The sequence below is a fragment of the Pseudomonas sp. genome (genome assembly GCF_050739775.1).
Lineage (GTDB): Bacteria > Pseudomonadota > Gammaproteobacteria > Pseudomonadales > Pseudomonadaceae > Aquipseudomonas.
Map to the genome: position 1 here is coordinate 1 of NZ_JBOICA010000028.1, position 55,419 is coordinate 55,419.

Below are 55,419 nucleotides of genomic sequence, written 5' to 3' on the forward strand. Positions count from 1 at the left end.
TCAGTAGTGAAACGATGCATCGCCGATGGTAGTGTGGGGTTTCCCCATGTGAGAGTAGGTCATCGTCAAGATTAAATTCCGAAACCCCTATCTGCGCATGCAGGTAGGGGTTTTGTCTTTTCTGGCCTCTGTGGGAGCGGCAGTGCGCCTGCAGCGGCGATCCAGGCGCCTCAATCCCATCAGTTTTCTATGCAATCCCCACCCGCATGGCTATCATGCCAGCCTCATTACGAGTCGAGATTGGCATGCTGAAGTTGTTGAAGCTCCTCAAGGATGGCCGGTTCCATTCCGGGCAGGACCTGGGGGTCGCCCTTGGCGTAAGTCGTAGCGCTGTCTGGAAACAGTTGCAGCACCTCGAGGCTGAGCTGAATCTACCCATTCATAAAGTGCGTGGCCGCGGTTATCAGTTGGCGGCGCCGTTGTCTCTGCTGGAGGAGTCGGCTATCGCCGAACACTCGCAGGGCGAGTGCTGGCCTGCACAGGTATTCGACTCCATCGATTCGACCAATGCCCAGGCCTTGCGTGCGATTGGTGAAGGTCAGGCCGCGCCTTTCCTGGTCCTGGCGGAGCGCCAGACGGCGGGGCGCGGGCGGCGTGGGCGGCAGTGGGTCAGCCCATTTGCCGAGAACCTCTATTACAGCCTGGTGCTACGCATCGAGGGCGGCATGCGTCAGCTCGAAGGCTTGAGCCTGGTGGTGGGGCTTGCGGTCATGCATACACTGCAGTCATTCGGTGTAGCTGATGCTGGCTTGAAGTGGCCGAACGACGTTCTGGTCAATAATCAAAAGATCGCCGGCATCCTGCTGGAGTTAGTGGGTGATCCAGCTGATGTCTGTCACGTGGTGCTGGGTATTGGCATTAATGTGAACATGCAAGCCAGCAGCGAGGTGGACCAGCAGTGGACCTCTGTGTGTCGCGAGGCGGGCGCGGCTATCGATCGCAATTTGTTGGTCGCCAGGCTCAACCATAACCTGCAGCTCGACCTGGAGCGGCATCGGCAGGCCGGTTTCGCCGGATTCCAGCAAGAGTGGGAGCAGGCGCACCTGTGGCAGGGGCGGGCGGTATCCTTGATTGCCGGGGTCAACAAGATCGACGGTGTGGTACTGGGTATCGATGGCCAAGGCGCATTACGTCTTGAGGTCGATGGCGTAGAGAAGAGCTTCAGCGGTGGTGAGCTCAGTTTGAGGTTGCGTGATGGTTCTTGAGCTCGATTGCGGAAACAGCTTTATCAAGTGGCGGGTTATCCGCAGTACAGATGCGTCGATCGTTGCTGGTGGCGTGGTCGACTCCGATCAGGCATTGCTGACAGCGGTCAGGGCGCTGCCTCGGCCGCCTCAGCGCTGCCGCCTGGTCAGTGTCCGTAGCGAAGAGGAAACGACCGCTCTTTCGGCGCTGTTGTTCCAGCACTTTGGGGTTAGTGTCCTGGTCGCACAACCAGCGAAAGAGGTTGGCGGCGTGCGCAATGGTTATGAAGACTATCAGCGCCTTGGTCTGGATCGCTGGCTTGCGGTGTTGGGTGCTTATCGCTTGGCCAAGGGCGCGTGCCTGGTTATGGACTTTGGTACTGCGGCAAAGGCTGACTTCGTTGCAGCTGATGGCGAGCACTTGGGTGGCTTCATTTGCCCCGGCATGCCGTTGATGCGCAGCCAATTGCGCACCCATACCCGGCGGATTCGCTACGACGATGCGTCAGCTGAACGTGCTTTGTCGAGTATGGCGCCTGGACGTTCAACGGTAGAGGCGGTTGAGCGCGGCTGTGTGCACATGCTCAAGGGTTTTGTCCGCTCCCAGATTGAGCATGCGCACGCATTGTGGGGTGATGATTTCACCGTGTTGCTGACTGGAGGCGATGCGCCCCTGGTGCAAGAGGCTGCGCCGAATGCCCGAGTGGTGCCGGATCTGGTATTTGTCGGCCTGGCCATGGCCTGTCCGCTGGATTGAGGTGACTATGCGTTGGTTGTTTCTGTTGTTGCTGGTGCTCAATGGTGTCTATTACGTCTGGCATCAGCAGGAGGCGCCCCTGAAGGTCAAAGAGGTGGCACCGCTATCGCTCTACAAGGGCAATCAACAAGGTATTCGTTTGTTGAGCGAGTCTCGTCAGGGTAAGCAGGCGCCCGAGCGTGGTCAGGAATGTCTTTACGTGGGTGGTCTGAGCAGCCAGGAGCAGCTTGATGCCTTGCGTCAGCGTTTACTGACCCTGGATGTGGTGGCGGCCCCGGTGCTTGGTCGGCTCGGTGATGCGACGGGGTTGTGGCTGCAGATAGCGCCGCAAAGCCAGCATTTACTGGAGCAAACCCTGCTTGGGACACTTTCCCATGATTTCAAAGACTTAAAACATAAAATAATGTTGTGCAGGGGTATTGCAACTGGCGAATAGCTTGATAGAATGGCGCCCGCTTCACAGGGATGACCACTAAGTGGTAACGCTGAGAAGCAGCTGTCAAATTAGCTAACCTCAAGATTTTAATGAGAAAAAGCTTGACAGTAGGACGGCAGGAGTTGAAAATGCCGCCCAGCTCAGGAGGGGTTCCCGAGCGGCCAAAGGGATCAGACTGTAAATCTGACGTCTACGACTTCGAAGGTTCGAATCCTTCCCCCTCCACCATTTTAGCGAGAGCTGCAAGCCTCGCGGGTATAGTTTAGTGGTAGAACCTCAGCCTTCCAAGCTGATGATGCGGGTTCGATTCCCGCTACCCGCTCCAAGTTTGCAGTTGTTGCACAGTGTTACGCTCTTGTAGCTCAGTTGGTAGAGCACACCCTTGGTAAGGGTGAGGTCAGCGGTTCAAATCCGCTCAAGAGCTCCATATAACAAGGCAGATATGAAAATATCTGCCTTTGTTTTAATGGTCGTATTAACTTGCTTATTTCTTCTTGCTGAGGATTGTCTCGATGGCTAAGGAAAAGTTCGATCGTAGTCTGCCGCATGTGAACGTCGGCACCATTGGTCATGTTGACCATGGCAAGACCACGCTGACCGCAGCGCTGACTCGCGTCTGCTCCGAAGTTTTCGGTTCGGCCGTCGTTGAGTTCGACAAGATCGACTCGGCTCCAGAAGAAAAAGCTCGCGGTATCACCATCAATACCGCGCACGTCGAGTACAACTCGAACATTCGTCACTACGCTCACGTTGACTGCCCAGGTCACGCTGACTACGTGAAGAACATGATCACCGGTGCTGCCCAGATGGACGGCGCGATCCTGGTTTGCTCGGCCGCTGATGGTCCGATGCCGCAAACCCGTGAGCACATCCTGCTGTCCCGTCAGGTTGGCGTTCCGTACATCGTGGTCTTCCTGAACAAGGCTGACCTGGTAGACGACGCTGAGCTGCTGGAACTGGTCGAGATGGAAGTTCGCGACCTGCTGTCCACCTACGACTTCCCAGGCGACGACACCCCGATCATCATCGGTTCGGCTCGTATGGCGCTGGAAGGCAAAGACGACAACGAAATGGGCACCACCGCTGTCAAGAAGCTGGTTGAGACTCTGGACAGCTACATCCCAGAGCCTGAGCGTGCTATCGACAAGCCGTTCCTGATGCCAATCGAAGACGTATTCTCGATCTCGGGTCGTGGTACCGTTGTTACCGGTCGTATCGAGCGTGGTATCGTCCGCGTTCAGGACGCCCTGGAAATCGTTGGTCTGCGTGACACCACCACCACCACCTGCACTGGTGTTGAGATGTTCCGCAAGCTGCTGGACGAAGGTCGTGCTGGCGAGAACTGCGGCGTTCTGCTGCGTGGCACCAAGCGTGACGACGTTGAGCGTGGTCAGGTTCTGGTCAAGCCGGGTTCGGTCAAGCCGCACACCAAGTTCACCGCAGAGGTTTACGTTCTGAGCAAAGAAGAAGGCGGCCGTCACACTCCGTTCTTCAAAGGCTACCGTCCACAGTTCTACTTCCGTACTACTGACGTGACCGGTAACTGCGAGCTGCCAGAAGGCGTTGAAATGGTAATGCCAGGTGACAACATCCAGATGACTGTCACTCTGATCAAAACCATCGCAATGGAAGATGGTCTGCGTTTCGCTATCCGTGAAGGCGGTCGTACCGTCGGCGCTGGCGTCGTAGCAAGGATTATCGAATAAGTAGTTGATTTCTCTCGATCGGGTCGGCATAATGGCCGGCCTGATAAGCTTTTAGGTCAGTAGCTCAATTGGCAGAGCGACGGTCTCCAAAACCGTAGGTTGGGGGTTCGATTCCCTCCTGACCTGCCAGATTCACCTCGTGTGTCTGGCTTTCTTTTCACAGGATCTTCCTAGATGACTCCCAAGGCTGAAGCCCAAGACTCTCGTTTTGATCTGCTCAAGTGGCTGGCTGTTGTCGCTTTGGTGGTCGTTGGTGTTGTGGGTAATCTTTATTACTCCGCTTCGCCGATTCTGTATCGCGTACTCGCGCTGCTTGTCCTGGCTGCTGTGGCTGGCTTCATCGCCCTGCAGACCGCTAAAGGCAAGTCGTTCTTTACGCTGGTAAAGGAAGCTCGCACCGAGATTCGTAAAGTCGTATGGCCAACCCGTCAAGAGACTATGCAAACCACGCTCATCGTAGTGGCGGTTGTGCTGGTGATGGCGCTGCTGCTGTGGGGTCTCGACTCCCTGCTCGGTTGGTTGATTTCCTTGATTGTTGGCTAAGGGTGTCCCGTGGCTAAGCGTTGGTATGTTGTGCATGCTTACTCGGGTTACGAGAAGCATGTAATGCGCTCGCTGATCGAGCGCGTAAAGCTGGCTGGCATGGAGGACGGCTTCGGCGAAATTCTGGTCCCCACTGAGGAAGTGGTTGAGATGCGCAATGGCCAGAAGCGCAAAAGCGAACGCAAGTTCTTCCCAGGCTACGTTCTGGTGCAGATGGACATGAGCGAAGGGACTTGGCACTTGGTCAAGGATACTCCTCGCGTCATGGGCTTCATCGGTGGTACTGCAGACAAACCTGCGCCGATCACCGATAAAGAAGCTGAAGCCATCCTGCGTCGCGTTGCCGATGGCAGCGACAAGCCCAAGCCGAAGACGTTGTTCGAGCCGGGCGAAGTGGTTCGCGTCATCGATGGCCCGTTTGCTGATTTCAACGGTACCGTTGAAGAAGTTAACTACGAGAAGAGCCGGATCCAGGTGGCCGTGCTCATTTTCGGTCGCTCTACCCCGGTAGAGCTCGAGTTCAGCCAGGTCGAAAAGGTCTAGCCGGACAAAGCATCCCATACCCCGCAGCCCTATGTGCTGCGGGGTTTTGTCGTCACTGGGATAAAACGCAAGTCATCCGGGGAGCCTTCTGGCGTTCGTACCCGATATTGGAGTAGCTCATGGCTAAGAAGATTCAGGCTTACATCAAGCTGCAAGTAAAGGCCGGCCAGGCCAACCCAAGCCCACCCGTTGGTCCAGCACTGGGTCAACACGGTGTGAACATCATGGAATTCTGCAAGGCCTTCAACGCCCGTACTCAGGGTCAAGAAGCCGGCCTGCCGACTCCTGTGATCATCACTGTTTACAGTGACCGCAGCTTCACCTTCGAAACCAAAAGCACCCCTGCTTCGGTTCTGCTGAAGAAAGCAGCTGGCCTGACCAGCGGTTCTGCACGTCCGAACACCGTTAAAGTCGGTACTGTGACCCGTGCTCAGCTGGAAGAGATCGCAAAAACCAAAAATGCTGATCTGACCGCCGCTGACATGGAAGCAGCCGTGCGTACCATCGCCGGTTCTGCTCGCAGCATGGGCCTCAACGTGGAGGGTGTGTAATGGCTAAGCTGACCAAGCGCCAAAAGGCCATTGCTTCGAAGATCGAAGCGGGCAAAGTCTACAACTTCGAAGACGCAGCAGTGCTGCTGGCCGAACTGTCCACCGTGAAGTTCAGCGAATCCTTCGACGTTGCTGTCAACCTCGGCGTTGACCCACGTAAATCCGACCAGGTCGTTCGTAGCGCTACTGTGCTGCCACACGGCACTGGCAAGACCGTACGTGTTGCTGTCTTCACCCAGGGTCCAGCTGCTGAGGCCGCTCTGGCTGCCGGCGCTGACCGTGTAGGTATGGACGATCTGGCTGCCGAAATGAAAGGCGGCGACCTGAACTATGACGTCGTTATTGCTTCCCCGGATGCAATGCGTGTTGTAGGTCAACTGGGTCAGGTTCTGGGTCCTCGCGGCCTGATGCCTAACCCGAAAGTCGGTACCGTAACTCCAGACGTAGCCACCGCGGTCAAAAACGCCAAGGCTGGTCAGGTTCGTTATCGCACCGACAAAAACGGCATCATCCACACCTCCGTTGGCAAAGTCGGCTTTGAAGCTGGCAAGCTGAAGGAAAACGTTGAAGCCCTGATCGCTGATCTGAAGCGTATCAAGCCAGCTTCTTCGAAAGGTATCTATGTTAAGCGCGTTACCCTGAGCACCACCATGGGCCCAGGTCTGGTCATCGACCAGAGCTCGCTGAACGCGTAAGACAAAAGCCGGCGCGAGTAATCGCGTCCGCTTGAAAAATTGGGGTCCCTGCCTGGCGGGGGCTATCCAAGACCGTAGGCGGCGCAAGCCTTAAACCTCAAGCCTACGCAGATGGTGCCCCTGGTTTCTTAGCGAACCAGACACCAAAACGACATCCGGCTTCGGCCAGATGAAACGGTAACAAGCAGGAGTTTTACCCGTGGCAATTAAACTCGAAGACAAGAAGGCCATCGTCGCTGAAGTCAACGAGGCTGCCAAAGTCGCTCTGTCTGCTGTCGTGGCTGATGCCCGTGGCGTGACTGTAGGCGCAATGACCGGACTCCGTAAAGAGGCTCGTGAAGCTGGCGTTTACGTACGTGTTGTACGTAACACCCTGCTCAAGCGCGCTGTTGCTGACACTGAATTCAGTGTCCTCAACGACGCCTTCACCGGCCCTACCCTGATCGCGTTCTCCAACGAACACCCGGGCGCTGCTGCCCGTCTGTTCGCAGAATTCGCCAAGGGTCAGAGCAAGTTCGAGATCAAGGCAGCTGCGTTCGACGGCAAGTTCCTTGCCGCAAACCAGATCGACGTGTTGGCTTCCCTGCCGACCCGCGACGAGGCTATTGCGAAGCTGATGAGCGTGATCCAAGGCGCGACCAGCAAGCTGGCTCGTACTCTGGCAGCCGTTCGCGACCAGAAAGAAGCTGCTGCTGCCTAAGGCACCGCAAGCTCTTTCGAAATCATACGTTTAATTTGATGGCTGCGTAGGCTGTCACCCCAATACAGGATTTAAGTCATGTCTCTGACTAACGAGCAAATCATCGAAGCAATCGGCCAGAAAACCGTTCTGGAAGTTGTTGAGCTGATCAAAGCAATGGAAGAAACCTTCGGTGTTACCGCTGCTGTTGCCGCTGCTGGCCCAGCTGCTGCCGCTGCCGTTGTTGAAGAACAAACCGAGTTCAACGTTGTTCTGAAAGCCGCTGGCGACAAGAAAGTCAACGTGATCAAGGCTGTTCGTGAACTGACCGGTCTGGGTCTGAAAGAAGCCAAGGAGAAGGTTGATACCGCTCCTCAGGTGATCCTGGAAGGCGTTGCTAAAGACGCGGCTGACAAAGCTGCTGCTCAGCTGACCGAAGCAGGCGCTGAAGTCGAAGTTAAGTAACTCTCGACTGTGCGTCTCCAGCCCGAGCGATAAGCGAAAGGCTGATGGCTGGTGGCTTTTGCCACCGGCCTTTTTCCGTTATTGGCGGCTGACCAGGTCGGCGCCGATGACGAGCGGTAACCACCAATGATGGTGGCGCAAACCATGGGGTTTGCACGATTTTCTGGCTGCTCCCGTCGGGAGAAGCCAAACAAGCAGGTGACCAAGCTGGGGAACGCTGATGGCTTACTCATACACTGAGAAAAAACGTATCCGCAAGGACTTTAGCAAGTTGCCGGACGTCATGGATGTGCCTTACCTCCTGGCCATCCAGCTGGATTCGTATCGTGAATTCTTGCAAGCGGGAGCGACCAAAGATCAGTTCCGCGACGTGGGCCTGCATGCGGCCTTCAAATCGGTTTTCCCGATCATCAGCTACTCCGGCAATGCTGCCCTGGAGTACGTTGGCTATCGTCTGGGCGAACCGGCTTTTGATGTCAAAGAATGCGTACTGCGCGGCGTGACCTACGCGGTGCCGCTGCGGGTAAAAGTCCGCCTGATCATTTTCGACAAAGAGTCGTCGAACAAAGCGATCAAGGACATCAAAGAGCAAGAAGTCTACATGGGTGAAATTCCCCTGATGACTGAAAACGGTACCTTCGTTATCAACGGTACCGAGCGTGTTATCGTTTCCCAGCTGCACCGTTCGCCAGGTGTGTTCTTCGACCACGACCGTGGCAAGACGCACAGCTCGGGCAAGCTGCTGTACTCGGCACGGATCATTCCTTACCGCGGTTCGTGGCTGGACTTCGAATTCGATCCGAAAGACTGTGTATTCGTCCGTATCGACCGTCGTCGCAAGCTGCCTGCGTCGGTACTGCTGCGCGCGCTGGGTTACAGCACCGAAGAAGTACTGGATGCCTTCTACACCACCAACGTTTTCCACGTCTCGGGCGAGAAGCTCAGCCTGGAGCTGGTGCCTCAGCGCCTGCGTGGTGAAATTGCGGTCATGGACATCCATGATGAAACCGGCAAGGTGATTGTCGAGCAAGGTCGTCGTATTACCGCTCGCCACATCAACCAGCTGGAAAAGGCTGGCGTTAAGCAACTGGACGTTCCTATGGAATACGTCCTGGGCCGTACTACCGCCAAGGCCATCGTTCACCCGGCTACCGGCGAAATCCTGGCCGAGTGCAACATCGAGCTGAACACCGAGCTGCTGATCAAGATCGCCAAGGCTCAGGTTGTCCGTATCGAGACCCTGTACACCAACGACATCGACTGCGGTCCGTTCATCTCCGATACCCTGAAGATCGACTCCACCAGCAATCAGCTGGAAGCGCTGGTCGAAATCTATCGGATGATGCGTCCTGGCGAGCCGCCAACCAAGGATGCCGCCGAGACCCTGTTCAACAACCTGTTCTTCAGCGCCGAACGTTACGATCTGTCGGCCGTTGGTCGCATGAAGTTCAACCGTCGTATCGGTCGTACCGAGATCGAAGGTTCGGGCGTGCTGAGCAAGGAAGACATCGTCGAGGTCCTCAAGACCCTGGTCGATATCCGTAACGGCAAAGGTATCGTCGACGACATCGACCACCTGGGTAACCGTCGCGTTCGTTGCGTCGGCGAGATGGCCGAGAACCAGTTCCGCGTTGGCCTGGTGCGTGTCGAGCGCGCGGTCAAAGAGCGTCTGTCGATGGCTGAAAGCGAAGGCCTGATGCCTCAGGACCTGATCAACGCCAAGCCGGTTGCGGCGGCGGTGAAAGAGTTCTTCGGCTCCAGCCAGCTCTCGCAGTTCATGGACCAGAACAACCCGCTCTCCGAGATCACCCACAAGCGTCGTGTCTCCGCACTCGGCCCTGGCGGTCTGACCCGTGAGCGTGCAGGCTTCGAAGTCCGTGACGTACACCCGACCCACTACGGCCGTGTGTGCCCGATCGAGACCCCTGAAGGCCCGAACATCGGTCTGATCAACTCCCTGGCGGCCTATGCCCGCACCAACCAGTACGGCTTCCTGGAAAGCCCGTACCGTGTGGTTAAAGAGGGTGTTGTCAGCGACGACATCGTGTTCCTGTCAGCGATCGAAGAAGCCGATCACGTCATCGCCCAGGCTTCGGCCGCGATGAACGAGAAGAAGCAACTGGTCGACGAGCTGGTGGCCGTTCGTCACCTGAACGAATTCACCGTCAAGGCGCCGGAAGACGTCACCCTGATGGACGTATCGCCGAAGCAGGTAGTTTCGGTCGCAGCGTCGCTGATTCCGTTTCTCGAGCACGACGACGCCAACCGTGCGTTGATGGGTTCGAACATGCAGCGTCAGGCTGTACCAACCCTGCGTGCCGACAAGCCGCTGGTCGGTACCGGTATGGAGCGTAACGTTGCGCGTGACTCCGGCGTTTGCGTCGTGGCTCGTCGTGGCGGCGTGATCGACTCCGTTGATGCCAGCCGTATCGTGGTGCGTGTTGCTGATGACGAAGTAGAAACCGGTGAAGCGGGTGTCGACATCTACAACCTGACCAAGTACACCCGCTCGAACCAGAACACCTGCATCAACCAGCGTCCGCTGGTGAGCAAGGGTGATGTGGTTCAGCGTAGCGACATCATGGCCGACGGTCCGTCCACCGATATGGGTGAGCTGGCACTGGGTCAGAACATGCGCATCGCGTTCATGGCATGGAACGGCTTCAACTTCGAAGACTCCATCTGCCTGTCCGAGCGGGTGGTTCAGGAAGACCGCTTCACCACGATCCACATCCAGGAACTGACCTGTGTGGCGCGTGACACCAAGCTTGGCCCAGAGGAAATCACCGCAGACATCCCGAACGTCGGTGAAGCTGCGCTGAACAAGCTGGACGAAGCCGGTATCGTCTACGTTGGTGCTGAAGTTGGCGCTGGCGACATTCTGGTCGGCAAGGTCACGCCAAAAGGCGAGACCCAGCTGACTCCAGAAGAGAAGCTGCTGCGCGCGATCTTCGGTGAGAAGGCTAGCGACGTCAAAGACACCTCCCTGCGCGTGCCAACCGGCACCAAAGGTACTGTCATCGACGTACAGGTCTTCACCCGTGATGGCGTTGAGCGCGACAGCCGTGCGCTGTCCATCGAGAAGATGCAGCTCGACGAGATCCGCAAGGACCTGAACGAAGAGTTCCGTATTGTTGAAGGTGCAACCTTCGAGCGTCTGCGTTCTGCCCTGAACGGCCAGGTGGTCGACGGTGGTGCAGGCCTGAAGAAAGGTACTGTGATCACCAACGAAGTGCTGGACGGTCTGGAGCACGGCCAGTGGTTCAAACTGCGCATGGCCGAAGACGCGCTGAACGAGCAACTCGAGAAGGCTCAGGCCTACATCGTTGATCGTCGCCGTCTGCTGGACGACAAGTTCGAAGACAAGAAGCGCAAGCTGCAGCAGGGCGATGACCTGGCACCGGGCGTACTGAAGATCGTCAAGGTCTACCTGGCAATCCGTCGCCGCATCCAGCCGGGCGACAAGATGGCCGGTCGTCACGGTAACAAGGGTGTGGTCTCGGTGATCATGCCGGTCGAAGACATGCCGCACGACGCCAACGGTACGCCAGTTGACGTGGTACTCAACCCTCTGGGTGTACCATCGCGTATGAACGTCGGTCAGATCCTCGAAACCCACCTGGGCCTGGCGGCCAAAGGTCTGGGCGAGAAGATCAACCGCATGCTCGAAGAGCAGCGCAAGGTCATCGAGCTGCGCAAGTTCCTCACCGAGATCTACAACGAGATCGGTGGTCGTCAGGAAAGCCTGGAAGACTTCTCCGACCAGGAAATCCTGGATCTGGCGAAGAACCTCAAAGGCGGTGTGCCAATGGCCACTCCAGTCTTCGACGGCGCCAAGGAAAGCGAAATCAAGGCCATGCTGAAACTGGCAGACATGCCAGAAAGCGGTCAGATGCAGCTGTTCGACGGCCGTACCGGTAACAAGTTCGAGCGTCCAGTGACCGTTGGTTACATGTACATGCTCAAGCTGAACCACTTGGTGGACGACAAGATGCACGCGCGTTCCACTGGTTCTTACAGCCTGGTTACCCAGCAGCCGCTGGGTGGTAAGGCGCAGTTCGGTGGTCAGCGTTTCGGGGAGATGGAAGTGTGGGCGCTGGAAGCATACGGCGCGGCATACACCCTGCAAGAAATGCTCACAGTGAAGTCGGACGACGTGAACGGTCGGACCAAGATGTACAAAAACATCGTGGACGGCGATCACCGTATGGAGCCGGGCATGCCCGAGTCCTTCAACGTGTTGATCAAAGAGATCCGTTCGCTCGGTATCGATATCGATCTGGAAACCGAATAACACGTGACGCGAATCGGGAGCGCGGCTGAAAAGCCCGCTCCCTGCTCCGCCAGGAGGAAAGGCCTTGAAAGACCTACTGAATTTGCTGAAAAACCAGGGTCAAGTCGAAGAGTTCGACGCCATCCGTATCGGATTGGCCTCGCCTGAGATGATCCGTTCGTGGTCGTTCGGTGAAGTTAAAAAGCCGGAAACCATCAACTACCGTACGTTCAAGCCTGAGCGTGACGGCCTGTTCTGCGCCAAGATCTTTGGCCCAGTCAAGGACTACGAGTGCCTGTGCGGTAAGTACAAGCGCCTGAAGCACCGTGGCGTGATCTGTGAGAAGTGTGGCGTTGAAGTCGCCCTGGCCAAGGTTCGTCGTGAGCGCATGGCGCACATCGAACTGGCCTCTCCAGTTGCCCACATCTGGTTCCTGAAATCGCTGCCGTCGCGTATCGGCCTGCTGATGGATATGACCCTGCGTGATATCGAGCGTGTTCTCTACTTCGAGAGCTATGTCGTTATCGATCCAGGCATGACCACGCTGGAAAAAGGCCAGCTGCTCAACGACGAGCAGTACTTCGAAGCGCTGGAGGAGTTCGGTGATGACTTCGACGCCCGTATGGGTGCCGAGGCTGTCCGCGAGCTGCTGCACGCTATCGACCTGGAGCACGAGATCGGTCGCCTGCGCGAAGAGATTCCGCAGACCAACTCGGAAACCAAGATCAAGAAGCTGTCCAAGCGTCTGAAGCTGATGGAAGCTTTCCAGGGCTCGGGCAACCTGCCTGAGTGGATGGTCCTGACCGTTCTGCCGGTTCTGCCGCCAGATCTGCGTCCATTGGTTCCGCTGGATGGCGGTCGCTTCGCGACTTCCGACCTGAACGATCTGTATCGTCGGGTGATCAACCGTAACAACCGTCTGAAGCGCCTGCTCGATCTGTCCGCGCCGGACATCATCGTGCGCAACGAAAAGCGCATGCTGCAGGAAGCGGTCGACGCCTTGCTGGATAACGGCCGTCGCGGCCGTGCCATCACCGGCTCGAACAAGCGTCCTCTGAAATCCCTGGCCGACATGATCAAGGGTAAGCAAGGTCGTTTCCGTCAGAACTTGCTCGGTAAGCGTGTTGACTACTCTGGCCGTTCGGTAATTACCGTAGGTCCGACCCTGCGTCTGCACCAGTGCGGTCTGCCGAAGAAGATGGCTCTCGAGCTGTTCAAGCCGTTCATTTTCGGCAAGCTGGAAATGCGCGGTCTGGCGACCACCATCAAAGCTGCCAAGAAGATGGTCGAGCGTGAGCTGCCAGAGGTGTGGGACGTTCTCGCTGAAGTGATTCGCGAACACCCCGTACTGCTCAACCGTGCGCCGACCCTTCACCGTCTGGGTATCCAGGCGTTTGAACCGGTACTGATCGAAGGTAAGGCTATCCAGCTGCACCCGCTGGTCTGTGCTGCGTACAACGCCGACTTCGACGGTGACCAGATGGCCGTTCACGTGCCGCTGACGCTGGAAGCCCAGCTCGAAGCGCGCGCGCTGATGATGTCGACCAACAACATCCTGTCGCCAGCCAACGGTGAGCCAATCATCGTTCCGTCGCAGGACGTTGTACTGGGTCTGTACTACATGACCCGTGAGGCCATCAACGCCAAGGGCGAAGGTCGCGTATTCGCCGACCTGCAGGAAGTCGACCGCGTATTCCGCGCCGGCGAAGCTGCCCTGCACGCCAAGATCAAGGTTCGTATCAACGAAACCGTCAACGATCGTGATGGCGGCAGCGTCAAGAACACCCGTATCGTCGACACCACTGTCGGCCGTGCTCTGCTGTTCCAGGTTGTTCCACCAGGTCTGTCGTACGACGTGGTCAACCAGCCAATGAAGAAAAAGGCGATCTCCAAGCTGATCAACCAGTGCTACCGCGTGGTTGGTCTGAAAGAGACGGTGATCTTCGCTGACCAGCTGATGTACACCGGTTTTGCCTACTCGACCATCTCCGGCGTTTCCATCGGTGTTAACGATTTCGTTATCCCGGATGAAAAAGCCCGCATCATCGGTGCTGCCACCGACGAAGTGAAAGAGATCGAGAGCCAGTACGCCTCCGGCCTGGTAACCCAGGGCGAGAAGTACAACAAAGTCATCGACTTGTGGTCCAAGGCGAACGACGAAGTTTCCAAGGCGATGATGACCAACCTCTCGAAAGAGAAGGTTATCGACCGCGAAGGCAACGAAGTCGAGCAAGAGTCCTTCAACTCGATGTACATGATGGCTGACTCCGGTGCCCGGGGTTCGGCAGCTCAGATTCGTCAGCTGGCCGGTATGCGTGGTCTGATGGCCAAGCCGGACGGCTCGATCATCGAGACGCCGATCACCGCGAACTTCCGCGAAGGTCTGAGCGTACTCCAGTACTTCATCTCGACGCACGGTGCTCGTAAAGGTCTGGCGGATACCGCGTTGAAAACCGCGAACTCCGGTTACCTGACCCGTCGTCTGGTAGACGTTGCCCAGGATCTGGTCGTGACCGAGATCGACTGCGGCACCGAGCAAGGCCTGCTGATGACGCCGCACATTGAAGGCGGCGACGTTGTAGAGCCGCTGGGTGAGCGGGTACTGGGTCGTGTTATCGCCCGTGACGTGTTCAAGCCAGGCACCGACGACGTTATCGTTCCGGCCGGTACCCTGGTCGACGAGAAGTGGGTCGAATTCATCGAGCTGAACAGCATCGACGAAGTGATCGTGCGTTCGCCGATCAGCTGTGAAACCCGCTACGGCATCTGCGCCAAGTGCTACGGTCGTGACCTGGCTCGCGGTCACCAGGTGAACATCGGTGAAGCGGTCGGCGTTATCGCTGCTCAGTCGATCGGTGAGCCGGGTACCCAGCTGACCATGCGTACGTTCCACATCGGTGGTGCTGCAAGCCGGACCTCGGCTGCCGACAGTGTCCAGGTGAAGAACGGCGGTATGGTGCGTCTGCATAACCTGAAGCAGGTTGTGCGTGCCGACGGTAACCTGGTAGCCGTGTCGCGTTCCGGTGAGTTGGCGATTGCCGACGAATTCGGTCGTGAGCGTGAGCGCTACAAGCTGCCTTACGGTGCGGTGATTTCGGTCAAGGAAGGCGACAAGGTCGACGCTGGCGCAATCGTCGCCAAGTGGGACCCGCACACCCACCCGATCGTTACCGAAATGAAAGGTACCGTGACCTTCGTGGGCATGGAAGAAGGCATCACCATCAAGCGTCAGACCGACGAATTGACGGGTTTGACCAACATCGAAGTTCTGGACGTCAAAGACCGTCCGGCTGCAGGTAAGGAAATCCGTCCTGCAATCAAGATGGTCGATGCCAATGGCAAGGATCTGCTGCTGCCGGGTACCGACGTACCGGCTCAGTACTTCCTGCCGGCAAACGCCCTGGTCGGTGTGGCCGACGGTGCTCAGATCGGCGTCGGCGACGTTATCGCGCGTATTCCGCAAGAAACCTCGAAGACCCGTGACATCACCGGTGGTCTGCCACGCGTTGCTGACCTGTTTGAAGCCCGTCGTCCGAAAGAAGCCTCGATTCTGGCTGAAGTCAGCGGCACCATCGCCTTCGGTAAAGAGACCAAAGGCAAGCGCCGTCTGGTCATCACCCCGAACGACGGTAGCGATCCGTACGAAGAGCTGATTCCGAAGTGGCGTCACCTGAACGTCTTCGAAGGCGAACAAGTGAACCGCGGCGAAGTTATCTCCGACGGTCCAAGCGATCCGCACGACATCCTGCGTCTGCTGGGTGTAAGCGCGCTGGCCAAGTACATCGTCAACGAGATTCAGGACGTTTACCGTCTGCAAGGCGTGAAGATCAACGACAAGCACATCGAAACCATCCTGCGTCAGATGCTGCGCAAGGTCGAGATTGCCGAGTCGGGTGATTCCAGCTTCATCAAGGGCGACCAGATGGAACTGACCCACGTACTGGTAGAGAACGAGCGCCTCGGCGCGGAAGACAAGTTTGTCTCCAAGTTCACTCGCGTACTGCTGGGTATCACCAAGGCCTCGCTGTCCACCGAATCGTTCATCTCGGCGGCTTCCTTCCAGGAAACCACCCGCGTACTGACCGAAGCGGCGGTGACCGGCAAGCGCGATTACCTGCGCGGCCTGAAAGAAAACGTGGTTGTTGGTCGTCTGATCCCGGCCGGTACCGGTCTGGCCTACCACAGCGAGCGCAAGCGTCGCCGTGATGCCGACAAGCCGCTGCGCGTAAGTGCCAGTGAGGTGGAAGCCGCACTGACTGAAGCGCTGAACTCCAGCGGTAACTGAAAGTAGGACAGGGCCCTGGCTGACCCGATCCGGTCATTGGCGACATAAATTGTTGCCGATGACTGGAGGAGGGAGGCTGGGGCCTCGTCTTGACTGGGGGCAAGATCCTCTTTAGACTCTTGTACCCCTAAATTTGGTGGGACTTCGTCCTGCCAATTTTTGCTTTTCTTGCAAGACAATAGCGTCGCAAGACAACAGTGGAGCTAGTAGATGGCAACTATCAACCAGCTGGTACGTCAGCCGCGTAAGCGTATCGTCGAGAAATCCGACGTTCCTGCGCTGCAGAACTGCCCGCAACGTCGTGGCGTGTGCACCCGTGTGTACACCACTACGCCGAAAAAACCTAACTCGGCACTGCGTAAAGTATGCCGTGTGCGTCTGACCAACGGTTTCGAGGTTTCCTCGTACATCGGCGGTGAAGGCCACAACCTGCAAGAGCACAGCGTCGTACTGATCCGTGGCGGTCGTGTAAAAGACTTGCCAGGTGTTCGTTATCACACCGTTCGCGGCTCCCTGGATACCTCCGGCGTTAAAGGTCGTAACCAAGGTCGTTCGAAGTACGGTACCAAGCGTCCGAAGTAATCGGCCGTTTGCAGCAATTTGCAGTTATTCATTTTATTGAGTCGATAAGAGTAAGGTCGGGCACGCACCCTTTGGGTCCACTGTCCCGGGCTAACCTGAAGACCGTTTGAGGGCTTATCAATGCCAAGACGTCGTGTAGCAGCCAAGCGTGAGATTCTGGACGATCCAAAATACGGAAGCCAGATCCTCGCCAAGTTCATGAACCACGTAATGGAAAGCGGCAAGAAAGCCGTTGCCGAGCGTATCGTTTACGGTGCACTGGACAAGGTTAAAGAACGCAAGAACAGCGATCCCCTGGAAATCTTCGAGAAAGCTCTCGACGCCATCGCTCCGCTGGTCGAAGTTAAGTCGCGCCGTGTTGGCGGTGCCACTTACCAGGTTCCTGTTGAAGTTCGTCCATCCCGTCGTAACGCCCTGGCAATGCGCTGGTTGGTAGACTATGCCCGCAAGCGTGGCGAGAAGTCCATGGCTCTGCGCCTGGCTGGCGAGCTGCTGGATGCTGCTGAAGGCAAAGGTGCTGCAGTCAAGAAGCGTGAAGACGTACACCGTATGGCCGAAGCCAACAAAGCGTTCTCGCACTACCGCTTCTAATTCAGGCATCACTATTTTTGCGAGGGCTCTATGGCTCGTACTACACCAATCAACCGCTACCGTAACATTGGTATTTGCGCGCACGTTGACGCGGGCAAAACTACCACTACCGAGCGGATCCTGTTCTACACAGGTCTGAGCCACAAAATGGGCGAGGTGCATGATGGCGCCGCGACCACCGACTGGATGGTGCAGGAGCAGGAGCGGGGTATTACTATTACCTCCGCTGCCGTTACCACCTTCTGGCAGGGTTCCCGTGCTCAGTATGACAACTACCGCGTAAACGTCATCGATACCCCTGGCCACGTTGACTTCACCATTGAAGTAGAACGTTCGCTGCGCGTACTCGACGGCGCCGTTGTTGTTTTCTGCGGCACCTCCGGTGTTGAGCCTCAGTCCGAAACCGTATGGCGTCAAGCCAACAAGTACGGCGTTCCACGTGTTGTTTACGTGAACAAGATGGACCGTGCTGGCGCTGACTTCCTGCGTGTAGTTGGTCAGATCAAGAACCGTCTGGGTCACACCCCGGTTCCTGTTCAACTGGCTATCGGTTCCGAAGATAACTTCCAGGGTCAGGTTGATCTGATCAAGATGAAGGCTATCTACTGGAACGACGACGACAAAGGCACCACTTATCGTGAGGAAGAGATTCCTGCCGATATGCTGGCGCTGGCTGAAGAGTGGCGCGCCAATATGGTCGAAGCCGCTGCAGAAGCCAACGAAGAGCTGATGAACAAGTACCTTGAAGAAGGTGAGCTGACCGTCGACGAAATCAAAGCCGGTCTGCGTGCGCGCACCCTGGCCAGCGAGATCGTTCCGGCTGTCTGCGGTTCTTCCTTCAAGAACAAGGGCGTTCCTCTGGTTCTCGATGCTGTCATCGACTTCCTGCCTGCTCCGACCGAAATCCCGGCGATCAAGGGTATTCACCCTGATCTGATCGAGAAGTCGAAGGAAGAGCTGGTTGAGGCTGACTACGACGAGCGTCATGCAGACGACAACGAGCCGTTCTCGGCTCTGGCGTTCAAGATTGCTACCGACCCGTTCGTTGGTACTCTGACTTTCGTGCGCGTCTACTCGGGCTTCCTGAGCTCGGGCGACTCCGTGATCAACTCGGTCAAGGGCAAGAAAGAGCGCGTTGGTCGTATGGTGCAGATGCACGCCAACCAGCGTGAAGAGATCAAAGAAGTACGTGCAGGCGACATCGCTGCTCTGATCGGCATGAAGGACGTCACCACTGGTGACACCCTGTGCAACGCCGACAAGCCGATCATCCTTGAGCGTATGGACTTCCCTGAGCCGGTAATTTCGGTAGCTGTTGAGCCGAAAACCAAGCAGGACCAGGAAAAGATGGGTATCGCACTGGGCAAACTGGCTCAGGAAGACCCGTCGTTCCGCGTCAAGACCGATGAAGAAACTGGCCAAACCATCATTTCTGGTATGGGCGAGCTTCACCTGGATATCCTCGTTGACCGCATGAAGCGTGAATTCAACGTCGAAGCCAACATCGGTAAGCCTCAGGTTTCGTACCGCGAGAAGATCTCCAAGGACAACGTCGAAATCGAAGGTAAGTTCGTTCGTCAGTCCGGTGGTCGCGGTCAGTTCGGTCATTGCTGGATTCGCTTCTCGCAGCCGGCAACGGACGAGAAGGGCAACATCACCGAAGGCCTGGCGTTCACTAACGAGGTTGTGGGTGGTGTTATTCCTAAGGAATACATCCCGGCGATCCAGAAAGGCATCGAAGAGCAGATGAAAAACGGCGTTGTTGCCGGTTATCCGCTTATCGGCCTGAAGGCCACCGTGTTTGATGGTTCCTACCACGACGTCGACTCCAACGAGATGGCGTTTAAAGTGGCGGCCTCCATGGCGACCAAGCAGCTGGCCAGCAAGGGCGGCGGTGTTGTGCTTGAGCCGATCATGAAGGTTGAAGTAGTAACCCCAGAGGACTACATGGGTGACGTGATGGGTGACCTGAACCGTCGTCGTGGTCTGATCCAGGGTATGGATGACTCGGTCTCCGGCAAGGTGATCCGTGCTGAGGTACCGTTGGGTGAAATGTTCGGTTATGCGACCGACGTTCGTTCCATGTCTCAGGGTCGCGCGAGCTACTCCATGGAATTCTCCAAATACGCTGAGGCTCCGGCGAACATCGTCGAAGCTCTCGTTAAAAAACAAGGCTGATTCAGCCCCTTTAGGCTAGGAGTTCACTGTCGTGGCTAAAGAAAAATTTGATCGTTCCCTCCCGCACGTCAACGTTGGCACCATCGGTCACGTTGACCACGGTAAAACCACTCTGACCGCAGCTCTGACTCGCGTTTGCTCCGAAGTATTCGGTTCCGCAATCGTCGACTTCGACAAGATCGACAGCGCGCCAGAAGAGAAAGCTCGCGGTATCACCATCAACACCGCGCACGTCGAGTACAACTCGAAAATTCGTCACTACGCTCACGTTGACTGCCCAGGTCACGCTGACTACGTGAAGAACATGATCACCGGTGCTGCGCAGATGGACGGCGCGATCCTGGTTTGCTCGGCCGCCGATGGTCCGATGCCACAAACCCGTGAGCACATCCTGCTGTCCCGTCAGGTTGGCGTTCCGTACATCGTGGTCTTCCTGAACAAGGCTGACCTGGTAGACGACGCTGAGCTGCTGGAACTGGTCGAGATGGAAGTTCGCGACCTGCTGTCCACCTACGACTTCCCAGGCGACGACACCCCGATCATCATCGGTTCGGCTCGTATGGCGCTGGAAGGCAAAGACGACAACGAAATGGGCACCACCGCTGTCAAGAAGCTGGTTGAGACTCTGGACAGCTACATCCCAGAGCCTGAGCGTGCTATCGACAAGCCGTTCCTGATGCCAATCGAAGACGTATTCTCGATCTCGGGTCGTGGTACCGTTGTTACCGGTCGTATCGAGCGTGGTATCGTCCGCGTTCAGGACGCCCTGGAAATCGTTGGTCTGCGTGACACCACCACCACCACCTGCACCGGTGTTGAGATGTTCCGCAAGCTGCTGGACGAAGGTCGTGCTGGCGAGAACTGCGGCGTTCTGCTGCGTGGTACCAAGCGTGACGACGTTGAGCGTGGTCAGGTTCTGGTCAAGCCGGGTTCGGTCAAGCCGCACACCAAGTTCACCGCAGAAGTTTACGTTCTGAGCAAGGAAGAAGGCGGCCGTCATACTCCGTTCTTCAAAGGCTACCGTCCACAGTTCTACTTCCGTACTACTGACGTGACCGGTAACTGCGAGCTGCCAGAAGGCGTTGAAATGGTAATGCCAGGTGACAACATCCAAATGGAAGTCACTCTGATCAAAACCATCGCAATGGAAGATGGTCTGCGTTTCGCTATCCGTGAAGGCGGTCGTACCGTCGGCGCTGGCGTCGTAGCCAAAATCATCGAGTAATCTTCGATAGGTTGAAAAAGCCCCCGCTCAGCGGGGGTTTTTTTATTGGGTTGACACCCAATAGGGGCCTCTATAGAATCACGCCTCCTTTTAACGGGCGTAGTGCGCCCGGTGGGAATAGCAGCCTGGAGTCTGAAATCCAATGCAAAATCAGCAAATCCGTATCAGGTTGAAGGCTTTTGACCATCGCCTGATCGACCAATCCACCCAGGAAATCGTGGAAACCGCGAAACGTACTGGTGCTCAAGTGCGTGGTCCAATTCCACTGCCTACTCGCAAAGAGCGGTTCACCGTTCTGGTCTCCCCGCACGTCAACAAAGACGCGCGTGACCAGTACGAGATCCGTACTCATAAGCGCGTTCTGGACATCGTCCAGCCAACGGATAAAACCGTTGATGCTCTTATGAAGCTTGATCTTGCAGCAGGTGTGGAAGTGCAGATCAGCCTCGGCTAAGACTTGGGTCTTAGTCGTGTAACGCTCTGAAATGGGCGGCCATAGCGGGTGAAAGCCCCGTACACTCATGAGGTTTACAACATGACTATTGGTGTAGTCGGTCGTAAATGCGGTATGACCCGCATTTTTACCGAAGAAGGTGTCTCCATTCCGGTCACGGTCATTGAGATCGAGCCGAATCGCGTCACCCAGTTCAAAACCGAAGAAACTGATGGCTACCGTGCAGTGCAAGTCACTGTTGGTGAGCGTCGTGCTTCGCGTGTGACTGCTGCTCAAGCAGGTCACTTTGCTAAAGCGAACGTTGCCGCTGGTCGCGGTGTCTGGGAGTTCCGTCTTGAAGAAGGCGACTACCAGGCTGGCGACTTGATCAATGCAGAAATTTTCGCAGCTGGCCAAATGGTAGATGTTACCGGTCAGTCGAAGGGTAAAGGCTTTGCCGGTACCATCAAGCGTTGGAATTTCCGCGGTCAAGATAACACCCACGGTAACTCCGTTTCCCACCGCGTCCCGGGCTCTATCGGCCAGTGCCAGACTCCTGGTCGTGTATTCAAGGGCAAAAAAATGTCCGGTCACATGGGCGCCGAGCGCGTGACCGTTCAGTCCCTGGAAGTAGTGCGCGTCGACGCTGAACGCAATCTGTTGCTGGTCAAGGGTGCCGTTCCTGGCGCTACTGGCGGTGATCTGGTTGTGCGTCCGGCTGCCAAGGCTCGCGGTTAAGGGGAAGCTGACATGCAACTAAATGTAAATGACGCTCAAGCGATCGAAGTTTCCGAACTGACTTTCGGTGGCGAATTCAACGAGACGCTGGTTCACCAAGCAGTCGTGGCCTACATGGCCGGCGGCCGTCAGGGCACCAAGCAGCAGAAAACCCGTTCCGACGTTGCTGGTGGCGGTAAGCGCCCATGGCGTCAGAAAGGTACTGGCCGCGCTCGTGCCGGTACTATCCGTAGCCCAATCTGGCGTGGCGGTGGTACCACTTTCGCAGCTCGTCCTCAGGATCACTCGCAGAAGCTCAACAAGAAGATGTATCGCGCAGCAATGCGTTCCATCCTTGCCGAGCTGGTGCGTACCGATCGTCTGGTCGTGGTTCAGGACTTCGCTGTTGAAGCGCCGAAAACCAAAGACCTGCTGAACAAGCTGAATGGCATGGGTCTGAGCGACGTACTGATCGTTTCTGACGCTGTTGATCAGAATCTGTACTTGGCTGCTCGTAACCTTCCGCACGTCGACGTACGTGACGTACAGGGTTCCGATCCAGTTAGTCTGATCGCATACGACAAAGTGTTGATCACTGTGTCGGCCGTGAAGAAATTCGAGGAGCTGCTGGGATGAACCAGGAACGCGTATTTAAAGTCCTCCTTGGCCCGCACGTTTCCGAGAAGGCTACCGTTCTGGCTGAGAAGAAAGGCCAGTTCGTATTCAAGGTTGCTACCGATGCAACCAAGCTGGAAATCAAGAAAGCTGTCGAAGGTCTGTTCGGCGTAAAAGTCGAAAACGTGTCGACTGTAAACGTTCTGGGTAAAACCAAGCGTACCGCACGTGGCCTGGGCAAGCGTAATGACTGGAAGAAGGCGATCGTATCCCTTCAGCCAGGCCAAGATCTCGATTTCAGCAGCAGTGCTGAGTAAGGAAGGGGTGCATCATGGCAATCGTTAAATGCAAACCGACTTCCCCTGGCCGCCGTTTCGTGGTCAAGGTGGTCAACAAGGAGCTGCATAAAGGCGCTCCTCACGCACCGCTGCTCGAGAAGAAATCGAAGTCTGGTGGTCGTAACAACAATGGCCGCATCACTACTCGTCACGTAGGTGGTGGTCATAAGCAGCATTACCGTATGGTCGATTTCCGTCGCAACGACAAAGATGGCATCGTCGCCACTGTCGAGCGTATCGAATACGATCCAAACCGTACTGCTCACATCGCACTGCTGTGCTACGCAGACGGCGAGCGCCGCTACATCATCGCCCCTAAAGGCGTGAGTGCTGGCGACCAGCTGATCGCAGGTGCTCTGGCTCCAATCAAGCCAGGAAACTCCCTGCAACTGCGCAACATCCCAGTGGGTAGCACCATTCACGGCATCGAACTGAAGCCGGGCAAAGGTGCACAGATCGCTCGTTCCGCTGGTGCTTCGGCTCAGCTGATCGCTCGCGAAGGTGTCTATGTGACCCTGCGTCTGCGCTCTGGTGAAATGCGTAAAGTCCTGGCTGAATGCCGTGCGACCCTGGGTGAAGTCTCGAACTCCGAGCACAGCCTGCGTTCGCTGGGTAAAGCTGGTGCCAAACGCTGGCGTGGCGTTCGCCCAACCGTTCGTGGTGTTGCCATGAACCCGGTTGACCACCCACATGGTGGTGGTGAAGGTCGTACCTCCGGTGGTCGTCATCCGGTATCGCCATGGGGCTTCCCGACTAAGGGCGCGAAGACTCGTGGTAATAAGCGTACCGACAACATGATCGTCCGTCGTCGCAAGTAAATAGAGGGATACGACAGTGCCACGTTCTCTGAAAAAAGGTCCTTTTATCGATCTTCACCTACTGAAGAAGATCGAAGTGGCGGCGGAGAAGAACGATCGCAAACCAGTTAAAACCTGGTCGCGCCGTTCCATGATCCTGCCACAAATGGTCGGTCTGACCATCGCGGTACACAACGGTCGCCAACACGTCCCAGTTCTCGTGAACGAAGACATGGTCGGCCATAAACTGGGCGAGTTTGCCGGTACCCGCACCTATCGTGGGCACGTGGCTGACAAGAAAGCCAAGCGTTAAGGGGTTAGGAAATGGAAGTAGCCGCTAAGTTGTCGGGCGCTCGAATCTCCGCCCAGAAAGCCCGCTTGGTCGCCGACCAGATCCGCGGGAAGAAGGTGGGCGAAGCGCTCAACCTGTTGGCCTTCAGCAGCAAAAAAGCCGCTGAAATCATGAAGAAAGTCCTCGAGTCGGCCGTTGCCAACGCCGAGCATAACGAAGGCGCAGACGTTGATGACCTGAAGGTCTCCACCGTTTTCGTCAACGAAGGGCGTTCGCTGAAGCGCATCATGCCGCGTGCCAAAGGCCGCGCTGATCGCATCGTCAAGCGGTCTTGCCATATCACTGTCAAGGTTGCGGACAAGTAACGGAGTCGATCAGATGGGTCAGAAAGTACATCCCACTGGCATTCGCCTGGGAATCGTCAAGGAGCACACCTCCGTCTGGTACGCAGACGGTCGGACTTATGCGGACTATTTGCTCGCAGATCTGAATGTGCGTGAGTACCTCCAAGACAAACTAAAAAGCGCGTCCGTTAGCCGTATCGATATCCATCGTCCGGCTCAAACTGCACGCATCACCATCCACACCGCTCGTCCAGGTATCGTTATCGGGAAGAAAGGTGAGGATGTTGAGAAACTGCGTCAGGACCTGACCAAGCAAATGGGTGTGCCTGTGCACATCAATATCGAAGAGATCCGCAAGCCGGAACTCGACGGTATGCTGGTTGCTCAGAGCGTTGCTCAGCAGCTGGAGCGTCGTGTGATGTTCCGTCGCGCCATGAAGCGCGCCGTACAGAACGCCATGCGCATTGGTGCCAAAGGCATCAAGATCCAGGTGAGCGGTCGTCTCGGCGGTGCTGAAATCGCACGTACTGAATGGTATCGCGAAGGTCGTGTGCCACTGCACACCCTGCGTGCCGACATCGACTATGCCACTTACGAAGCTCACACCACTTACGGTGTGATCGGTGTGAAGGTTTGGATTTTCAAAGGCGAAGTTATTGGTGGTCGCCAAGAAGAACTGAAACCACAAGCACCAGCGCCTCGTAAAAAAGCTGCTAAGTAAGGGGTACGCCAAATGTTGCAACCAAAGCGTACAAAATTCCGCAAGCAGATGACTGGCCACAACCGTGGTCTGGCACTGCGCGGTAGCAAAGTCAGCTTCGGCGAGTTTGCTCTGAAAGCTGTTGCTCGCGGTCGTCTCACCGCCCGCCAGATTGAGTCGGCACGTCGTGCTCTGACCCGTCACGTAAAACGTGGTGGTAAAATCTGGATCCGTGTGTTCCCGGACAAGCCGATCTCCAAGAAGCCTCTCGAAGTGCGGATGGGTAAAGGTAAAGGTTCCGTGGAATACTGGGTTGCCCAGATCCAGCCAGGCAAAGTCCTGTACGAGATCGAGGGTGTTTCTGAAGAGCTGGCGCGTGAGGCTTTCGCCTTGGCGGCTGCAAAGCTGCCTCTCGCCACCTCCTTTGTTAAGCGGACGGTGATGTGATGAAAGCGAATGAACTTCGTGAAAAATCAGCACAGCAGCTGAACGAGCAACTGCTCGGCTTGCTGCGCGACCAGTTCAATCTGCGTATGCAGAAAGCAACTGGCCAGTTGGGGCAGTCGCACCTGCTCTCGCAAGTTAAGCGTGACATCGCTCGCGTGAAAACTGTGCTCAACCAGCAGGCAGGTAAGTGATCATGGCTGAAGCTGAAAAAACCGTCCGTACGCTGACTGGCCGTGTCGTCAGCGACAAGATGGACAAAACCATCACCGTACTGATCGAGCGTCGCGTAAAGCACCCGATCTACGGTAAATACGTTAAGCGTTCGACTAAGCTGCACGCACACGACGAAACCAATCAGTGCCACATCGGCGACAAGGTCTCCATCCGCGAGACCCGTCCGCTGGCCAAGACCAAAGCTTGGGCACTGGTTGAAGTTCTCGAACGCGCTGTTGAAGTCTAAGGGCTAAGGGTCGGAGAAATTTTATGATTCAGACTCAATCCATGCTCGATGTGGCCGATAACAGCGGCGCTCGTCGCGTCATGTGCATCAAGGTTCTCGGCGGTTCGCACCGCCGTTACGCCGGTATCGGTGACATCATCAAGGTAACCGTCAAGGAAGCAATTCCGCGCGGTAAAGTGAAGAAAGGCCAAGTGATGACTGCTGTTGTAGTCCGCACTCGCCACGGTGTCCGTCGCGCTGACGGCTCCATCATCCGCTTTGATGGCAATGCTGCTGTTCTGCTGAACAACAAGCAAGAGCCGATCGGCACCCGTATCTTTGGGCCAGTGACGCGTGAACTTCGTACTGAGAAGTTCATGAAGATCGTCTCGCTCGCCCCAGAAGTGCTGTAAGGAGATCCGACATGCAAAAGATTCGTCGTGACGACGAGATCATCGTGATCGCCGGCAAAGACAAAGGTAAGCGCGGTAAGGTGCTCAAGGTTCTCGCTGACGACCGTCTGGTCGTTGGTGGGATCAACCTGGTGAAGCGTCATACCAAGCCTAACCCGATGTCGGGCGTACAAGGCGGTATCGTCGAGAAAGAAGCGCCACTGCACGCTTCCAACGTCGCCATTTTCAACGGCGAAACCAACAAGGCTGACCGCGTTGGTTTCAAAGTAGAAGAAGGCAAGAAAATTCGTGTCTTCAAGTCGACCCAAAAAGCGGTTGATGCTTGAACACTGCTAGGTAGAAGACCATGGCACGACTGAAAGAGATTTACCGGAAGGAAATTGCTCCGAAGCTTAAGGAAGAACTTAAGCTGGCGAACGTGATGGAAGTTCCGCGCGTTACCAAGATCACCCTGAACATGGGTCTGGGCGAAGCTGTCGGCGACAAAAAAGTCATCGAGCACGCTGTTGCTGACCTGGAGAAGATCACCGGTCAGAAAGCCGTTGTGACTTTCGCTCGGAAATCCATCGCGGGCTTCAAAGTCCGTGAGGGCTGGCCGATCGGCGTTAAAGTTACTCTGCGCCGTGATCGTATGTACGAGTTCCTGGACCGCCTGCTGGCGATCTCCCTGCCTCGGGTTCGCGACTTCCGCGGCCTGAATGCCAAGTCCTTCGATGGTCGTGGCAACTACAGCATGGGCGTGAAAGAGCAGATCATCTTCCCGGAAATCGACTACGACAAGATCGATGCTCTGCGCGGTCTGGACATTACCCTGACCACCACTGCCAAGAACGATGACGAAGGCCGCGCTCTGCTGCGTGCTTTCAAATTCCCGTTCCGCAACTGATTGGAGTAGGAAAATGGCCAAGAAGAGCATGAAAAACCGTGAGCTGAAGCGTCAGCTCACTGTTGCCAAGTACGCCAAGAAGCGTGCCGAGCTGAAAGCGATCATCGTCAATCTGGAAGCAACTCCAGAAGAGCGTTTTGCCGCTGTCGTAGCTCTGCAGAAGCAGCCACGTGACGCCAGCGCTTCGCGCATGCGTAACCGCTGCCGCATCACCGGTCGTCCACACGGCGTTTACCGCAAGTTCGGCCTTGGCCGTAACAAGCTGCGTGAAGCAGCAATGCGCGGTGACGTTCCAGGTCTGGTTAAAGCCAGCTGGTAAGACGTACCGGCAGCGTCCAGGTGGCGGAGGAGCAATCTTCCGACCACCGGTGACTTTGCAGCGAAACAAGCCCCTTCTGGGGCTTGTTTCGTTTCTGGGATCTGTCTAGAATGACCGGCTCTCCTGAGCCCGGGTTTTTTGACCTGGCGAACTCAGGTGACTGTAGTAGCCGAGAGGCTAATTTTTCTTGTATCAGGAGCGTCTAGCCCATGAGTATGCAGGACCCGTTAGCGGACATGCTAACTCGCATCCGTAATGCCCAGATGGCTGAAAAGTCCGTCGTAAGCATGCCTTCGTCGACTCTGAAGGTTGCGGTAGCCAAAGTTCTGAAAGACGAAGGTTACATCGCTGGCTATCAGGTCAGCAGCGAAGTAAAGCCATCGCTTTCCATCGAGCTGAAATACTTCGAAGGCCGTCCGGTCATCGAGGAAGTCAAGCGCGTAAGTCGTCCAGGCCTGCGTCAGTACAAGTCCGTCGAAGAACTGCCGAAAGTACGTGGCGGTCTGGGCGTGTCTATTGTCTCCACCAACAAGGGTGTGATGACTGATCGTGCTGCGCGCGCTGCCGGTGTCGGCGGCGAAGTACTCTGCACAGTGTTCTAAGGGGGGATAAGCATGTCTCGCGTCGCTAAGAACCCCGTTAAGCTGCCAGCCGGTGTCGAAGTCAAATTCGTCGGCCAACAGCTTTCGGTGAAGGGTGCCAAGGGCACTCTCGAACTGAACGTTCACTCGTCCGTAGAAGTAGTTGAAGAAGCTGGTGAGCTGCGTTTCGCTGCTCGCAATGGCGATCAACAAACTCGCGCAATGGCCGGTACTACCCGTGCCCTGGTTAACAACATGGTCCAAGGCGTAAGCCAAGGCTTCGAGCGTAAGCTCCAGCTGGTCGGTGTTGGTTACAAAGCACAAGCCAAAGGCACCGTGCTGAACCTGGCGCTGGGCTTCTCGCATCCAGTGGATTACGAACTGCCGGCCGGTATCACCGCTGAGACCCCAAGCCAGACCGATATCCTGATCAAGGGTATCGACAAGCAGCTGGTAGGTCAGGTGGCCGCTGAAATCCGCGACTTCCGTCCACCAGAGCCGTACAAAGGCAAGGGTGTGCGTTACGCGGACGAAGTCGTCCGTCGTAAAGAAGCCAAGAAGAAGTAGGGCCTAGCAAATGACCGACAAAAAAGTTACTCGACTGCGTCGCGCTCGCAAAGCACGCCTGAAAATGCACGAACTCGAAGTCGTGCGTCTCTGCGTGTTCCGCTCCTCGCAGCACATCTATGCCCAGGTCCTTTCGGCCGACGGCAGCAAAGTCCTGGCCAGCGCCTCGACTTTGGACAAAGAACTGCGTGATGGCGCCACCGGCAACATCGACGCGGCCACTAAGGTTGGCAAGCTGGTAGCTGAGCGCGCGAAAGCCGCCGGTGTATCTCAAGTTGCCTTTGACCGTTCCGGCTTCAAGTACCACGGCCGCGTCAAGGCGCTGGCTGATGCTGCTCGTGAAGGCGGGCTGGAGTTCTAAGTTATGGCAAATAACGATCAAAAGCGCGACGAAGGCTACATCGAGAAGCTGGTTCAAGTTAACCGCGTTGCCAAAACCGTAAAAGGCGGCCGTATCTTCACTTTCACCGCGTTGACCGTGGTAGGTGATGGCAAGGGTCGTGTTGGTTTCGGTCGTGGCAAATCGCGCGAAGTACCTGCTGCGATCCAGAAAGCCATGGAAGCTGCTCGTCGCAACATGATTCAGGTTGACCTGAACGGCACCACTCTGCAGTACGCCACCAAGTCCGCCCATGGCGCGTCGAAGGTGTACATGCAGCCTGCCTCCGAAGGTACCGGTATCATCGCCGGCGGCGCAATGCGTGCCGTCCTGGAAGTTGCTGGCGTTCAGAACGTCCTGGCCAAGTGCTATGGCTCGACCAACCCTGTAAACGTGGTTCACGCCACTTTCAAGGGCCTGAAGGCTATGCAATCTCCTGAATCCATTGCTGCCAAGCGCGGCAAGAGCGTTGAGGAGATCCGTTGATCATGGCTACCGTTAAAGTAACGCTGATCAAAAGCACCGCCGGCCGTCTCCCTAACCACAAACTGTGTGTTAAGGGTCTGGGTCTGCGCCGCATCGGTCACACTGTAGAAGTCCTGGATACTCCCGAGAACCGCGGGATGATCAACAAGGCTTACTACATGCTGCGCGTCGAGGGTTAATCGATGAAACTCAATGATCTGAGTCCAGCGCCGGGTTCCCGTCGCGAGAAGCATCGTCCGGGTCGTGGTATCGGTAGTGGTTTGGGTAAGACTGGTGGCCGTGGTCACAAAGGTCAAACCTCCCGCTCCGGTGGCACCATCGCTCCAGGCTTTGAAGGCGGTCAACAGCCGCTGCACCGTCGTCTGCCGAAGTTCGGCTTCGTTTCCCTGAAAGCCATGGACCGCGCCGAAGTGCGTCTGTCCGAGCTGGCCAAAGTGGAAGGCGACGTTGTCACCGTGCAATCCTTGAAGGATGCCAACGTGATTAACCAGAACGTGCAGCGTGTGAAAATCATGCTGTCGGGCGAAGTTACTCGCGCAGTCACCATCAAGGGTATCGCAGCCACCAAAGGTGCGCGTGCGGCTATCGAAGCAGCTGGCGGCAAGTTCGAGGAATAAATGGCTAAGCAAGGTGCTCTCTCTTCGCTCGGCAAAGGCGGGATGTCTGAACTTTGGGCTCGTCTGCGTTTTCTGTTCCTGGCGATCATCGTCTATCGGATAGGCGCACACATCCCAGTTCCAGGTATCAACCCGGACCGGCTGGCGGAACTGTTTCGACAGAATGAGGGGACCATTCTTAGCTTGTTCAACATGTTTTCCGGCGGCGCGCTGGAGCGGATGAGCATCTTTGCACTGGGGATCATGCCGTACATTTCGGCATCGATCATCATGCAGCTGATGACCGCCGTGAGTCCGCAGCTGGAGCAGTTGAAGAAGGAAGGTGAAGCTGGCCGTCGCAAGATCAGCCAGTACACCCGCTACGGCACCGTAATCCTGGCGCTGGTCCAGGCCATTGGCATGTCCATTGGCCTGGCCGGTCAGGGCGTGGCGTTTTCTGCTGACTTTGGCTTCCATTTCGTTGCGGTGTCCACGTTTGTGGCCGGCGCGATGTTCATGATGTGGCTGGGTGAGCAGATCACGGAGCGCGGTGTAGGCAACGGTATCTCGATGTTGATCTTCGCAGGTATCGTCGCCGGTCTTCCGAGAGCAATCGGGCAGTCTTTCGAGTCTGCACGTACGGGCGATATCAACATTTTCGCTCTGGTCGCTATCGGTTTGCTGGCAGTAGCGATTATCGGTTTTGTGGTGTTCATTGAGCGTGGTCAGCGTCGTATCGCCGTTCACTACGCCAAGCGTCAGCAGGGTCGTAAGGTCTTCGCTGCGCAGACTAGCCACTTGCCGCTGAAAGTGAACATGGCGGGCGTTATTCCTGCCATTTTCGCGAGCAGCATCTTGCTGTTCCCGGCTTCGCTGGGTGCCTGGTTCGGTCAGTCCGAAGGTATGGGCTGGTTGCAGGACATCTCGCAGTCGATCGCTCCTGGTCAGCCGTTGAATATTCTGCTGTTTAGTGCAGGGATTATTTTCTTCTGCTTCTTCTATACGGCGTTGATGTTCAATCCGAAAGACGTAGCGGAGAACCTGAAGAAGTCCGGTGCCTTTATTCCGGGCATCCGTCCAGGTGAGCAGTCGGCGCGCTACATTGATGGCGTTCTGACCCGCTTGACCATGTTCGGTGCTCTTTATATGACGGCCGTCTGTCTGCTTCCCCAGTTCCTGGTGGTTGCGGCAAACGTTCCGTTCTACCTTGGCGGGACCTCGTTGCTGATTGTGGTAGTGGTTGTGATGGACTTCATGTCCCAAGTACAATCGCACCTCGTTTCGCACCAGTACGAATCCCTGATGAAGAAAGCCAACCTGAAAGGCTACGGTGGCAGCGGTTTGCTGCGCTGAGAGACCCTTAAGGTTCGAGGAGTTGGTGATGAAAGTTCGTGCATCGGTGAAAAAGCTGTGCCGTAACTGCAAAATTATTCGCCGCGAAGGTGTCGTTCGAGTAATTTGCAGTGCGGAACCACGTCACAAGCAGCGCCAAGGCTGAGTGTGATTTGCGCTTCAAACCCAGCAGCTAGTGCGCTGCTGGGTTGATTATTTGTTTCTACAGCGATATTATCTCGCGCCCTATTTCTTGGCTTCCGGGGCGTAGGTAGCTGTCAATTGGAGTCCCACTGAATGGCCCGTATTGCAGGCGTCAACATTCCAGATAACAAGCACACTGTTATCTCGCTGACCTACATCTATGGTGTTGGTCGCACTACTGCACAGAAAATCTGTGTAGAGACTGGGGTCAACCCAGCCGCTAAGATCAAGGATCTGAGCGACGAGCAGGTTGAATCGCTGCGTACTGAAGTTGCGAAGTACATCACCGAAGGTGATCTGCGCCGTGACATCAACATGAAAATCAAGCGGTTGATGGACCTGGGTTGCTACCGCGGCCTGCGTCATCGTCGGGGTCTGCCAGTACGCGGTCAGCGTACCAAGACCAACGCGCGTACCCGTAAGGGCCCGCGTAAGCCGATCCGCAAGTAATCGCACCAGCGAATCGACAGGAATTTAGAAATGGCAAAACCTGCTGCTCGTCCTCGTAAGAAAGTCAAAAAGACAGTGGTTGATGGCATCGCCCACATCCACGCGTCTTTCAACAACACCATCGTGACCATCACCGATCGTCAAGGTAACGCTCTGTCCTGGGCTACCTCCGGCGGTTCGGGTTTCCGCGGTTCCCGCAAGTCCACCCCGTTCGCTGCTCAAGTAGCTGCTGAGCGTGCTGGTCAAGCTGCGCTGGAATATGGTCTGAAGAACCTTGACGTCAACGTCAAGGGTCCAGGTCCAGGTCGTGAGTCCGCTGTTCGTGCTTTGAACGGTTGTGGCTATAAGATCGCCAGCATCACCGACGTGACGCCAATCCCGCATAACGGGTGCCGTCCGCCGAAGAAGCGCCGCGTGTAATCAGGAGACAGATAAATGGCACGTTACATTGGTCCAAAATGCAAACTGTCTCGTCGTGAAGGCACCGATCTGTTCCTGAAGAGCGGCGTTCGCGCTCTGGAATCGAAGTGCAACATCGAAGCAGCCCCAGGTATCCACGGCCAGCGCCGTGGCCGTCAGTCCGACTACGGCACCCAGCTGCGCGAGAAACAAAAAGTACGTCGCATCTATGGCGTTCTCGAGCGTCAGTTCAGCGGTTACTACAAGGAAGCAGCCGCCAAGAAGGGTGCAACCGGCGAGAACCTGCTGCAGCTGCTCGAATGCCGTCTGGATAACGTCGTTTATCGTATGGGCTTTGGCGCTACTCGTGCCGAATCCCGTCAGCTGGTTTCGCACAAAGCGATCAGCATCAACGGCAAGACTGTAAACATTCCGTCCTACCAAGTTCGTCCGGGTGACGTGGTCGCGGTTCGCGAGAAGTCGATGAACCAGCTGCGCATTGTTCAAGCCCTTGAACTATGCGCCCAGCGTGGCCGCGTTGAGTGGGTAGATGTGGATACTGCCAAGAAGTCGGGCGTTTTCAAGAACGTTCCAGCTCGCAGTGACCTGTCCGCCGACATCAACGAAAGCCTGATTGTCGAGCTCTACTCCAAGTAAGGGCTAGAAAATAGGTGCATCCATGCAGATTTCGGTAAATGAGTTCCTGACGCCCCGCCACATTGATGTGCAGGTCGTCAGTCCAACCCGCGCTAAAATCACGCTCGAGCCTCTCGAGCGTGGCTTTGGCCATACCCTGGGCAACGCGCTGCGCCGCATCCTGTTGTCCTCTATGCCTGGCTGTGCAGTGGTCGAGGCCGAGATTGACGGTGTACTCCATGAGTACTCGGCAATCGAAGGTGTACAGGAAGACGTCATTGAAATCCTGTTGAACCTGAAAGGCCTGGCTATCAAACTGCACGGTCGTGACGAAGTTACGCTGACCTTGTCGAAAAAGGGTTCGGGGGTGGTTACCGCTGCCGATATTCAGCTGGATCATGATGTCGAGATCGTTAACCCCGATCACGTAATCGCTAACCTGGCGTCTAACGGCGCCCTGAACATGAAGCTCACCGTAGCTCGTGGTCGTGGTTATGAGCCGGCCGATTCGCGTCAGAGCGATGAAGACGAAAGCCGCAGCATTGGTCGCTTGCAGCTCGACTCTTCGTTCAGCCCGGTTCGCCGTATCGCATACGTGGTGGAAAACGCCCGTGTCGAGCAGCGTACCAACCTGGACAAGCTGGTTATTGATCTGGAAACCAACGGTACCCTGGATCCTGAAGAGGCTATCCGTCGTGCTGCAACCATCCTGCAACAGCAGCTGGCTGCGTTCGTCGACCTCAAAGGTGACAGCGAACCTGTGGTAGTCGAACAGGAAGACGAGATCGATCCGATCCTGCTTCGTCCGGTTGACGATCTGGAATTGACCGTGCGTTCGGCCAACTGCCTTAAGGCGGAGAACATTTACTACATCGGCGATCTGATTCAGCGCACCGAAGTAGAACTGTTGAAGACTCCGAACCTGGGCAAGAAGTCCCTGACTGAAATCAAGGACGTTCTGGCCTCCCGTGGTCTGTCCCTCGGCATGCGCCTCGACAACTGGCCGCCTGCAAGTCTTAAGAAAGACGACAAGGCGACTGCCTGATCGTCGTAATCACCGAACGTAGTGTTTGGTAAGGAATGAATCATGCGTCATCGTAAAAGTGGACGTCACCTGAGCCGTACCAGCTCCCACCGCAAGGCTATGTTCCAGAACATGGCGGTGTCGCTGTTCGAGCACGAGCTGATCAAAACTACCCTGCCGAAAGCCAAGGAACTGCGCCGCGTTGCCGAGCCGCTGATCACCCTGGCCAAGGAAGACAGCGTAGCTAACCGTCGTCTGGCTTTCGACCGTACCCGTTCGAAAGAAATCGTCGGTAAGCTGTTCAACGATCTGGGCAAGCGCTATGCCACCCGTCAGGGCGGCTACCTGCGTATCCTCAAGTGCGGTTTCCGCGCTGGCGATAACGCACCAATGGCGTACGTCGAGCTGGTTGATCGTCCTGTCGGTGGCTCGGTAGAAGCTGCTGAGTAAGGCGACAGTCTGAAACAGGAAACCGGGCCTAGTGCCCGGTTTTTTGTGTCTGTATGTATTGTAATAATCTATTGATCTGAGTCGGGTAATGAATTTGTTGCTGTCATAGTTCTGGCCGATACTCATGCCAAGCCGATTAGCCGGCAGTTTGAGACCGATAGGGAGATAGCGCATGAGCCAGACCAAGACACTGACCACCGCCAGCGGTGCACCGGTTGCCGACAACCAGAACTCGCGCTCCGCAGGACCGCGTGGGCCGTTGTTGCTGGATGACTTCCACCTGCTTGAAAAGCTCGCCCACTTCAATCGCGAGAACATTCCAGAGCGCCGTGTACACGCCAAGGGCTCGGGTGCCTATGGCACCTTTACGGTGACCCGGGATATCACCTCGTATAGCTGCGCCAAGCTGTTCAGCACCGTCGGTAAGCAGACCGAAACTTTCCTGCGCTTCTCCACCGTTGGCGGCGAACGCGGTTCGGCCGATACCGAGCGCGACCCGCGTGGTTTCGCTCTGAAGTTCTATACCGAGGAAGGCAACTGGGACATCGTAGGCAACAACACTCCGGTGTTCTTCATTCGCGATCCGCTGAAATTCCCCGATTTTATCCACACCCAGAAGCGCCTGCCGCAAAGTAACCTGAAAAGCGCGCAGATGATGTGGGACTTCTGGTCGCATTCGCCTGAAGCGCTGCACCAGGTCACCATCCTGTTCTCCGACCGCGGCATTCCTGATGGTTACCGCCACATGCACGGCTTTGGCAGCCACACCTACAGCCTGATCAATGCAGATGGCCAACGCACCTGGGTCAAGTGGCACTTCAAGACCCAACAGGGCATAAAAAACCTGGCTCCCGCCGAAGCCGCCCGTCTGGCCGGCACCGATCCGGACTACGCTCAGCGTGACCTGTTCGAGGCCATCGAGCGCGGCGACTTCCCGAAATGGGCGGTGTGCATCCAGGTGATGAGCGAAGAAGAAGCGGCTAGCCGCGACGAGAACCCCTTTGATGTGACCAAGACCTGGTCGCAGAAGGATTACCCGTTGATCGAGATCGGCGAGCTGGAACTGAACCGCAATCCGCTCAACTACTTCGCCGAGGTCGAGCAGGCTGCATTCGGGCCGAGCAATATGGTTCCAGGTGTCGGTCTGTCGCCTGATCGCATGCTCCAGGGCCGCGTGTTTGCCTATGCAGATGCTCATCGCTACCGCGTCGGTACCAACCACCAGCAACTGCCGGTAAACGCCCCACGCAGCCCGGTGAACACCTACCAGCGTGATGGCAGCATGGCGTTTGGCAGCAACGGTGGTGCTGCGCCGAACTACGAGCCCAACAGTTACGGCAATGCACCGAAGCAGGCGCCGCAGTATGCCGAGCCAGCACTGGAGTTGAACGGTGTGGCTGATCGTTACGATCATCGCGAAGACACCGATTACTACAGTCACGCCGGTGCACTGTTCCGCTTGATGAACGCCGAGCAGAAGGCCCTGTTGATCAGCAACATTGCCGGGGCCATGGCCGGGGTTTCCGAAGATGTCGTTCAGCGTCAGTTGCAGCACTTCTTCAAGGCCGATCCGGCCTATGGAGAGGGGATTGCCAAGGCTTTGGGCATAAATCTCGCCTAAGTCGAAGTGATAAGAAGAACCGCCCTCATTTGGGCGGTTTTTCAATGAATATCACTACCGTTTACCTGCTTTTTTGCACATTTCTGCCCGATTCCAAGTGACCTTCCGGGCATCCTGGTTCAAACTATAACTTTCACACAGGGAGAGGCAGGGCGATGCAAGGTCACCCGGACGTAATCGATTATCTCAACACGTTGCTGACGGGCGAACTGGCGGCACGTGATCAATATTTCATCCACTCGCGGATGTACGAAGACTGGGGCTTGAGCAAGCTCTACGAGCGTATCAACCACGAGATGGAAGAAGAGACCCAGCACGCTGATGCCCTGATGCGTCGTATCCTCATGCTCGAAGGTACCCCACGCATGCGTCCGGAAGACCTGGACGTCGGCACGACGGTACCGGAAATGATTGCCGCCGACCTGCGCCTGGAGTACAAGGTGCGCGCCGCGCTGTGCAAAGGCATCGAGCTGTGCGAACTGCACAAGGACTACATCAGCCGCGACATCCTGCGCCTGCAGTTGGCCGACACTGAAGAAGATCACACCTACTGGCTGGAAAAGCAGCAGGGCCTGATCAAGGCCATCGGCCTGGAGAATTACCTGCAATCGCAAATGTAATCACCGGCGACAAAAAAAGCCCCTGTCATGCAAATGACAGGGGCTTTTTCATGGGCCTCAAGCGCGGTCGCGCAGCAATAACGGCTTGAGGTAGTAGCCGGTGTACGACTGTTTCATCTCGGCGACTTCCTCTGGCGTGCCAAAACCGATGATCTGACCGCCTTTGGAGCCGCCCTCAGGGCCGAGGTCGACGATCCAGTCAGCGGTCTTGATCACGTCCAGGTTGTGCTCGATCACCACCACGGTGTTGCCGTGGTCGCGCAGGCGATGCAGTACATCGAGCAGCTGCTGGATATCGGCAAAGTGCAGGCCGGTGGTCGGCTCGTCGAGGATGTACAGGGTCTTGCCGGTATCACGCTTGGACAGTTCGCGTGACAGCTTGACCCGCTGAGCCTCACCGCCAGACAGGGTAGTAGCCGACTGTCCGAGCTTGATGTAGGACAGGCCTACATCCATCAGGGTTTGCAGCTTGCGCGCCAGGGCCGGCACCGCGTCGAAGAACTCGCGGGCTTCCTCGATGGTCATTTCCAGGACCTCGTGGATGTTCTTGCCCTTGTACTTGATCTCCAGGGTTTCGCGGTTGTAACGCTTGCTCTTGCACACGTCGCAGGGCACATAGATGTCCGGCAGGAAGTGCATTTCGACCTTGATCAGACCGTCGCCCTGACAGGCCTCGCAGCGTCCGCCTTTGACGTTGAAGGAAAAGCGCCCCGGGCCATAGCCGCGGGAGCGAGACTCAGGCACGCCGGAGAACAGCTCACGGATCGGGGTGAACAGGCCGGTGTAGGTCGCCGGGTTCGAGCGAGGTGTGCGGCCGATCGGGCTCTGGTCGATATCCACCACTTTATCCAAGTGCTGCAGACCGTCACAGCTGTCATGTGGCGCCGCCTCCAGGGTGCTGGCGCCATTGAGGGCAGTAGCACTGAGGGGGAACAGGGTGTTGTTGATCAGGGTCGACTTGCCCGAGCCGGATACCCCGGTCACGCAGGTCAGCAGGCCGATCGGGATGTCCAGGTCGACATTTTGCAGGTTGTTGCCACGCGCACCCTTGAGCTTGAGCGAGAGCTTCTTGTTGCGCGGGGTGCGTTTGGCCGGGACGGCAATTTTCACCCGTCCAGACAGATATTTACCGGTCAGCGAGTCAGGATGGGCCATGACCTCGGCCGGTGTGCCTTCGGCGACGATCTGACCGCCATGCACGCCGGCACCCGGCCCGATATCCACGACGTAGTCGGCCAGGCGGATGGCATCTTCGTCGTGTTCGACGACGATCACCGTGTTGCCGATATCACGCAGGTGGTTGAGGGTTGCCAGCAGACGGTCGTTGTCGCGTTGGTGCAGGCCGATGGACGGCTCGTCGAGGATGTACATCACCCCGACCAGGCCGGCGCCAATCTGGCTGGCCAGGCGGATACGCTGGGCCTCACCCCCGGAGAGGGTGTCGGCGCTGCGATCGAGGGTCAGGTAGTCGAGGCCGACATTGACCAGGAACTGCAGGCGCTCACAAATTTCCTTGAGGATCTTGTCGGCAATTTCGCCACGACGGCCGGTCAGCTTGAGGCCGCCGAAGTAATTGCTGGCATCGCCGATCGGCAGGTTGGTAACCGCCGGCAGCGTCTTTTCGCCGACCCAGACGTGCCGAGCCTCACGGCGCAAGCGCGTACCACGGCAATCCGGGCAGGGCTGGGTGCTGAGGAACTTGGCCAGCTCTTCGCGCACGGTGGCCGACTCGGTCTCGCGGTAGCGTCGCTCCAGGTTCGGCACGATGCCTTCGAACGGGTGCGAGCGCTTGACGATATCGCCGCGGTCGTTGAGGTATTTGAAGTCGACGTTCTGCTTGCCACTGCCGTGCAGGATGACTTTCTGCTGTTCGGCCGGCAGCTCGCCGAAGGGCACTTCGAGGCTGAAGTCGTAGTGCGCGGCCAGTGAGCCGAGCATCTGGAAGTAGTAGACGTTGCGCCGGTCCCAGCCGCGAATCGCGCCCTCGGCCAGGGTCAGTTCGCTGTTGACCAGGCGCTTGGTGTCGAAGAACTGTTTGACCCCCAGCCCGTCGCAGGTCGGACAGGCGCCAGCCGGGTTGTTGAAGGAGAACAGCTTGGGCTCCAGCTCGCTGATGGCATGACCGCAGATCGGGCAGGCGAAGCGCGCCGAGAAGATCATCTCTTCGAACGGCTCGTCGTCCATCGAGGCAACCAGGGCGATACCGTCGGCCAGCTTCAGTGCAGTCTCGAAGGATTCGGCCAGACGCTGCTGGAGGTCTTCACGGACCTTGAAGCGGTCGACCACCACTTCGATGGTGTGCTTCTTCTGTTTATCCAGTTTGGGCAGTTCATCGAGCTCGAACAGCTTGCCGTTGACCCGGGCACGGACGAAGCCCTGGGCGCGCAGTTCCTCGAAGACGGCCAGGTGCTCGCCTTTGCGTTCGCGAATCACCGGGGCCAGCAGCATCAGCTTGCTGCCTTCAGGCTGGGCCAGCACCAGGTCGACCATCTGGCTCACGGTTTGCGCTTCCAGCGGGATGTCGTGGTCCGGGCAGCGTGGCGTACCTACGCGGGCGTAGAGCAGGCGCAGGTAGTCGTAGATCTCGGTGATGGTGCCGACGGTCGAGCGCGGGTTGTGCGAGGTCGATTTCTGCTCGATGGAAATGGCCGGCGACAGTCCTTCGATGGTGTCGACGTCGGGCTTTTCCATCATCGACAGGAACTGCCGGGCGTAAGCCGACAGCGATTCGACGTAGCGGCGCTGGCCCTCGGCGTACAGGGTGTCGAAGGCCAGCGACGACTTGCCGGAACCGGACAGGCCGGTGATAACGATCAGCTTGTCCCGGGGCAGGGTCAGGTCGATGTTCTTCAGGTTGTGGGTCCGTGCCCCACGAATCAGAATCTTGTCCACTGCGGCCTCGCTTGGCGGGCATAAACGGTTGAGTATACGGCCCCCTGCCATTACGCGGCAAAGCGTCACGTGTATGCCGTTAAGCGATGGGACTGATAGAATCGCCGCCGGTTCACACGAGGTTTATCCATGCACGATCCCCACAGCGAACGCATGAGTGGCAGCGAAACCCGCGCCGCAGGCGGTCTGGCCCTGGTGTTCGCCTTCCGTATGCTGGGCATGTTCATGGTCCTGCCGGTGCTGGCGACCTATGGCATGGACCTGGCAGGCGCCACCCCGGCGCTGATTGGCCTGGCCATTGGCGCTTATGGTCTGACCCAGGCGTTGCTGCAGATTCCGTTCGGGGTCATTTCCGATCGTATTGGTCGTCGTCCGGTGATTTACCTGGGCCTGGTCATCTTTGCCCTGGGCAGCGTGCTGGCGGCCCAGGCCGATTCGATCTGGGGAGTGATTGCCGGACGTATCCTGCAAGGTGCCGGGGCGATTTCGGCGGCAGTAATGGCGCTGCTTTCGGACCTTACCCGCGAGCAACACCGGACCAAGGCCATGGCCATGATCGGCATGAGCATCGGTTTGTCGTTTGCCGTGGCGATGGTGGTTGGCCCCTTGCTGACCCGGGCCTTCGGATTGTCCGGGCTGTTCCTGGCCACGGCGGCCATGGCGTTGGTCGGCATCGGCCTGATCGCCTTTGTTGTACCTGCGTCCCACGTTGCCTTGCAACACCGTGAGTCTGGCGTTGCCAAGCAGGCCCTGAGGCCGACCTTGCGTCATCCCGACCTGCTGCGCCTGGATGTCGGCATCTTCGTCTTGCATGCGATCCTGATGGCCAGCTTCGTCGCCTTGCCCCTGGCGTTGGTCGAGCGCGGTGGCCTGCCCAAGGAAGAGCATTGGTGGGTGTACCTGACCGCCTTGCTGATCTCATTTTTTGCAATGATCCCGTTCATCATCTACGGCGAAAAAAAGCGCAAGATGAAACGTGTCCTGCTGGGCGCGGTCAGTGTGTTGGTGCTGACCGAGCTGTACTTCTGGCTGTCGGCAGACAACTTGCGCGAACTGGTGATCGGCACCGTGATATTCTTTACTGCCTTCAACCTGCTGGAGGCATCCTTGCCTTCGCTGGTGAGCAAGGTGTCGCCCGCCGGCGGCAAGGGCACGGCCATGGGGGTGTATTCCACCAGCCAGTTCCTTGGTGCCGCGCTGGGAGGAATTCTCGGTGGCTGGTTGTTCCAGCACGGTGGTCTGAGCACGGTGTTCCTGGGCTGCGCAGCCTTGTGTGCAGTGTGGTGGATCGTTGCGCTGAGCATGCGCGAGCCGCCGTACGTGACCAGCCTGCGTATGCCGTTGTCGGCCGAGGCGGTCCGCGAAGCGGGACTGACCGAACGGCTGTTGGCCGTACCGGGTGTGACCGACGCAGTGGTGGTGGCCGATGAAGCCGCCATCTATATCAAACTTGATACACAAATTTTGGATCGCACGACCCTGGAGCGCCTGGTAAACCCGGCCTCCGCAGCGTGCGAAGCCTAGGAGAACGTTATGGCCCGTGGGGTTAACAAAGTCATTCTGGTCGGTACTTGCGGTCAGGATCCCGAAGTCCGCTACCTGCCCAACGGTAACGCCGTGACCAACCTGAGCCTGGCTACCAGCGAGCAGTGGACCGACAAGCAGACCGGCCAGAAGGTCGAGCGCACCGAGTGGCACCGCGTGTCGATGTTCGGCAAGGTTGCTGAGATCGCCGGCGAGTACCTGCGCAAAGGTTCGCAGGTCTACATCGAAGGCAAGCTGCAGACCCGTGAGTGGGAAAAAGACGGCATCAAGCGTTACACCACTGAAATCATCGTCGACATGCAGGGCACCATGCAGCTGCTCGGTGGTCGTCCGCAGAACCAGGACGGTGCTCCACAGCAGGGTGGCAACAACTACAACCAGGCGCCACGCCAGCAGGCTCCGCGTCCGCAGCAGTCGGCACCGCAGCAGCGCCCCGCGCCACAACAGGCCGCTCCGCAGCCGGCTCCGGATTTCGACAGCTTTGATGACGATATTCCGTTTTGACCGTAACTCACTGAATAGCCTGAAAAGCCTGGCATTGGTTCTCAATGCCAGGCTTTTTGCGTTCAGGGGCACCCTCGCGCTATTGGTCCAGTTGATCAATCGCCGCTTGAGCAAACTGTGCATCCAGCTCCGGGGTCGCGCCGCTGATACCAATACCGCCGAGGTGCAAGCCGTTTTTGTTGATGATTGGCAACCCACCTTCCAGCAACAGAAAACCCGGGATGGACGCATAAGGGTTGCCCGGCAACCCTGCACTCCGTTCTGCCAGCACTTTGGTTGAGAGAGGGAATTGAGCGGAGGTTGACGCCTTGAGTTGGGATACTTGAATGCTGCCGACGCTGGTGTTGTCCATACGATGGAAGTATTTGAGGTTGCCATGGCGGTCGACAATGCTGACAACGATCGACAAGTTTTTTTCTCGGGCAGCACGCTCTGCGGCACCGAGCATTTTCTCAGCCATCTGCGCTGTAATCGAAGACGCAGTGTCTTGTTCGTGCTTTGCGGCTGCCTCACGACGGGTGCCTGGATCGGCTAGCGCTGGCCCATTGAGCAATAGCGGACCGATCAATGTGATAAGTCCTGCGAGGTTACGTATCGTTTTCATGGCATGTCGCGGTCCTTGGGTACGCTTGCCAAGGTAGCAGGGCGGGGAGCGACCAGGAGTAGTCCACTTCTCGACATAGTGTCAGATAAGCCTGGGTGTGCATTCTCCACCGATAGTCCATCCTCACCCCTTCTTCAGAATTCTTGACTACAGTATCAACTGGCGCCAGCAGTAAACGTCGCCACCGTGATCGTTCAAGAGACGCCGGCAACGTCCCGCGCGTCCATCACCTGATCAGGAGTGCACGATGGATCTCAACCGTCGGCAGTTCTTCAAGGTCGCTGCAATCGGCCTTGGAGGTTCGAGCCTGGCGGCGTTGGGCATGGCCCCGACACCCGCCTTCGCCGAGCAGGTGCGTCACTTCAAGCTGGCGCATACCAAAGAAGCCCGTAACACCTGTCCTTACTGTTCTGTTGGCTGTGGCTTGATCATGTACAGCCAGGGTGATGCGGCCAAGAACGTTGCCCAAAACATCATCCATATCGAAGGCGACGCCGACCATCCGGTGAACCGTGGCACGCTGTGCCCGAAAGGCGCCGGCCTGCTCGACTTTATCCACAGCCCCAACCGCCTGCAGTACCCGCAGGTGCGCAAACCGGGCAGCAAGGAATGGACCCGGGTGTCCTGGGATGAGGCGCTGGATCGCATTGCCGATCTGATGAAGACCGATCGCGACGCCAATTTCATCGAGAAAAACGCCCAGGGCCAGACGGTCAATCGCTGGCTGAGCGTAGGCTTTCTAGCCGCTTCGGCTTCCTCTAACGAATCCGGCTACATGACCCACAAGGTCGTTCGCAGCCTTGGCATGCTGGGGTTCGATAACCAGGCACGTGTCTGACATGGCCCGACGGTGGCAAGTCTTGCCCCGACGTACGGCCGTGGAGCCATGACCAACCACTGGACCGATATCGCTAACGCGAATCTGATCCTGGTGATGGGTGGCAACGCTGCAGAAGCCCATCCCTGTGGCTTCAAATGGGTGACCGAAGCCAAGGCGCACAACCAGGCCCGGCTGATCGTGGTCGATCCGCGTTTTACCCGAACCGCTTCGGTGGCCGACTATTACGCGCCGATCCGTACCGGCACGGATATCGCCTTCATGGGCGGGCTGATCAATTACCTGCTCACTGAAGACAAGATCCAGCACGAGTACGTGCGCAATTACACCGACGTGTCGTTCATCGTCAAAGCTGGCTACGGCTTTGAGGACGGTCTGTTCAGCGGCTACGACGCGGATAAGCGCAGCTACACCGACAAGTCCGGCTGGGGCTACGAGCTTGGTGAAGACGGTTTTGCCAAGGTCGATCCAACCCTGCAGGATCCGCGTTGCGTCTACCAACTGATGAAGCAGCACTACAGCCGCTACACCGCCGAGCTGGCCAGTCAGATCTGTGGCATGCCGGTCGACAGCATGCGCAAGGTCTGGGAAGAGATCGCCACCTGCTCGCAACCGGGCAAGACCATGACGATCCTCTATGCCCTGGGCTGGACCCAGCACTCGATCGGCTCGCAGATGATCCGCAGTGCGGCCATGGTCCAGTTACTGCTGGGTAATGTCGGCTTGCCAGGCGGCGGGGTCAACGCCCTGCGCGGTCACTCCAATATCCAGGGGCTGACTGACCTGGGCTTGCTGTCCAACCTGCTGCCGGGCTACCTGACCCTGCCAGCGGATGCTGAACAGGACTACGACACCTACATCGCCAAACGCGCGCCCAAGCCGCTACGGCCAGGGCAGTTGTCCTACTGGCAGAACTACGGCAAGTTCCATGTCAGCCTGATGAAGGCCTGGTATGGCGCCAACGCTACGGCTGAAAACCACTGGGGGTATGACTACCTGCCGAAGCTGGATATTCCGGGCTACGACGTGTTGAAGATGTTCGACATGATGGCCAAGGATCAGGTCAACGGTTACTTCTGCCAGGGCTTCAACCCGATTGCCGCCTTGCCTGACAAGAACCGCGTCACCGCCGCGCTGAGCAAGCTCAAGTGGCTGGTGGTGATGGACCCGCTGGCGACCGAGACCTCGGAGTTCTGGCGCAATGCCGGGCCGTACAACGATGTCGATTCGGCGAATGTGCAAACCGAAGTCATTCGCCTGCCCACCACCTGCTTTGCCGAGGAAGACGGCTCGCTGGTCAACAGCAGCCGCTGGCTGCAATGGCACTGGAAAGGCGCTGAAGGCCCGGGCCAGGCCCGTACCGACGTATGGATCATGAGTGCGCTGTTCCTGCGCCTTCGCGAGCGTTACCAGCGCGAGGGCGGGGCGTGGGCCGAGTCGATCCTCAAACTCAACTGGCCTTACAAGGTGCCCCACGAGCCATCAGCGGAAGAAATCGCCAAGGAGTTCAACGGTTACGCCGTGGCCGATGTCACCGATGCCAGCGGGGCGACCCTCAAGGCCGGGCAGCAATTGGCCGGCTTTGCCCAGCTCAAGGACGATGGCAGTACCGCCTCTGGTTGCTGGATCTTCTGTGGCAGCTGGACCGAGCAAGGCAACCAGATGGCCCGGCGCGACAACGCCGATCCGTTCGGCATGAAGCAGAACCTGGGGTGGGCCTGGGCCTGGCCGGCGAACCGGCGGATTCTCTACAACCGGGCGTCGGCTGACGTGCAGGGCAAACCCTGGTCGCCGCACAAGCGTCTGGTGTGGTGGAACGGCAAGGCCTGGGGCGGCACTGACGTGCCGGACTTCAAAGCCGATGTAGCGCCGGAAGCGGGGATGAACCCGTTCATCATGAACCCTGAGGGCGTGGCGCGCTTCTTTGCCCTGGACAAGATGGCCGAAGGGCCGTTCCCGGAGCATTACGAACCGTTCGAAACACCTATCGGGGTCAACCCGTTGCACCCGAACAACAAGAAGGCCACCAGCAACCCGGCAGGTCGGGTGTTCGATTCGGTCTGGGACACCCTGGGGCAAGCCAAGGACTTCCCCTATGCCGCCACCACCTACCGGCTGACCGAGCACTTCCACTTCTGGACCAAGCATTGTCCGATCAACGCGGTGACCCAGCCGGAGCAGTTCGTCGAAATCGGTGAGGTGCTGGCCAAGGAGAAGGGCATCGCGGCTGGCGACCGGGTGCGCGTCACCAGCAAGCGCGGGCATATCGAGGCGGTGGCGGTGGTGACCAAGCGGATTCGTCCGCTGCAGGTCAACAACCAGACCGTGCACCAGATCGGCATTCCGTTGCATTGGGGCTTTACCGGCATGACCCGGCACGGCTACCTGACCAACACCCTGGTGCCGTTCCTCGGTGACGGCAATACCCAGACCCCGGAATCGAAGTCGTTCCTGGTCAACGTGGAGAAAATCTGATGGCTAGCCAAGACATCATCGCCCGTTCGGCCACCACCACGACGCCTTCGTCTATCCGTCACCAGGAGGAGGTGGCCAAGCTCATCGACACCACCAAGTGCATCGGTTGCAAGGCTTGCCAGGTGGCCTGTTCGGAATGGAACGAGTTGCGTGACGAGGTGGGTCACAACTACGGCACTTACGATAACCCCCATGACCTCGGCGCACAGACCTGGACACTGATGCGCTTCACCGAGCACGAAAACACCGAGGGCAATCTGGAGTGGCTGATCCGCAAGGATGGCTGCATGCACTGCGCCGATCCCGGTTGCCTGAAGGCTTGCCCGAGCCCGGGGGCAATCATCAAGTATGCCAACGGTATCGTCGACTTCAACCAGGACCACTGCATCGGCTGCGGGTACTGCATCACCGGTTGCCCGTTCGACATTCCGCGGATCTCGCAGAAGGACCACAAGGCCTACAAGTGCACCTTGTGTTCCGACCGTGTCGCGGTAGGGCTGGAGCCCGCCTGTGTGAAGACCTGCCCGACCGGGGCGATCGTGTTCGGCAGCAAGGAGGACATGAAGGAGCACGCCGCCGAACGCATCGTCGACCTCAAGTCGCGGGGCTTCGACAATGCCGGCTTATATGACCCCGACGGCGTCGGTGGTACCCATGTGATGTATGTGCTGCACCATGCCGATCAACCGAAGCTGTACGCGGGCCTGCCAGACCAACCGGTAATCAGCTCGCTGGTGGGGCTGTGGAAAGGGCTGAGCAAACCGCTGGCGCTGTTGGCCATGGGCGCAGCAGTACTGGCCGGGTTCTTCCACTATGTGCGCATAGGCCCGAACCGGGTCGAGGAAGACGAGCACCCGAGTGCGCCAGACACCAGCGTGCATGTGGTCGACCCGGCGGTGCATGTGTATGACCCGAACAAACCGGGTGCGCAAGGGGAGGAACGGCCATGAAAGACAAACCTATCCTGCGCTACAACGCCAACGAACGAACCAACCACTGGCTGGTGGCGATCCTGTTCATCATGGCCGCATTGTCGGGGCTGGCGCTGTTTCACCCGGCGCTGTTCTGGCTCAGCCATCTGTTCGGCGGCGGGCCCTGGACGCGCATCCTGCACCCGTTCATGGGCGTGCTGATGTTCGTGTTCTTCCTCCTCCTGGTGCTGCGCTTCTGGCGGGCGAATTTCTTTATCGCCAATGATCGCTTGTGGCTCAGGCGCATCGACCGGGTGATGCGCAACGAAGAGCAGGGCGTGCCACCGATCGGCAAGTACAACCCTGGACAGAAGCTGCTGTTCTGGACCCTGCTGCTGTGCATGCTGGTCCTGCTGCTCAGTGGTGTGGTGATCTGGCGGGCCTGGTTCAGCCAGTACTTCGATATCGGCTCGATTCGCCTGGCTACTTTGCTGCACGCCCTGGCGGCCTTCGTGCTGGTGCTGAGCATCATTGTGCACATCTACGCCGGGATCTGGATCAAGGGCTCGGTCAGCGCGATGTTGCAGGGTCGGGTCAGTCGCGCCTGGGCAAAGAAACACCATGAGCTATGGTATCGGGAAGTGACCCGCGAGGATCCGCCGGACTCGCAGATCAGCAAAAAAGGATGATCATTTGAGCACCATTCTTGAACCTGGGCAGATCGAAGCGGCGGCCAGCACGCCGCCGTTTCTCTACTTGCCACCATCGAACCTGTTCGCGTTGCGCGCGGCACGTCTGGATACCCTCGCCGAGGGCAACGCGCTGGGTGACTACTTGCGTCTGATCGCGGGCCTGTGCCGCACCCAGCAAAGCCTGCTCGACCAACCCCCTGTGGCGGCGCCTGCCGAGACTGAGCGCCAGCGCTTGTGCGTGGAGCACGGCTTGCCGCCGCTGGCCGCCGACAGCCTGGTGCGTGAAGGGTATTGGCTGGCCTACCTTGACGCCTTGCTGCAGCGCTATCCGACACCTGCCAGCGCCGAGTTGCTGGCGGCCGTACGCGTCTTGAGCGTGTCCAGTGCCGAGCAACGCAAGCTCTGGGGCATCGCCTTGCTGACCGGGCAGTTCAGCACAGTGCCGGCTGCCCTGGTGCCGTTTCTCGGTGCCGCGCTGCAGGCTGCCTGGAGCCATTGGCTGCTGAACCTGCCGACCGCCGGGCTCAAGGCAGGCGACAGCCTCTGTCAGTGCCCGGCCTGCGGCTCGCCGCCGATGGCCGGCGTAATCCGTCACCGTGGCAAATACAACGGCCTGCGCTACCTGGTGTGCTCGCTGTGTGCCTGTGAGTGGCATGTGGTACGGGTCAAGTGCATCTACTGTGAGCAGAGCAAGGGGCTGACTTACTTCAACCTGGAGGATGATCGCCATGCTGCCGGCAAGGCGCCGCTGCGTGCCGAATGCTGTCCGGGTTGCAATAGCTATCTGAAGCAGGTCTATCTGGAGTACGACGCTGATGCAGAGGCATTGTCTGCGGATCTGGCGAGCCTGGCGCTGGACTTGCGTCTGGATCAGGAGGGCTATCAACGGCTGGCGCCGAACCTGATGCTGGCGCCGGGAGGGGAGTGAGTCCAGCGTCTACACTCAGGTTTGCGCCGCTGTCATCGCGGGTCACACTGTTGAAGGTAACCTCGTTAATGCCCTCCAACCTCGCCAAACTCCCGACACGCCTGCCCTCCATCGACACCCTGTTGCGCCATCCCGCCTGCCAGCCGCTGATTGAGCGCTATGGTCGTGATGCCGTATTGGCTACGTTGCGCCAGCTACTCGACGACCTGCGCGAACCGGCCTATCAGGGACACCTGGCCCCCGCCGAACTGGCGCCACCGGTACTGGCCGGACGCGCCGGCGAACGGCTTGCGGCGCAGCACCGCAGTCAGGTGCGACGAGTGTTCAACCTCACGGGCACGGTGCTGCACACCAACCTTGGCCGGGCGCTGCTACCCGAGGAAGCCATCGACGCCGTACAGATGGCTGCGCGCTACCCGCTCAACCTCGAATTCGACCTGGCTACTGGCAAGCGCGGTGACCGCGATGACCTGATTGAAGGCTTGATCCGTGAGCTGACGGGCGCCGAGGCGGTCACGGTAGTCAACAACAACGCAGCGGCCGTATTGCTGGCGCTCAACAGTCTGGGCGCGCGCAAGGAAGGCATCATCTCTCGTGGCGAACTGATCGAGATCGGTGGCGCCTTTCGTATACCGGACATCATGGCCCGGGCCGGGGTCAAACTGCATGAAGTCGGTACCACTAACCGCACCCACGCCCGCGATTATGAGGCCGCCATTGGTCCGCGCAGCGGCCTGCTGATGCGGGTGCACTGCAGTAACTACAGCATTCAGGGTTTTACCACTCAGGTTGCCACTGCTGAATTGGCACAACTGGCCCATCGACACAGCTTGCCCCTGCTGGAAGACCTGGGCAGCGGCAGCTTGCTTGACCTTACCCGTTGGGGCCTGCCCGCCGAACCGACCGTGCGCCAGGCGCTGGCCGATGGGGCGGATATCGTCACCTTCAGTGGCGACAAGCTGCTCGGCGGCCCCCAGGCCGGCATCATCGTCGGTCACAAAGAGCTGATCAGCAAGATTAAGAAGAACCCGCTCAAGCGCGCGCTCAGGGTCGACAAACTGACCCTCGCTGCGCTGGAAGCGGTACTGGGCCTGTACCGTAACCCGGACCTACTGGCTGAGCGCTTGCCCAGCCTGCGCTTGCTGACCCGTCCGCAAGCAGAAGTTCATGCCCAAGCCGAACGCCTGGCGCCTGTACTCAGAAAGGTAATAGGTGCCAGCTGGGACGTTGCGGCAGTACCGGCACTGAGTATGATCGGCAGCGGCAGTCAGCCGGTGGCCCGTTTACCCAGTGCCGCCTTGTGCCTGCGTCCGCAACGCGCCAAGCGCTTGCGCGGTCGCAGCCTGCGAGGCCTTGAGGAGGCCCTGCGAAAACTGCCGATCCCGGTGCTCGGGCGCATCGATGATGACGCCCTGTGGCTAGACCTGCGGCAACTGGATGACGAGGCCGGTTGGTTGGCGCAATTGCCTGAGCTGCAGTTGATGGAGGCGTTGATGTGATTGTCGGCACGGCCGGGCACATCGACCATGGCAAGACCTCCTTGCTTGAAGCCCTGACCGGCCAGGCGGGGGATCAGCGCCGGGAAGAACGCGAGCGGGGAATGACCATTGACCTGGGTTATCGCTATGCGAGTCTGGAAGCGGGGGCACCGTTGATCGGCTTCATTGACGTGCCGGGGCACGAGCGGTTTATCCACAACATGCTGGCCGGTGCTCAAGCTATCGACCTGGTGCTGCTGGTGGTGGCCGCTGATGATGGGGTGATGCCACAGACCCGCGAACACCTGGCCATTGTTCAGTTACTGGGTATCCCCCGGGCGCTGGTGGCCGTCAGCAAGTGCGACCGTGTCGAGCCGCGGCGGGTCCAGGAGGTCCAAACGCAAGTCAGTCTCTTGCTGGCGGCCGGGCCCTATGCTGGCGCTGCACAATTTCCGCTGTCGAGCGTAACCGGCGAGGGTGTCGAGGCCCTGCGCCAGGCCTTGGTCGAGGCCCAGGGAGAGATCCGTGAGCGCAGTCGCCGGGGAGGCTTTCGCCTGGCCATCGACCGCGCTTTCGCGGTGACGGGGGCGGGTATCGTGGTCACCGGTACCGCACTCGATGGCCAGGTACAGTTAGGCGATACGTTGGCGTTGGGCAAGGTCAAAAAACCGGTGCGGGTGCGCGGGCTGCATGCCCAGAGCCAGGCTGTGGCCGAGGCATGGGCGGGGCAGCGGGTGGCGTTGAACATCAGCGCCGAACGTCTGGAACTTGCGCAGATTCACCGAGGTGACTGGTTGCTCGCCGAGTGGCTGCATGGGCCGAGCCAAAGGGTGGATATCGAACTGCAACTGCTTGCCAGTGAAACCCGCAGCTTTGCGCATTTCAGTCCGGTGCATGTGCACCTGGGTACCCAGGATGTCAGTGCACGGGTGGCCTTGTTGCAAGGTGAACAACTGCTTCCCGGTGGGCGCATGTTTGCCCAGTTGCAGCTCAACGCGCCGTTGCAAGCGGTACATGGTGACCGTCTGGTGCTTCGCGATCACCGCGCGCAACGCACCCTCGGCGGTGGCCAGGTGCTTGATCCTTATGCTCCGGCGCGGCAACGTCGCAGCGAGGCGCGCCTGGCGCAGTTGCAGGCGCTGGCCAGTGTCGACAGCCTGGAACAGGCCTTGCCAGCGCTGCTGGCCAACGCTGAGGCCGGCCTCGATCCGCAGCGCCTGGAGCGTCAGTTCAATCGCCTGCGTAGCAGCTGGAAGCTGCCAACAGATGTGCAGGTGATTGCGACGCGTCAGGGACCTTTGTTGTTCACTACTGCACGATGGCAGGGGTTGGAACAGACAGTGCTGCAACAGTTGGCGCATTTTCATGAGCAGGAGCCGGACCAGCTCGGGCCCGATCGTGATCGCCTGCGCCGTTATGCCGCCTTGCCCCTGGAGCGTCCGGCCTTTATCAGCCTGCTTGATGAATTGCTCGCCAGTGGCGCCGTTGTCGGTAATGGCCCCTGGCTGCATTTGCCCGAACATCGGGTACGCCTGAGCGAGGCCGATGAGGCGCTATGGTTGCAGTTGCAGCCGCTGCTTGAACAAGGCCAGTTCGACCCGCCCTGGGTACGCGACCTGGCCAGGTCGGTGACGCAAGAGGAGGCGCAGGTGCGTTTGTTGCTGCGCAAATTGGCGCGACTTGGGCAGGTGCACCAGGTGGTGCGCGATCTGTTCTATCCTGAGGCCACAATTCGGCAAATGGCCGCTATGCTCTTGCAGCTGGCCAGCGACGATCCGGTGCTGCAGGTAACTGCCTTTCGTGATGTGCTGGGTATCGGCCGCAAGCGCAGCATTCAGGTGCTGGAGTATTTTGATCGTATCGGCCTGACCAGGCGCATGGGTGACCGGCGTCAGGTGCGTGGCGACAACGCCCTGGCACAATCGCCAGGGCACTGAGTTCAAGGAAGGCAATCGCGCCCGGTGGCGCGGCCGGGCTTCAAACCCGGTTGGGGACGGCAGCCGTTCCCGGGCAGGTTCGACTCCCGCTGCCTTCCGCCATTTCCTACGGCGCCCGTTCCCCGCACAGGTCCAGGACGAACCAGTGCTGCGCCGTTGCCGCATCCAGCCCGGCGCCCAGTAGTGCAAACAGTTTGCCCAGCGCCGCTTCGCGGGTCATGCCACCTGCGGATACCAATCCTGCATCGCGCAGCCGACTGCCCGCCGCGTACGTATCGAACATCACACTGCCTTGCGGGCATTGGCTGATGGCGACGATCAGGACACCGCGCTGGCGCGCATCACTCAGGGCTTCGAGCAAGGCTTGGTCATCGGAAGGGCCAGTGCCGCTGCCGTAGCATTCCAGCAGCAAGCCCTTCACACCGCTGTCAATCAGCGCACGTACATGAGCCGCCTGCAGCCCCGGAAACACCGGCAGCACTGCCAGGTTCACCGGCGTGCGGGGCTGGCAGTAGGTGAGGACCGCCGGAATCTGTTCGGCCCGCTGTCCCTCGCGATGACGGGGTAGCGCGGCAAAGGCATCGAAGGCTTCGCTGCGCAGCTTGCTGGCGCGGGCGCCATGCAACAGTTGGCCCGCGAAATACAGGTGCACGCCGTGCTCGACACCTGCCTCGAACAGGCTCAAGGCCCCGCACAGATTGCCCCAGGCATCGCTGTCCGGCGCGCCAGCCGGCAGCATCGAGCCAGTCAGCAGCACCGGTACTTCCAGCCCGAGCAGCAGGAATGACAAGGCCGCTGCGCTATAGGCCAGGGTGTCGGTGCCGTGCAGCACCAGGATGGCGTCGTGGCCATCCTTTTTCACGGCCTCGACAATCGCATCGCACATCGACAGCCAGTTGGCCTGCTGCATGTTGGCGCTGTCGAGCAACGGCGACAGTTCACGCAAGGTCCAGGCGATGCCCGGCGATTGCGGATGGGCCGCCAGGTAGTCGCGCATGCGCGCCTCGAAGCCACCGGCTGGCGCCAAGCCTTGCGGTGTGTCGAGCATGCCGATGGTACCCCCGGTGTAGAGGACCAGCAGGTTCTTTACGGCGCGCATTTCAGTTCTGCGGCTGCGCGGCAGCAGTGGTGACCTCAACCTTGGTCGGGGTCAGCGGATTGACCGGCCAGGCTTGCAGATCCAGATCCAGGTCGCTGAACTTCGACGCGTCAAACACCGGCTGCTTGATACCCGCCTTGCGTTGCTCGTCGTAGTCGCGCATGACCCGCAGGCCAATCTTGAACAGCAGGGCCAAGGCGATCAGGTTGACGAAGGCCAGGCAGGTCATGGTGATGTCGGCGAAGGCAAATACGGTGGACAGGTTTTGCACCGAGCCCCAGACGATCAGCGCCAGTACCAGGGCGCGGTAGCCCAGCAGCACCAGGCGGTTGCGGGTGAGGAACTGCAGGCTGGTTTCGCCCAGGTAGTAGTTGTAGAGGATGCAGGTGAAGACGAACAGCGACAGTGCCACGCTGACGAACAGGCGGCCCCAGTCACCGACTACTGCAGCTAGGGAGTTCTGGGTCAGGACAATGCCGTCACCTTCGAAACCCGGGGTGTAGAAGCCGGACAGCAGGATCAGCAGCGCGGTGCAGGTGCAGATGACGAAGGTGTCGAGGAACACGCTGAAGGCCTGAACCACGCCCTGCGCGCCCGGGTGTTTCACCGCCGCCACGGCAGCTACGTTCGGCGCACTGCCCAGGCCCGCTTCGTTGGCGAACACGCCACGCTTCACGCCCATGACAATGGCGCTGCCGAGCAGGCCGCCGAAAGCCGGATCGAGACCGAAGGCGCTCTTGAAGATGGTTTCCAGCATAGCCGGAACGTGCTCGATCTGGCTGCCGATCACGTACAGGGTCACGCCGATGTAGGCCAGGGTCTTGACCGGTACCAACAGGTCGGAGACGGCGGCGATCCGCTTGATGCCGCCGAGGAACACGATGGCCAGCAGCACAGCCAGGGCGATACCGGTGTGCTCGGGAGCAAAGCCGAAGGCGTTCTGCAGCGAGTGGGTTACGGTGTAGGACTGCAGGCCATTGAAGGCAAAACCGTAGGTCACCAACAGCAGCAGGGAGAACACCACCGCCATGGTCTTGAGCTTCAGACCGTGCTGGATGTAGTAGGCCGGACCGCCACGGTACAGGCCGTCGCCGTCGCTACGTTTGTAGACCTGGGCCAGGGTGCATTCGAAAAAGCTGCTGGACATACCCACCAGAGCAGTGACCCACATCCAGAACACTGCACCTGGGCCGCCCAGGGTTACAGCAATACCGACACCGGCGATGTTACCGGCGCCGACGCGGCCGGCCAGGCTCAGCATCAAGGCCTGGAACGAGCTCAACTGGCCAGCCTGGCCGTGCAGGGATTCCTTGAACACGCTGAACATGTGGCCGAAATGGCGGAACTGGACAAAACGCGAGCGGATAGTGAAATAACCGCCGAGTCCGACGATCAGCACGATGAGGAGTTTCCCCGAAAGGAAATCGTTGAGTGCTTCGAGCATGGAGTGACCTCGATTCTTATTCTTTGCATGAAAGACAACTGGAGCGGCGTTGATGCGCCGGATCCTGGGCGCGCATGGTTGGCTAAGATAAATGTGGTTACAATTTCGCTGATTGCTCTGAGTTGATGCGACTTGATGCTAAACTGGCGTCTATCGCATCACCTGGAACGACGCGCATGAGCGAAAATCTCGGCATCAACCTCAAACTCGCCTGCAGTCACTACCGCTCTATTTCAGAGGTTTGCCGGCAGCTGTCGATCAACAGGGCACAGTTCAACAAGTACCTGAGCGGGCACAGCCAGCCGACGCCGTTCAACCTCAAGCGCATTGGTGATTTTTTCGGTGTCGAGGATTACGAGCTCGGCCTGCCGCCTGAGCAGTTCGCCCGGCTGATGGGTGCGCGCAATCCGGCGACCTTCACAACCGCGCAAGAAGACCCGCTCAGTGAGCTGCTGCGGCCATTGCGCGAGCAGAGCGGCAACCTGTCGCGTTACTGCGGTTACTACTTCGAGTACTCCAACTGCATGTCGGTACCCGGCTCGATCCTGCTGTCGCTGGTCCATCTGCGTGAGGAGCGCGGCACCTTCCTGTTCGAGCGCCAGGAGCGTCAGGAACGCTCCAGCAGCACCGATGTGCAAGCCGAAGACTGGGTGCGTTGTCGTTACCTGGGCGCGGCGTTCCAGTTGCAGGACCGCTTGTTCCTCATCGACTACGAGTCGCTGACGGTCAACGAGATGAGCCAGACCATCCTGATCCCCAGCTTCAAGAGCCGCATCACCCGCTTGAACGGCCTGAAAACCGGGGTGTCCAGCGGCGACCGGCGCACGCCGGCCTGTACTCGGGTGGTCTGGGAATTCCTTGGCACCGAGATCAACCGCATCAGCGCCTATCGCCAGGTGAAGCTCTATCGCCCGGATGACCCGCGTATCGACGATGATGTGCGCGAGCGCCTGAGCGTCGGGCCTATCAGCAACGGCCTGTTCGAAATCGAGTGATCACGTCTGGCCGATGATGAATTCGGTGATGGTCTGCGCCACCTGATCCGCTACCACCGGTGTCGTACGCAGGTGTGCGGCAATGCCGTGATCGCAGTTGGAGAGCAACAGACACTCCAGATGCGGTGGCGGCACCGATTTGAGCAGGGCACGGGTGACTTCTTCCGGGATCGGGCTGTAGCGCTGGGCGCCTGCCAGCCACAGCGTGTCGGCCGAAGTCCCCGCACCTTGGCCGTGGGTCTGCGAGTTCAGCCCGTCGAACTCACCCAGTACCAGCAACACACGGCCCTGGAACTGGC

General features: G+C 58.3%; 60 protein-coding genes and 5 tRNA genes (1 of these 65 only partly in view). 60 read left to right on the plus strand and 5 right to left on the minus strand.

Going from position 1 to position 55,419, the window contains the following annotated elements; all coding sequences use genetic code 11:
• The first annotated feature begins 245 nt into the window (after window positions 1–245).
• The 50 genes from birA (at window position 246) to bfr (ending at window position 36,778) form a co-directional block, all read left to right on the plus strand.
• Window positions 246–1,205 carry a bifunctional biotin--[acetyl-CoA-carboxylase] ligase/biotin operon repressor BirA gene (birA, locus tag ACRESH_RS15715; protein WP_431742876.1) on the plus strand — a complete coding sequence of 320 codons (960 nt, stop codon included), beginning with the start codon at window positions 246–248 and terminating at the stop codon, window positions 1,203–1,205.
• Window positions 1,195–1,941 (plus strand): pantothenate kinase, encoded by a 747-nt coding sequence (locus ACRESH_RS15720; RefSeq protein WP_431742921.1) that lies wholly within the window; start codon window positions 1,195–1,197, stop codon window positions 1,939–1,941. The genes birA and ACRESH_RS15720 overlap by 11 nt, the downstream gene beginning before the upstream one ends.
• A gap of 7 nt (window positions 1,942–1,948) precedes the next feature.
• Window positions 1,949–2,377 carry a hypothetical protein gene (locus tag ACRESH_RS15725; RefSeq protein ID WP_431742877.1) on the plus strand — a complete coding sequence of 143 codons (429 nt, stop codon included), beginning with the start codon at window positions 1,949–1,951 and terminating at the stop codon, window positions 2,375–2,377.
• A gap of 143 nt (window positions 2,378–2,520) precedes the next feature.
• A tRNA-Tyr gene (locus ACRESH_RS15730) sits at window positions 2,521–2,605 on the plus strand.
• Window positions 2,606–2,628: 23 nt separating this feature from the next.
• Window positions 2,629–2,702 (plus strand) — tRNA-Gly (locus ACRESH_RS15735).
• 26 nt (window positions 2,703–2,728) lie between these two features.
• A tRNA-Thr gene (locus ACRESH_RS15740) sits at window positions 2,729–2,804 on the plus strand.
• Between the two features lie 85 nt (window positions 2,805–2,889).
• Window positions 2,890–4,083, plus strand: a complete 1,194-nt coding sequence (tuf, locus tag ACRESH_RS15745; protein ID WP_431742878.1) for an elongation factor Tu — start codon at window positions 2,890–2,892, stop codon at window positions 4,081–4,083.
• A 53-nt stretch (window positions 4,084–4,136) separates the two neighbouring features.
• Window positions 4,137–4,212, plus strand: a tRNA-Trp gene (locus tag ACRESH_RS15750).
• A 45-nt stretch (window positions 4,213–4,257) separates the two neighbouring features.
• A complete protein-coding gene (gene secE / locus ACRESH_RS15755; RefSeq protein ID WP_038606143.1) occupies window positions 4,258–4,626 on the plus strand; it encodes a preprotein translocase subunit SecE in 369 nt (122 codons plus the stop codon).
• 9 nt (window positions 4,627–4,635) lie between these two features.
• Window positions 4,636–5,169, plus strand: coding sequence for a transcription termination/antitermination protein NusG (nusG, locus tag ACRESH_RS15760; RefSeq protein WP_431742879.1), 534 nt, complete (start codon window positions 4,636–4,638; stop codon window positions 5,167–5,169).
• 119 nt (window positions 5,170–5,288) lie between these two features.
• Window positions 5,289–5,720, plus strand: a complete 432-nt coding sequence (rplK, locus tag ACRESH_RS15765; protein WP_028944937.1) for a 50S ribosomal protein L11 — start codon at window positions 5,289–5,291, stop codon at window positions 5,718–5,720.
• The gene (gene rplA, locus ACRESH_RS15770; RefSeq protein WP_038606147.1) at window positions 5,720–6,415 is read left to right on the plus strand and encodes a 50S ribosomal protein L1; all 696 of its coding nucleotides are present in this window, start codon (window positions 5,720–5,722) and stop codon (window positions 6,413–6,415) included. The genes rplK and rplA overlap by 1 nt, the downstream gene beginning before the upstream one ends.
• A gap of 199 nt (window positions 6,416–6,614) precedes the next feature.
• Window positions 6,615–7,115 (plus strand): 50S ribosomal protein L10, encoded by a 501-nt coding sequence (gene rplJ / locus ACRESH_RS15775; protein WP_045190247.1) that lies wholly within the window; start codon window positions 6,615–6,617, stop codon window positions 7,113–7,115.
• A gap of 78 nt (window positions 7,116–7,193) precedes the next feature.
• Window positions 7,194–7,559, plus strand: a complete 366-nt coding sequence (gene rplL / locus ACRESH_RS15780) for a 50S ribosomal protein L7/L12 (RefSeq protein ID WP_431742880.1) — start codon at window positions 7,194–7,196, stop codon at window positions 7,557–7,559.
• 220 nt (window positions 7,560–7,779) lie between these two features.
• On the plus strand, window positions 7,780–11,853 hold the full coding sequence (gene rpoB / locus ACRESH_RS15785; protein WP_431742881.1) for a DNA-directed RNA polymerase subunit beta: 4,074 nt from the start codon (window positions 7,780–7,782) through the stop codon (window positions 11,851–11,853).
• A 64-nt stretch (window positions 11,854–11,917) separates the two neighbouring features.
• Window positions 11,918–16,117, plus strand: coding sequence for a DNA-directed RNA polymerase subunit beta' (gene rpoC / locus ACRESH_RS15790; protein ID WP_431742882.1), 4,200 nt, complete (start codon window positions 11,918–11,920; stop codon window positions 16,115–16,117).
• 210 nt (window positions 16,118–16,327) lie between these two features.
• Window positions 16,328–16,699: a 30S ribosomal protein S12 gene (gene rpsL / locus ACRESH_RS15795; protein ID WP_003186084.1), complete on the plus strand. Its 372-nt coding sequence runs from the start codon at window positions 16,328–16,330 to the stop codon at window positions 16,697–16,699.
• Between the two features lie 120 nt (window positions 16,700–16,819).
• Window positions 16,820–17,290: a 30S ribosomal protein S7 gene (gene rpsG, locus ACRESH_RS15800; protein ID WP_008089143.1), complete on the plus strand. Its 471-nt coding sequence runs from the start codon at window positions 16,820–16,822 to the stop codon at window positions 17,288–17,290.
• Between the two features lie 30 nt (window positions 17,291–17,320).
• Window positions 17,321–19,468: an elongation factor G gene (fusA, locus tag ACRESH_RS15805; RefSeq protein WP_431742883.1), complete on the plus strand. Its 2,148-nt coding sequence runs from the start codon at window positions 17,321–17,323 to the stop codon at window positions 19,466–19,468.
• 31 nt (window positions 19,469–19,499) lie between these two features.
• The gene (tuf, locus tag ACRESH_RS15810; RefSeq protein WP_431742884.1) at window positions 19,500–20,693 is read left to right on the plus strand and encodes an elongation factor Tu; all 1,194 of its coding nucleotides are present in this window, start codon (window positions 19,500–19,502) and stop codon (window positions 20,691–20,693) included.
• Between the two features lie 142 nt (window positions 20,694–20,835).
• Window positions 20,836–21,147, plus strand: coding sequence for a 30S ribosomal protein S10 (rpsJ, locus tag ACRESH_RS15815; RefSeq protein WP_003186070.1), 312 nt, complete (start codon window positions 20,836–20,838; stop codon window positions 21,145–21,147).
• Between the two features lie 81 nt (window positions 21,148–21,228).
• On the plus strand, window positions 21,229–21,864 hold the full coding sequence (gene rplC / locus ACRESH_RS15820; RefSeq protein WP_028944484.1) for a 50S ribosomal protein L3: 636 nt from the start codon (window positions 21,229–21,231) through the stop codon (window positions 21,862–21,864).
• Between the two features lie 12 nt (window positions 21,865–21,876).
• Window positions 21,877–22,479, plus strand: coding sequence for a 50S ribosomal protein L4 (gene rplD, locus ACRESH_RS15825; protein WP_010220305.1), 603 nt, complete (start codon window positions 21,877–21,879; stop codon window positions 22,477–22,479).
• On the plus strand, window positions 22,476–22,775 hold the full coding sequence (rplW, locus tag ACRESH_RS15830; RefSeq protein WP_010220306.1) for a 50S ribosomal protein L23: 300 nt from the start codon (window positions 22,476–22,478) through the stop codon (window positions 22,773–22,775). Before rplD ends, rplW begins: the two co-directional genes overlap by 4 nt.
• Window positions 22,776–22,789: 14 nt before the next feature.
• A complete protein-coding gene (gene rplB, locus ACRESH_RS15835) occupies window positions 22,790–23,614 on the plus strand; it encodes a 50S ribosomal protein L2 (RefSeq protein WP_400171208.1) in 825 nt (274 codons plus the stop codon).
• A gap of 16 nt (window positions 23,615–23,630) precedes the next feature.
• Window positions 23,631–23,906, plus strand: coding sequence for a 30S ribosomal protein S19 (rpsS, locus tag ACRESH_RS15840; RefSeq protein ID WP_002555486.1), 276 nt, complete (start codon window positions 23,631–23,633; stop codon window positions 23,904–23,906).
• A gap of 11 nt (window positions 23,907–23,917) precedes the next feature.
• The gene (gene rplV / locus ACRESH_RS15845; RefSeq protein ID WP_003103908.1) at window positions 23,918–24,250 is read left to right on the plus strand and encodes a 50S ribosomal protein L22; all 333 of its coding nucleotides are present in this window, start codon (window positions 23,918–23,920) and stop codon (window positions 24,248–24,250) included.
• A gap of 13 nt (window positions 24,251–24,263) precedes the next feature.
• Window positions 24,264–24,950: a 30S ribosomal protein S3 gene (gene rpsC, locus ACRESH_RS15850; protein WP_010220308.1), complete on the plus strand. Its 687-nt coding sequence runs from the start codon at window positions 24,264–24,266 to the stop codon at window positions 24,948–24,950.
• Between the two features lie 12 nt (window positions 24,951–24,962).
• Window positions 24,963–25,376: a 50S ribosomal protein L16 gene (gene rplP / locus ACRESH_RS15855; protein WP_003255479.1), complete on the plus strand. Its 414-nt coding sequence runs from the start codon at window positions 24,963–24,965 to the stop codon at window positions 25,374–25,376.
• The gene (rpmC, locus tag ACRESH_RS15860; RefSeq protein ID WP_002555481.1) at window positions 25,376–25,567 is read left to right on the plus strand and encodes a 50S ribosomal protein L29; all 192 of its coding nucleotides are present in this window, start codon (window positions 25,376–25,378) and stop codon (window positions 25,565–25,567) included. The genes rplP and rpmC overlap by 1 nt, the downstream gene beginning before the upstream one ends.
• 2 nt (window positions 25,568–25,569) lie before the next feature.
• A complete protein-coding gene (gene rpsQ, locus ACRESH_RS15865; protein WP_028944481.1) occupies window positions 25,570–25,836 on the plus strand; it encodes a 30S ribosomal protein S17 in 267 nt (88 codons plus the stop codon).
• Between the two features lie 23 nt (window positions 25,837–25,859).
• Window positions 25,860–26,228, plus strand: coding sequence for a 50S ribosomal protein L14 (gene rplN, locus ACRESH_RS15870; protein WP_002555479.1), 369 nt, complete (start codon window positions 25,860–25,862; stop codon window positions 26,226–26,228).
• Window positions 26,229–26,239: 11 nt separating this feature from the next.
• Complete coding sequence (rplX, locus tag ACRESH_RS15875) at window positions 26,240–26,554, plus strand: 50S ribosomal protein L24 (RefSeq protein ID WP_008374158.1); 315 nt, start codon at window positions 26,240–26,242, stop codon at window positions 26,552–26,554.
• Between the two features lie 20 nt (window positions 26,555–26,574).
• Entirely contained in the window at window positions 26,575–27,114 is a 540-nt protein-coding gene (gene rplE / locus ACRESH_RS15880) for a 50S ribosomal protein L5 (RefSeq protein ID WP_028944480.1), read from the plus strand.
• A gap of 13 nt (window positions 27,115–27,127) precedes the next feature.
• Window positions 27,128–27,433 (plus strand): 30S ribosomal protein S14, encoded by a 306-nt coding sequence (rpsN, locus tag ACRESH_RS15885; protein ID WP_203479709.1) that lies wholly within the window; start codon window positions 27,128–27,130, stop codon window positions 27,431–27,433.
• A 209-nt stretch (window positions 27,434–27,642) separates the two neighbouring features.
• Window positions 27,643–28,035 (plus strand): 30S ribosomal protein S8, encoded by a 393-nt coding sequence (rpsH, locus tag ACRESH_RS15890; protein ID WP_010220313.1) that lies wholly within the window; start codon window positions 27,643–27,645, stop codon window positions 28,033–28,035.
• 12 nt (window positions 28,036–28,047) lie between these two features.
• Complete coding sequence (gene rplF, locus ACRESH_RS15895) at window positions 28,048–28,581, plus strand: 50S ribosomal protein L6 (RefSeq protein WP_038606175.1); 534 nt, start codon at window positions 28,048–28,050, stop codon at window positions 28,579–28,581.
• Window positions 28,582–28,591: 10 nt separating this feature from the next.
• A complete protein-coding gene (gene rplR, locus ACRESH_RS15900; protein ID WP_038606178.1) occupies window positions 28,592–28,942 on the plus strand; it encodes a 50S ribosomal protein L18 in 351 nt (116 codons plus the stop codon).
• A 3-nt stretch (window positions 28,943–28,945) separates the two neighbouring features.
• Window positions 28,946–29,446, plus strand: a complete 501-nt coding sequence (rpsE, locus tag ACRESH_RS15905) for a 30S ribosomal protein S5 (protein ID WP_010220316.1) — start codon at window positions 28,946–28,948, stop codon at window positions 29,444–29,446.
• A gap of 2 nt (window positions 29,447–29,448) precedes the next feature.
• Window positions 29,449–29,625, plus strand: coding sequence for a 50S ribosomal protein L30 (rpmD, locus tag ACRESH_RS15910; protein ID WP_010220317.1), 177 nt, complete (start codon window positions 29,449–29,451; stop codon window positions 29,623–29,625).
• Between the two features lie 3 nt (window positions 29,626–29,628).
• On the plus strand, window positions 29,629–30,063 hold the full coding sequence (rplO, locus tag ACRESH_RS15915) for a 50S ribosomal protein L15 (protein ID WP_010220318.1): 435 nt from the start codon (window positions 29,629–29,631) through the stop codon (window positions 30,061–30,063).
• On the plus strand, window positions 30,064–31,395 hold the full coding sequence (secY, locus tag ACRESH_RS15920) for a preprotein translocase subunit SecY (protein WP_010220319.1): 1,332 nt from the start codon (window positions 30,064–30,066) through the stop codon (window positions 31,393–31,395).
• A gap of 28 nt (window positions 31,396–31,423) precedes the next feature.
• Window positions 31,424–31,540: a 50S ribosomal protein L36 gene (gene rpmJ, locus ACRESH_RS15925; protein WP_002555468.1), complete on the plus strand. Its 117-nt coding sequence runs from the start codon at window positions 31,424–31,426 to the stop codon at window positions 31,538–31,540.
• Window positions 31,541–31,671: 131 nt separating this feature from the next.
• Window positions 31,672–32,028, plus strand: coding sequence for a 30S ribosomal protein S13 (gene rpsM / locus ACRESH_RS15930; RefSeq protein ID WP_028944477.1), 357 nt, complete (start codon window positions 31,672–31,674; stop codon window positions 32,026–32,028).
• Between the two features lie 30 nt (window positions 32,029–32,058).
• The gene (rpsK, locus tag ACRESH_RS15935; RefSeq protein ID WP_002555466.1) at window positions 32,059–32,448 is read left to right on the plus strand and encodes a 30S ribosomal protein S11; all 390 of its coding nucleotides are present in this window, start codon (window positions 32,059–32,061) and stop codon (window positions 32,446–32,448) included.
• A gap of 15 nt (window positions 32,449–32,463) precedes the next feature.
• Window positions 32,464–33,084 (plus strand): 30S ribosomal protein S4, encoded by a 621-nt coding sequence (rpsD, locus tag ACRESH_RS15940; protein ID WP_431742885.1) that lies wholly within the window; start codon window positions 32,464–32,466, stop codon window positions 33,082–33,084.
• Between the two features lie 22 nt (window positions 33,085–33,106).
• Window positions 33,107–34,108 (plus strand): DNA-directed RNA polymerase subunit alpha, encoded by a 1,002-nt coding sequence (locus tag ACRESH_RS15945; protein WP_003186012.1) that lies wholly within the window; start codon window positions 33,107–33,109, stop codon window positions 34,106–34,108.
• A gap of 42 nt (window positions 34,109–34,150) precedes the next feature.
• Window positions 34,151–34,537: a 50S ribosomal protein L17 gene (rplQ, locus tag ACRESH_RS15950; protein WP_002555463.1), complete on the plus strand. Its 387-nt coding sequence runs from the start codon at window positions 34,151–34,153 to the stop codon at window positions 34,535–34,537.
• 172 nt (window positions 34,538–34,709) lie between these two features.
• Window positions 34,710–36,158, plus strand: a complete 1,449-nt coding sequence (locus tag ACRESH_RS15955; protein WP_431742886.1) for a catalase — start codon at window positions 34,710–34,712, stop codon at window positions 36,156–36,158.
• A 155-nt stretch (window positions 36,159–36,313) separates the two neighbouring features.
• Window positions 36,314–36,778 carry a bacterioferritin gene (bfr, locus tag ACRESH_RS15960; RefSeq protein ID WP_431742887.1) on the plus strand — a complete coding sequence of 155 codons (465 nt, stop codon included), beginning with the start codon at window positions 36,314–36,316 and terminating at the stop codon, window positions 36,776–36,778.
• Window positions 36,779–36,835: 57 nt separating this feature from the next.
• Here bfr and uvrA read toward each other — a convergent pair whose 3' ends face one another.
• Window positions 36,836–39,670 (minus strand): excinuclease ABC subunit UvrA, encoded by a 2,835-nt coding sequence (gene uvrA / locus ACRESH_RS15965; protein ID WP_431742888.1) that lies wholly within the window; start codon window positions 39,668–39,670, stop codon window positions 36,836–36,838.
• A gap of 129 nt (window positions 39,671–39,799) precedes the next feature.
• Here uvrA and ACRESH_RS15970 point away from each other — a divergent pair, with 129 nt between their 5' ends.
• Both ACRESH_RS15970 and ACRESH_RS15975 read left to right on the plus strand, forming a co-directional pair.
• The gene (locus tag ACRESH_RS15970) at window positions 39,800–41,194 is read left to right on the plus strand and encodes an MFS transporter (protein ID WP_431742889.1); all 1,395 of its coding nucleotides are present in this window, start codon (window positions 39,800–39,802) and stop codon (window positions 41,192–41,194) included.
• Window positions 41,195–41,203: 9 nt separating this feature from the next.
• Complete coding sequence (locus tag ACRESH_RS15975) at window positions 41,204–41,719, plus strand: single-stranded DNA-binding protein (RefSeq protein ID WP_274072006.1); 516 nt, start codon at window positions 41,204–41,206, stop codon at window positions 41,717–41,719.
• Window positions 41,720–41,798: 79 nt separating this feature from the next.
• On the opposite strand, the gene ACRESH_RS15980 is transcribed toward ACRESH_RS15975, so the two are convergent.
• Complete coding sequence (locus ACRESH_RS15980) at window positions 41,799–42,323, minus strand: GlcG/HbpS family heme-binding protein (RefSeq protein WP_431742890.1); 525 nt, start codon at window positions 42,321–42,323, stop codon at window positions 41,799–41,801.
• 247 nt (window positions 42,324–42,570) lie between these two features.
• Here ACRESH_RS15980 and fdnG point away from each other — a divergent pair, with 247 nt between their 5' ends.
• The 7 genes from fdnG to ACRESH_RS16015 all read left to right on the plus strand — a co-directional run bounded on the left by fdnG (window position 42,571) and on the right by ACRESH_RS16015 (window position 51,684).
• A complete protein-coding gene (gene fdnG, locus ACRESH_RS15985) occupies window positions 42,571–45,636 on the plus strand; it encodes a formate dehydrogenase-N subunit alpha (RefSeq protein ID WP_431742891.1) in 3,066 nt (1,021 codons plus the stop codon).
• Window positions 45,636–46,586, plus strand: coding sequence for a formate dehydrogenase subunit beta (gene fdxH / locus ACRESH_RS15990; protein ID WP_431742892.1), 951 nt, complete (start codon window positions 45,636–45,638; stop codon window positions 46,584–46,586). Before fdnG ends, fdxH begins: the two co-directional genes overlap by 1 nt.
• Window positions 46,583–47,236: a formate dehydrogenase subunit gamma gene (locus ACRESH_RS15995; RefSeq protein WP_431742893.1), complete on the plus strand. Its 654-nt coding sequence runs from the start codon at window positions 46,583–46,585 to the stop codon at window positions 47,234–47,236. Before fdxH ends, ACRESH_RS15995 begins: the two co-directional genes overlap by 4 nt.
• A gap of 4 nt (window positions 47,237–47,240) precedes the next feature.
• Window positions 47,241–48,167 carry a formate dehydrogenase accessory protein FdhE gene (gene fdhE / locus ACRESH_RS16000; protein ID WP_431742894.1) on the plus strand — a complete coding sequence of 309 codons (927 nt, stop codon included), beginning with the start codon at window positions 47,241–47,243 and terminating at the stop codon, window positions 48,165–48,167.
• 68 nt (window positions 48,168–48,235) lie between these two features.
• A complete protein-coding gene (selA, locus tag ACRESH_RS16005; RefSeq protein ID WP_431742895.1) occupies window positions 48,236–49,666 on the plus strand; it encodes an L-seryl-tRNA(Sec) selenium transferase in 1,431 nt (476 codons plus the stop codon).
• Window positions 49,663–51,582, plus strand: coding sequence for a selenocysteine-specific translation elongation factor (gene selB / locus ACRESH_RS16010; RefSeq protein WP_431742896.1), 1,920 nt, complete (start codon window positions 49,663–49,665; stop codon window positions 51,580–51,582). The genes selA and selB overlap by 4 nt, the downstream gene beginning before the upstream one ends.
• A 6-nt stretch (window positions 51,583–51,588) precedes the next feature.
• Window positions 51,589–51,684 (plus strand) — tRNA-Sec (locus ACRESH_RS16015).
• Between the two features lie 4 nt (window positions 51,685–51,688).
• On the opposite strand, the gene ACRESH_RS16020 is transcribed toward ACRESH_RS16015, so the two are convergent.
• Window positions 51,689–52,681 (minus strand): asparaginase, encoded by a 993-nt coding sequence (locus ACRESH_RS16020; protein ID WP_431742897.1) that lies wholly within the window; start codon window positions 52,679–52,681, stop codon window positions 51,689–51,691.
• A 1-nt stretch (window position 52,682) separates the two neighbouring features.
• Complete coding sequence (locus ACRESH_RS16025) at window positions 52,683–54,125, minus strand: alanine/glycine:cation symporter family protein (protein WP_431742898.1); 1,443 nt, start codon at window positions 54,123–54,125, stop codon at window positions 52,683–52,685.
• 176 nt (window positions 54,126–54,301) lie between these two features.
• Between ACRESH_RS16025 and ACRESH_RS16030 the strand changes: the two genes are divergently transcribed.
• Window positions 54,302–55,120: a helix-turn-helix domain-containing protein gene (locus ACRESH_RS16030; protein WP_431742899.1), complete on the plus strand. Its 819-nt coding sequence runs from the start codon at window positions 54,302–54,304 to the stop codon at window positions 55,118–55,120.
• Here the strand turns inward: ACRESH_RS16030 and ACRESH_RS16035 are convergent, their stop codons facing one another.
• Window positions 55,121–55,419: the 3' portion of an alpha/beta hydrolase gene (locus ACRESH_RS16035; protein WP_431742900.1), read on the minus strand. It continues 547 nt past the right edge of the window; 299 of the gene's 846 nt are visible here — the last part of the coding sequence; the start codon falls outside the window, past its right edge; the stop codon is at window positions 55,121–55,123.

Excerpts from the sequence above, each read along its gene's own strand:
- ACRESH_RS15995 (WP_431742893.1), top strand. The coding sequence starts at position 46,583 with ATGAAAGACAAACCTATCCTGCGCTACAACGCCAACGAACGAACCAAC.
- rpsM (WP_028944477.1), top strand. The coding sequence starts at position 31,672 with ATGGCCCGTATTGCAGGCGTCAACATTCCAGATAACAAGCACACTGTT.
- ACRESH_RS15725 (WP_431742877.1), top strand. The coding sequence starts at position 1,949 with ATGCGTTGGTTGTTTCTGTTGTTGCTGGTGCTCAATGGTGTCTATTAC.
- rpmC (WP_002555481.1), top strand. The coding sequence starts at position 25,376 with ATGAAAGCGAATGAACTTCGTGAAAAATCAGCACAGCAGCTGAACGAG.
- rpsQ (WP_028944481.1), top strand. The coding sequence starts at position 25,570 with ATGGCTGAAGCTGAAAAAACCGTCCGTACGCTGACTGGCCGTGTCGTC.
- rplC (WP_028944484.1), top strand. The coding sequence starts at position 21,229 with ATGACTATTGGTGTAGTCGGTCGTAAATGCGGTATGACCCGCATTTTT.
- rplF (WP_038606175.1), top strand. The coding sequence starts at position 28,048 with ATGTCTCGCGTCGCTAAGAACCCCGTTAAGCTGCCAGCCGGTGTCGAA.
- rplD (WP_010220305.1), top strand. The coding sequence starts at position 21,877 with ATGCAACTAAATGTAAATGACGCTCAAGCGATCGAAGTTTCCGAACTG.
- rpmJ (WP_002555468.1), top strand. The coding sequence starts at position 31,424 with ATGAAAGTTCGTGCATCGGTGAAAAAGCTGTGCCGTAACTGCAAAATT.
- ACRESH_RS16020 (WP_431742897.1), bottom strand. The coding sequence starts at position 52,681 with ATGCGCGCCGTAAAGAACCTGCTGGTCCTCTACACCGGGGGTACCATC.
- ACRESH_RS15980 (WP_431742890.1), bottom strand. The coding sequence starts at position 42,323 with ATGAAAACGATACGTAACCTCGCAGGACTTATCACATTGATCGGTCCG.
- rplE (WP_028944480.1), top strand. The coding sequence starts at position 26,575 with ATGGCACGACTGAAAGAGATTTACCGGAAGGAAATTGCTCCGAAGCTT.
- rpsN (WP_203479709.1), top strand. The coding sequence starts at position 27,128 with ATGGCCAAGAAGAGCATGAAAAACCGTGAGCTGAAGCGTCAGCTCACT.
- ACRESH_RS15975 (WP_274072006.1), top strand. The coding sequence starts at position 41,204 with ATGGCCCGTGGGGTTAACAAAGTCATTCTGGTCGGTACTTGCGGTCAG.
- rplV (WP_003103908.1), top strand. The coding sequence starts at position 23,918 with ATGGAAGTAGCCGCTAAGTTGTCGGGCGCTCGAATCTCCGCCCAGAAA.
- rplL (WP_431742880.1), top strand. The coding sequence starts at position 7,194 with ATGTCTCTGACTAACGAGCAAATCATCGAAGCAATCGGCCAGAAAACC.
- rpsG (WP_008089143.1), top strand. The coding sequence starts at position 16,820 with ATGCCAAGACGTCGTGTAGCAGCCAAGCGTGAGATTCTGGACGATCCA.
- rplN (WP_002555479.1), top strand. The coding sequence starts at position 25,860 with ATGATTCAGACTCAATCCATGCTCGATGTGGCCGATAACAGCGGCGCT.
- rpsK (WP_002555466.1), top strand. The coding sequence starts at position 32,059 with ATGGCAAAACCTGCTGCTCGTCCTCGTAAGAAAGTCAAAAAGACAGTG.
- rplO (WP_010220318.1), top strand. The coding sequence starts at position 29,629 with ATGAAACTCAATGATCTGAGTCCAGCGCCGGGTTCCCGTCGCGAGAAG.
- rplW (WP_010220306.1), top strand. The coding sequence starts at position 22,476 with ATGAACCAGGAACGCGTATTTAAAGTCCTCCTTGGCCCGCACGTTTCC.
- rpsE (WP_010220316.1), top strand. The coding sequence starts at position 28,946 with ATGGCAAATAACGATCAAAAGCGCGACGAAGGCTACATCGAGAAGCTG.
- rplA (WP_038606147.1), top strand. The coding sequence starts at position 5,720 with ATGGCTAAGCTGACCAAGCGCCAAAAGGCCATTGCTTCGAAGATCGAA.
- rpsJ (WP_003186070.1), top strand. The coding sequence starts at position 20,836 with ATGCAAAATCAGCAAATCCGTATCAGGTTGAAGGCTTTTGACCATCGC.
- ACRESH_RS16030 (WP_431742899.1), top strand. The coding sequence starts at position 54,302 with ATGAGCGAAAATCTCGGCATCAACCTCAAACTCGCCTGCAGTCACTAC.
- ACRESH_RS15720 (WP_431742921.1), top strand. The coding sequence starts at position 1,195 with ATGGTTCTTGAGCTCGATTGCGGAAACAGCTTTATCAAGTGGCGGGTT.
- rplX (WP_008374158.1), top strand. The coding sequence starts at position 26,240 with ATGCAAAAGATTCGTCGTGACGACGAGATCATCGTGATCGCCGGCAAA.
- bfr (WP_431742887.1), top strand. The coding sequence starts at position 36,314 with ATGCAAGGTCACCCGGACGTAATCGATTATCTCAACACGTTGCTGACG.
- rpoB (WP_431742881.1), top strand. The coding sequence starts at position 7,780 with ATGGCTTACTCATACACTGAGAAAAAACGTATCCGCAAGGACTTTAGC.
- tuf (WP_431742878.1), top strand. The coding sequence starts at position 2,890 with ATGGCTAAGGAAAAGTTCGATCGTAGTCTGCCGCATGTGAACGTCGGC.
- rpsH (WP_010220313.1), top strand. The coding sequence starts at position 27,643 with ATGAGTATGCAGGACCCGTTAGCGGACATGCTAACTCGCATCCGTAAT.
- ACRESH_RS15945 (WP_003186012.1), top strand. The coding sequence starts at position 33,107 with ATGCAGATTTCGGTAAATGAGTTCCTGACGCCCCGCCACATTGATGTG.
- selA (WP_431742895.1), top strand. The coding sequence starts at position 48,236 with ATGCCCTCCAACCTCGCCAAACTCCCGACACGCCTGCCCTCCATCGAC.
- ACRESH_RS16025 (WP_431742898.1), bottom strand. The coding sequence starts at position 54,125 with ATGCTCGAAGCACTCAACGATTTCCTTTCGGGGAAACTCCTCATCGTG.
- secY (WP_010220319.1), top strand. The coding sequence starts at position 30,064 with ATGGCTAAGCAAGGTGCTCTCTCTTCGCTCGGCAAAGGCGGGATGTCT.
- secE (WP_038606143.1), top strand. The coding sequence starts at position 4,258 with ATGACTCCCAAGGCTGAAGCCCAAGACTCTCGTTTTGATCTGCTCAAG.
- rpsC (WP_010220308.1), top strand. The coding sequence starts at position 24,264 with ATGGGTCAGAAAGTACATCCCACTGGCATTCGCCTGGGAATCGTCAAG.
- rpmD (WP_010220317.1), top strand. The coding sequence starts at position 29,449 with ATGGCTACCGTTAAAGTAACGCTGATCAAAAGCACCGCCGGCCGTCTC.
- ACRESH_RS15955 (WP_431742886.1), top strand. The coding sequence starts at position 34,710 with ATGAGCCAGACCAAGACACTGACCACCGCCAGCGGTGCACCGGTTGCC.
- rpsL (WP_003186084.1), top strand. The coding sequence starts at position 16,328 with ATGGCAACTATCAACCAGCTGGTACGTCAGCCGCGTAAGCGTATCGTC.
- rplB (WP_400171208.1), top strand. The coding sequence starts at position 22,790 with ATGGCAATCGTTAAATGCAAACCGACTTCCCCTGGCCGCCGTTTCGTG.
- birA (WP_431742876.1), top strand. The coding sequence starts at position 246 with ATGCTGAAGTTGTTGAAGCTCCTCAAGGATGGCCGGTTCCATTCCGGG.
- rplQ (WP_002555463.1), top strand. The coding sequence starts at position 34,151 with ATGCGTCATCGTAAAAGTGGACGTCACCTGAGCCGTACCAGCTCCCAC.
- rpsD (WP_431742885.1), top strand. The coding sequence starts at position 32,464 with ATGGCACGTTACATTGGTCCAAAATGCAAACTGTCTCGTCGTGAAGGC.
- fdxH (WP_431742892.1), top strand. The coding sequence starts at position 45,636 with ATGGCTAGCCAAGACATCATCGCCCGTTCGGCCACCACCACGACGCCT.
- rplR (WP_038606178.1), top strand. The coding sequence starts at position 28,592 with ATGACCGACAAAAAAGTTACTCGACTGCGTCGCGCTCGCAAAGCACGC.
- rplP (WP_003255479.1), top strand. The coding sequence starts at position 24,963 with ATGTTGCAACCAAAGCGTACAAAATTCCGCAAGCAGATGACTGGCCAC.
- fusA (WP_431742883.1), top strand. The coding sequence starts at position 17,321 with ATGGCTCGTACTACACCAATCAACCGCTACCGTAACATTGGTATTTGC.
- rplK (WP_028944937.1), top strand. The coding sequence starts at position 5,289 with ATGGCTAAGAAGATTCAGGCTTACATCAAGCTGCAAGTAAAGGCCGGC.
- ACRESH_RS15970 (WP_431742889.1), top strand. The coding sequence starts at position 39,800 with ATGCACGATCCCCACAGCGAACGCATGAGTGGCAGCGAAACCCGCGCC.